Genomic DNA, 49,939 nt, shown 5'->3' on the forward strand with positions numbered 1-49,939 from the left:
GGCGGCGATCTAGCGTGACTCGACGTGAACCCGTTCACCAGGCCGTTGCCGCCACCACCTGAAACCCTGCGGCGCGGGGGGGGGGGCGGGGGGGGGGGGGCGCCCCCCCCACCTCCATATGTGCCCTACGTAGCGCGAGGGCCCCGATGAGGTTCATGAGTTGATCTTCCAGCGTCGACGTCTCGACCCGTTCGGAACCGATGCCGGTCGGCACGCCAACACCTGCCAGCGGAGGAGGCATTCCTCGGAGCTGGCGCTGATTCTCTATTGACACCAAGATGTTTTATGATCTTTCCGGAAAGATCGATTCTCGCGTTCGCCGAAGCGCACGACTCGCGCAGGAGCCGCAATGATGGTTTTGCCGCCTTTCCAGATCCGTCGCCAGCTTCGGGGCCGTGACGGCGGTGGTCGCCGGATCACGGGTCGCGCGACCACACGTCACCAGACCGCGGGGCCGTCGGCTTCTGGTGGATCGGCCGAGCCCATCGATGCGGCCGGATTTGGCGGGGCTCCCGGATCACTCGGGTCGGCGAGCTCACGTGGATGGACGCCCGCCTGCGGTTGGGCGTCTGGCTGCGGTGTCGGGGCGGCGAAGGACGTGTCGGGGATCCAGCCGTCGGGCGCCGGGTAGGGGGTGCCCGGTGGGCGACGGATGTCTGGCAGGCGGTCGGGGGTGGTTCGGGCCGCGAGGGCCGCGAGGGTGGCCTGGGAGGTGGCGGTGGGTAGGTCGCCGTAGCGGCGGTGCAGCAGGGCGCGTAGGTCCTCGGCAGGGATCGCCAGGGCGGCGAGTAGCTGCTCGGTCGAGACCTTGAGTTGGCCGAACACCGGGTCGCCGATCGTGGCGGTCGGGCCTTCGACCGTGAGCGTGACACCCGCGCTCACCTGCCTGGGGTGGTGTGGCGGCGGCCCGGCCAGATTTGACGGGGCGAGGGCTGGGGCACGGAGCTTGCGTTGCAGTCCGCGGTGGGCTGCGGCATGCGCGGCGTCGGCGTTGCCGAAGGGGCCGTGCAGGACGAGGGCATCGGATTCGACGGTGTGCAGGTAGCCGAACCAGGTTCCGAGGAAGATCAGGTTGGCGGGGGCTGCCGGGTCGCCGACGGTGCGGGGCGACAGGAAGCCGCGGGCGCCGCGCGCGACGGGGACTGGTCGAATGCTGGGGCGGACCGCGCTGATGGCAAGCAGGTCACCGAGGCCGGTGACAGCGGGAATGACGAAGCCACGGCCGTCGGGGCCACGGGACCAGGCGCGCTGGGCCCAGCCGTCGACGCTACGTGGCTCGGACCAGTAGGTCGCCATCCGCAGCTGTGCGCCCTGAGGTACGGCGACGGGCAGATCACGCAGCACGCCTGAGGCGTCCAGCCGGCAGCTGTACAACACGGGGTCGCTCGCCGGCCATGGCGGATCTCCGGCTGTTGGGAGCGGGTCAGGAGTCGGGCTCGGACGCCGCCGTGAGGGTCTGGTCGGCGGCTCGCTCATCGGGGCTCCCAGGGGGCGATCCGGAGACGCAGGTCCACGCACGGCCCACGGGGGCGTCGCCGGACAGAGGGTGTGGCGACGCTAGGCGACGGGTGAGCTTCACCGGAGGTAGCGGTCGCAACGAGTGTGTCCATGGCTTCCGACGGTCGAGGGCACGGTCCCGGCGGCGGGCATCACGAAGGCCCCGCAACTGTTCCGGCACACCATTTCGGGCCTCGCGAACGACATCGCGCGCGTACGAAGACCGGGTGCCAGTCGGTCGCGTCGCGCCGTCTGGGGCGTCCTCGGCGAGGGCGGTCGCCAGGCCCTGGGTCTGCCACACCACCGGACGCGAGGGCGTCGACGAGGTCGTCGGCGAGGGCCATTGCTGCGTGCTGACCGGCCGCGACGCCGGGCGTGAGGGCTGTCGTGAGGTCGTCGGTGAGGTCACTGCCCGACACCGTCGGGCCTCGGGATGCCCGCACCCGGTCGGCTCGGCCAGGCGCGGTGCGCGCCGGACTGGCGAAGGAGTCGACATGGCACGGTGGATGCAGGGGTGGCGTCGCGGCAGACGAGAGGCCTCGTCGCCCGGCGGCCGCCATCGCGCGGCCAGTCGCGGTCGTCTGGTGGTGCGGTGTTTCCGGCGCCAGCGCACAGCGCGGGCGGCCGGCGTGCCCGCCGGCCGTTGGTCGGGCCGGCGTCCGGGCGGCGCGGAATGATCGCGACGGCGCGGGTGCTGCGGGTGCGCGCCCGGACGCCTGGGGACCTCACGAAGGCGACACGGGCGGTCGTTCAGTACGCGCAGGGCGGTCAACCGGAGGCGACAGACCCGCTGTCGCGGTACTACGGCCGGGGGCAGGCGCGAGGACGCGCCCGCGGAGCGGCAGCCGGTCTGGTCGGGTTGCGAGCAGACATTCCTGAGTCGGCGCTGTCCCGGGTGCTTCAAGGCCAGCACGCCATCACCGGCCTGCCGCTGCTGACCGCCAGCAGGTCAGCCGGCCGTGCCGCGCGGATCAACCCAGCTGCCACCTCGCAGACGCGAACAGGTGGGTCCGCCGACACGAGCGCACCCACGGCGAAGGGTCTCGCGGCCGACGGCGCGGACGCTGGGCGGCGCGGCGCTCCGGGCGTCGAAGACGACTGGTTGACGCTCGCCGAGGCGGCGGACGTAGCGGGCGTCACCGCGACCTACCTGCGCCGGCTGGTCAGCCAAGCAGCGAGCGGGACCGAAGCGCAGACAAAGGCCCCGCCAGCAGACGCGACCGGGACATCAGCGAACGGTCTGTCCGGGCAGCGAGGTCCAGACGGTCGCTGGTGGGTGCGCCGCAGCGAGCTGGCGGTGTGGTCCGCGCGGCGGACCCCGCCGGCGACGGTGCTGGGCTACGACATCGTGTGCGCGGCGCCGAAGTCGGTGAGCCTGCTGTGGGCGTTCGGCGACGAGGCGCTGCGCGCCGACGTCGGCGCCTCGTTGGACGCGGCGGTCGACGCGACGATCGGCTACCTGGAGCGGCACGCCGCGTTCGGCCAGGTCCGCGGCCACAACCGGCGGGCGGTCGGGCTCGCGGTCGCGTCCTACCTGCATGACGTCTCGCGCAACGACGAAGCGCACCTGCACATCCACAACATCGTCGTCAACGCGGTCGCCGTCCCCGCCGACCCACCCGACGAGACCGCGGACCCTTCGAGGCCACCAGGGGCCGGTGGTTGGGAGTGGCGTGCCGTCGACGGGGAGATGCTGCTCGCGCAGATCAAGACAGCCGGCTATGTCGGCGCGGCGGTGCTACGCCACGAACTGTCGGCCCGCCGCGGGGTCGTCTGGGAGCCCGCGCGCAGCGGGGTCGCCGAGATCGCCGCGTTCCCCGCCGAATTGCTGGCCGCGTTCTCGACGCGGCATGGCGAGGTTGTCGCCGAGTTCACCCAGCTCGTTGCCCAGGGATTGGAACCCTCGGGCCGGACGGCCGCCGTGGCCCAACGGGAGTCCCGGGCGCCGAAGAAGGTGCTGGCCGACGAGCAGGTCGCCGCCGTGCAGCTCGCGCGGCTGACGACCGCCGGGTGGACACCCGAGCGGGTCCGCCAACTCGCGCCGCCACTCCCCCACCCTCCCGAGCCGAAGCGGCTGGCGCAGATCGGCGCTGGCGATGTCGCCGCGTTGTTCGAGTTGCTGGCCGGAGCGGCGGGGTTGACCGCGCATAAGACGACGTTCGTGCGACGTGACGTCGTCCAACAGGTCGCCGCCTGGGTCGGCAATCGCTGCGACGCAGTGCAGATCGAACAGCTCGCCGACCGGTTCCTCGCCGACCGGCGCGTCGTCCTGCTGCACGACACCACCCGCCGCCGGCGCCGCCACGAACCCGAACCCGTCTACACCGTCGAAAGCCTCCTCGTCTCCGAGGACACCCTGCTCGGGTTGTGCAGGCAAGGCCAGGTCACCGAAGGCGCCCCGCCACGCCTGCTCGTTGACGAGGAGACGGTCACCGCGCATCTGGCCGCCGCGACGAACCCTCCGCTACCCGGGTCGGCGGTTGCCGATGCTGGGTCGGTGGCGGGCGGGCCGGCGCTGTCGGGCGAGCAGGCGGAGCTCCTGCGCCGGCTGCTGACCAGCGGCGACCTGGTCCGCCCCGCGGTCGGCGCGGCGGGTACCGGCAAGACCGAGGCGATGCGCGTCCTGACCGGCATCCTGCACGCCGCCGGCCGCCACGTGTTCGCTACCGCGCACGGCGGCCGCCAGGCCGAACAACTCGCCGACCGGATCAACATCCCTGCCCGCGTCGTCGCCAGCTGGCTCACCCTCCTGGAAAACGTCGAAAATCCGGCCGACGTGTGGCCGGCCGGCTCGCTGCTGATCGTCGACGAGGCGACCCAGGTCTCCACCCGCGACGCCGAACGGCTCCTGCGCTACGCGACCCGCACCGGCACCGTGCTCGTCCTGCTCGGCGACCCGGCGCAGCTCGGCTCGGTCGCCGCCGGCGGCTGGTTCGCCCACCTCACCGCTCACTCCCCCGACCTGCCGGAACTGACCACGGTGCAGCGCCAGGCCGGGCCGGAACTGGCCGCGGTCCGCGCCGCGCTCGGCGCGCTACGCGCCACGACCGGCCCGTCGGCCCGCGCCGCGCTCGACCAGCTCGCCGCCCACGGCCGCATCCACCTCGCCGACACCACCGACGTCCTTCTCGAACGCGCCGTCGCCGACTGGTACGCCGAACGCCAGCACACCATCCGAGCCGGCCAAGCCGATCCCGACAAGCCAAGCCCCATCGACGCCGACGGCCCGAGTGGCGCCAGCTCGCCTCAAGCCGAGCCGAGCCAGGCCGGGGCCGGCGCGGCACCAACTCCGGCCGAGCTCAACGACGCGCGTAACGCGCCGGATGAGATGGCGGCCGGGACGTCGAGCCGACCCGAGTCCGGCGCGTCCGCGCAACGCGCCGAACCTGACAGCGCGGATGACACGCCAACCTCAGAAGACGCGCCGGGGCTCGGCGCGTCGAGCCGGACAGCAGCGCGCCGAGCCAGCATGCCGATTGACCGCGACGAGCCAGTCGAGCCAAGCACCGTGCGATCCGCCGGCGCCGGCCGCTCGCGGCACGGTGCGCGGGCAACCACGCAGGCGCGGCCCGTGCGGGTCCACATGATGGCCGAACGCCGCCACGACGTGGACCTCCTCAATGCTGCCGCCCGTACGCTCCTGGCCGCCGACGACACGCTCACCGGGCCTGTGCTGCGGGTCGCGGGCCGGGAGTTCCAGAAGGGCGACGACGTCGTCACGCTGACCCAGGCAGGCCACTCCCTCATCCCGGAAGGCCGGCCCCGTGCGGCCTACATCCGCACCGGCTCCGTCGGTGTCGTCACCGCCGTCCACCTCGCCGACACCGCCGCCGACCAGGCGCTGGAGGTCTACTTCCCAGGCAAGGGAACCGCGCGGGTGCCGTGGACCTATCTGACCCACCGGTTCGACGACGGCCGCGACGGCGGTCTCGGGCACGCCTACGCCATCACCGCCGCGAAAGCCCAGGGCGCGACCATGGACACCGCCCGCGCCGTCGTCCCCGACGACACCAGCCGCCCCGGCCTCTACGTCATGCTCTCCCGCGCCCGCACCGACCTGCACGCCTACGTCCTACGCCGCGACGACCTGCACGACAACGACGACGACGAAACCTGGCTACCCGCACTGGCCGACGCCGACAGCGACCCGCTCCACCAGCTCGCCGACCACCTCGCGCACACCCGCCCGGAACGCCTAGCCACCGACCACGACCCGCACGCCATCGCCGCCCACCAACTCGTGTGCGACCACTCCCTCGCGGACCTGACCGCCCTACGCCGCACCGCCCCCGGGCCGGGCGATCCGCGTGGCCGGCGTGACGAGACCCTGCCGCGGGTCCCGACGGACACCGCGTCACCCGAAGATGTGCCGACGGGCCATCGCGCGCCGAGCCACGGACCAGCGACATCCGTCCCGGCGAGCCGCTCGGACGCGCCAGGCTCGGCTCGTGCTGGCTCTGGCGCGCCGGAGGGAGCCCCCGCGCCGATCGCCGGCAGCGTCCATCCGCGCCGCCGAGCCCCAAACGCGCCCGAAGACGCGCCGCTTCGCACGACGGCACAGCTTGATCACGCCCAGCGCGTATCACGCGCCGTCGAGGGCGAGCCCGACGAGCCGTCATTCGCGCCGGACGCGCCACGCCACGAGCCACGTCGTTCCGGTCTTCCCTGGGCGGTGCTGTTGCGGCGCGCCGAACTCGCCGCCGAAGCAGCGCTACGCGCCGACGCCCTCGCCCAGCAATCCGCCGCACTCCTGGAACGAATCGGCCCCCGGCCACCGACCGGCCCCGACCGAGCCGTCTGGGACGACGCCGTCGCCGCCCTGGCCATCTACCGGGCCCGCTACACGCCGGACGCGCCGGCCGGCGACCCCGGACCGCCGCCCGGCGCCAACCCTCACGACCGGATCGCCGATCCCTGGCTACGTCACCACGACCAGGCCGTCCACCTCGCCGCCACCTGGGCCGCCGGGCTCCCCGAGCACGCGCGGACCCGCTTCGACAGCCACCTTGAAGCGGTCCCGCGCCAGCGCGCGATCGGCGGCCTGCACGTTCTGCTCGACCATGGCCACACCGCCGACCGACTCGAAACCGCCCTCAGCGCCGAACCGTCGGACGACGCACGGACCGGCGCCGCGGTTCTCGACCACCGCGTCACCGCACTGTGCCAGGCTGGGGGCCTAGACCCGACGGTGTACGACCTGCCCACCCCGGCCACCGCCCAGGAGGACTGGAACACCGTCACGCGCCTCCTGCGCACCGCCGAGATCAACCAGCTGGCGACCCAGCCCACCCACACGCTCGCCGCCGCGCGGCGCGCCCTCGACGAACAGCTCACCCAGCCGCACCTGTCCCTGGGCTCGGCCGGTTTGCCCGACCGACCGCAGGCAGACACGCTGGCGCGGCGGGAGGCGCTCGACGCCGCGCTGGACCGCCAGACCAGCACCGCGCTGCTGCGCGCCACAGCCGAACCCGCACGCTACCTCACCGATCTCCTCGGCCCCCGCCCGATCACCGAGCCGGACACGAGTGCCTGGGACAGCGCCGCCCACCGGGTCGAGCACTACCGCCACCATCACGTCGGTCTCCCCTACGGTGCCCCCGCACTGACCGACGCCTCCGACCCGGGCCGCCGCGCGCTCGGAAACCGGCCCGTCGAGCTGGCCGCTGCGGATGCCTACAGACAAGCCCTCCAAATCGGCTTCCCGCACGGGCCGGTGCTTCCGCTGTAAACGCCTGCCGGCAGCGCCGGGCGGCGCGGCCGGCCCGGTCTATCGCAATCCGAACCCTTTTTTCGGGGTTCAGGGCCGCGGAATCGCCGTCCGCTCGGTCGCCCTCCGTATCCTGGCTAGGAATGGTGCCCAGAGCAGGCTCGGCCGACAGCATCATCAACTGGCTCGAATATGCGTTTCATCGGCCCAGCAGTTCCGGAGGCGCTGGTCCTAAGGTCACCGTGATTGTCGGGATCGTGGTCGGGCCGGGACTTACTCGGCTACCTGCTCCTCACACGAGCGCCCGCATCCGGCTGTTGGTCTCAGGATCGGCCGGGTAGAAGGCTTCGACCGTGAGTTCGTCCACCGTGACGTCGGCGGCGGTCTCGACCTTCGCCGCGATAGAGAAGAACGACAGTTCGCCACACTCGTGACGCAGCCGCAGCGGCAGCACCACGTTGTTAGGCGGCAGGGTCGAGCGGGCTCCGCCGGGGTAGTCGGCGAGCTCGTCGTGGAGCTCCCGTAGCCGTTCGTCTCCAGTGTCGTCAGCCCGCCGACGGACCTGACCAAGCAGGTGCGCGCGCCATTGCCCGAGGTTCGCGATCCGCGGCGCCATCCCGTCCGGATGCAGACTCAACCGCAGCACGTTCACCGGCGGTTCGAGTAGATGCGCAGCGCAGCCGGCAGTCAGGACGCCGACCGCGGCGTTCGCGTCCAGCAGCTCCCACCACCGGTTGATCACCAGAGCGGGGAAGGGCTCATGCGCGGACAGCACGAGGCGCAGCGCCGCCTGCACGCTGCCCAGTTCCGGCTCGTCAAGTCCGTGCTGCGGGTAGGCGGGTGCGTAGCCGCCCGCGAGGAGCAGCTGGTTGCGTTCGCGGAGCGGGACGTCGAGGTGCTCGCTGAGGCGCAGGATCATCTCCGGCGTCGGGCGCGACCGTCCTGTCTCCACGAAGCTGAGGTGGCGCGTGGAGATCTCGGCCTGGTTGGACAGCTCGAGTTGGCTGAGCCGGCGCCGTTCGCGCCAGTCGCGCAGGAGCTGTCCGACCGGGCGGGTGGGTAGCGCGGTGACGCTCATACCAGCGACCGTATCCCCCGCCCCGTAAGCCGGCGATTACCTGCCAGGTAACGAGATCGCATTACCTGCTAGGGAATCGACCCGCCCCGGTGCCGCCGGCAGGATCGCCATCGACGAGTAACACAACTCCGGTGGCGAAGGGAAATTCGCTGTGCCTGACCTTCTTGACCATTACCTGGCGTGCTGGAACGAGACCGACGCCGACGCCCGACGGGCACTGATCGACCGCTTCTGGACCGCCGACCCCAGCTACCTCGACCCCCTGGCGCAGGTCCAGGGCCGGGACGCACTGGACGCAGCGATCGCCGCAGTCCAGAGCCAGTTCCCCGGCTTTGTCTTCTCGCCAGCCGGCCCGATCGACGCCCACCACAACATCGCTCGGTTCACCTGGGGCCTCGGGCCGGAAGGCGCCGAGCCGGTCGTCGTCGGCTTCGACGTCGTCATCACCGATAACGAGGGACGCATCGAACGGGTACTCGGCTTCCTCGAACGGGTGCCGAGCTGATTTTTCTCGCCTTCCGATCAGGAGAGAAACAATGACCACTCTCGCCGACGTCAGGCCGGTCCAGATCCGGCCGGAAACGGTCGGCTGGGCGCCGCTGCTCGTGGTGCTCGCCGGAACGTTCGTCACCTTCCTCGACTTCTTCATCGTCAACGTCGCCGTGCCGTCGATCCAGACCGACCTCCACGCCAACCCAGCCGCGGTGTCCCTCGTGGCGGCGGGGTACGGGCTGACGTTCGCGGCCGGGATGATCACGGGCGGGCGGCTCGGTGACATCTATGGGCGCCGCCGGATGTTCACCCTCGGCCTTGCCCTGTTCACCCTCACGTCCGCGGGCTGCGGCCTCGCTCCCACCGCCGGCGTGCTCATCGCCACCAGAATGCTGCAGGGCGCGGCCGGCGCGCTGCTCACCCCACAGGTCCTCGCGATCCTCGGCACCACCTACACCGACTCCCGGCGGAACGCCGCCTTCGCGGCCTACGGGTTCGCGATGGGCATCGCCGGCGTGCTCGGCCAACTCCTCGGCGGGGCGCTGATCCAGGCCGACGTCGCCGGTCTCGGCTGGCGGACGATCTTCCTGATCAACATCCCGGTCGGCCTCGCGACGTTGCCGATGGTCAGCCGGCTCGTGCCGGAGTCGCGTGGGGCCGCGACCCGGCTCGACCTGGTCGGGACAGCCCTCGGGACGGGCACGGTCACGGCCCTCGTCCTGCCCCTCATCGAGGGACGAGAGCACGGCTGGCCAGCCTGGACCTGGCTAAGCCTCGCAGCCGCACCGGCCTTGGCCGTCTGCTTCGCCGCGCATCAGCGACGGCGTTCGGCTCTCGGCCGCGCGCCGCTGGTAAATCTGGCGCTGTTCCGGGACCGGACCTTCTCCATCGGCTGCCTCGCCGGACTCACGTTCGCACTCGTCCCGCCGTCGTTCTTCTTCATCCTCGCGCTCTACCTCCAACGCGGACGCGGCTACAGCGCACTGTTCTCCGGAGTCGTGTTCACAGCGGTCGGAGCCGGCTACTTCGCAGCACTACTCGCCGCCACTCCGGTCGCGCGACGAATCGGCCACCAAGTGCTCGCCCTCGGCGCACTCCTCGTGGCGGCAGGCTGCGTCCTACTCGCCGAGGCGGCACATGCCGGGTCCGCCTGGGACCTCACCCCAGGCATGGCAGTCATCGGGTTCGGCATCGGCCTGGTACTCGTGCCGCTCACCTCGACCGTGCTCGCCGGCGTCGACCCACGCCACGCGGGATCGGCCGCGGGAATCCTCTCGACAGCCCAACAGGTCGGCGGGGCGCTCGGGGTCGCGGTCATCGGCATCGTGTTCTTCCGCCCCGGCGCGATCACCGACGCCTTCGCCGTCAGCCTCTGGGTACTCGCCGGACTCACCACAGCCACCGCCCTCCTGACGCAGCTGCTCCGCCCGAAGCACTGATCTCGCCGACAGCCAACGACCACGGATCGGGCCACCGACATCGGCCCGATCCGTGACCTTGTCGGCGCCTGAAGGGCACGCCCAGCCGGGTAGATGCTCCTCAGCCCCGCAGAGGGCCGCCGAGGGTGGGGTGCGTAGCGACGGGCCGGCCCTGCCCGGACCTCCGCTGCGGCAGCGGTCTTCACGCGCAACGTACCTGGACGATCGCGACCGCGGACTGCGCCTCGACGGCCGTCGAATAGGCTCCCGAAACGTGGGGCAACCGCTGATGGGCGCCGCGGAAATCGCGAAACGGCTCGGTACCGACCGCACCCGGGTCAACCAGCTGTTACGCACCGATCCGACGTTCCCGAAGCCCTACGCCACCCTGGCCGCCGGCCACATCTGGCGTACCGAGGACATTGAGGGCTGGCTCGCCGAACATCGCCCCGACGGCCGATTGCGCCGCCGCAGCGGCGCCGGCGAGAAGAGCGATGACACGTAGGCCGGCGGGCAGCGGGCACGCACCAACGTCCCGGCGCCAATCGGCGGCCAAAACAGTCAGCCGGCGCCCAGGCCACCTGATGTCTGGCGAGGTAGGCGCCGTCAAGCCACAGCGTTGTTCTCCTGCCGGGGCCTGGTGCCGCTGCCGACTTCACGCGGACAGGCGGAGCCCAGCGACGGGGCGGCGCACCTGGGCGATGTAGCGGCGAGCGGTGCCTGCATGGAGATCCACGATCGGCGCCAGGTCGCGGGCGAGGGCATAGTCGGAACGCGGGTCATCGGGGGCGACGCTAGCCAGGAGCGCGATCAGCGCGGCCCGCTTGGTACCCGCCCTCAGCACGGGGACCGGGCCAAAGGTCATGTCAGCGTTCCCCGTCGACGCGGCGACACTCTGCGCTGCCCCGTCCGGCCCGGCGGCGGTGTGCACACCCAAGGGGTTCGCCCCGTCGAGCTCGTCGCCAGGCATCGGGCGAGGACCCTGGGACCTATCGCCGCGAACGCCTTGCGGTTCGGGGCTGGCCGCAGCGGTGAACCCAGCCGGGCCAGGCGTCGGAACACCCGGCGCTCCTAGGCCTGGACCGACCGCAACCGCCGGGTGGCGCCGGCCGGCCTGGCCCTCAGGCACGGAGGAACGGGTGGCGGCACGAATCTGGCCCATCAAAAGCTCGTAGGCGCCGATCAGCGCAGCACTCGGCCACGCAGAGATCACGCGGGCCGCGAGGTCCGGCTGCGCGTGCATGACATTGGCCGCGACGCTCGCCGCCGAGCTGAGAGCCAGCAGCGTGTACGGAAGCCAATTACGGCGACGACCAGCGCGGCTGTCAGCCAGCAGGGTCATCGAGGCCGCGACGATCAGTCCGTCGACGGAGATAGGAATGATCGCCGCGGCAGTCGGGTCCTCGCCGTGGTCGAGGGCGACACCCCTGATGTGGCGGTAGCTGACGGAGGCGGCGATGACCGCGACCGCGAGCACCGCGAGAACAGTCGCGAGGCGGATCCAGGAGTCGCCGTCGCGCCACCGGCGCGGTCGCGTTCGGCTGGGACCACCGGTGCCCACGTCGGGGGCGCTCTGAGCCGCCCAGCCCATGGCGTGAAGCTGAGCGCTTCCGCGCGTGGCGGCCGGAACGCTGTCCGAGGTTGGCGGGAGGACGGTCTGAAGCCGCGGGAAGACGGGCTCAGGGACTGCCCAGCCACCGCGGATCGGAGCGGTCGGAGCGAGGGTCATGTCGTCTCCTGCAGGGGTGTGCGTGGTGCGACGGAGGCGGGGACGGCCGAGCATCGAAATGTCGGGTGTGGCGAAGTTTCACGGAATGTAGCTCCCCGTTATTCAACGATCGTGGAGGCTGTTGTTCGGCGTGTCGACGGCTCGCGCCCACGACCGGTCGTCCACGACGCGTCTACGAGCCCCGGCGAGGGTGGGGTGCCGTAGCGACGGGCCCAGCGAGGGTTACCAGGCGCTTTTCCGGCCGGTCCCTCGATCGTGAGGGCCTCGACGAGGGCCGGCGCGAGGCTTGAGCCCGGCCTGGCGGGTCAGGTGAGGGTCGCCGCGAGGGCCTCGGTGAGGTCGTCGGTCGACACCGTCAGCTCGTGACACCAGACGCCTAGGCGCTATCGACGCGAGGGCGCCAGGCCGCGCCAGGCTTGCGAGGGAGGAAGTTCGAGGGGAGTCACCAAATCGGTCGAAGAACGAGCATCGCTGGCCGTCGGCGCCCAACATCACCGTGCCCCGCCTTCGAGCACATCGGCGTCGAGCACGCCCATCAGGCCTGTTTCGTCGAGGTAACCGCGCTCTGGCGGCATCGCGCCATATGGCCAAAACATGGCGGAGGCTGGCCAAGCTGTTCACCTTCCCGGGTCGTCCGGGTTGGGCTAGTTTGCGCCTACCGAGTTCGGCTGATTGCCGGCGCGCATCGGGGAGCGCGCGGACAATTGGCCCATCGGCTTACAAACGCGCCTGGGCGCCCAAGCACTCGATCAGACTGCTGCCTTTGCAGTGTCCTGCCCACCAACGGCCATTCGTTGGTGCCGTGTGCCACCCCGCCCGGCGCGCCTGTTAGGAGGCCCAATGCGACCCGGCTCCCCACCACATCGCCGCCTACCTAAAGCGGGTCCGCGCCACATGACTCGGCTCCGCGCGCGCAATGTCCGGATCCGGACAACCGGCATCGAAAGGCAACCCGGCTATGTCCGCATCCGGGCGTTCGCAGTCATCGCCACCCTCAGCGTGTGCCTGACCACTGCTGCCTGCGGCGGCTCCAGCGGGGGCACCTCCAACTCGCCCTCGACTACTTCGAGCGCCAGGCCGACGGTCACGGCCCCGGCATCGCCGATCGACGGTGCCGCAGTGGTCCGCGCCGCGGTAACCACGGCGCAGGCTCGCTACTACCGGGCGTATCGCGCGGCCGCCGCCAGCCCCCGTGACCAGGCACTCGTGAATGCGCTACTCGCGGTGTATGTCGACGGTTCGGTACCCGCGCGCAACGAGCAAGGCGACATTTCATATCTCGCAAGCCACGGTTATGTCGTCCGCCCCAGCGCCAACGACTACTACATCATCGAGAACATCACCGTCGATGCCCTCCCACCTGCGGGAAGAGCAACAGCGACCGTGTGTGGCTACGACACCGGCGTCATCATCGACGGGGTCAATCACGCGCCCGACGGGCAGGACATCATCGTCAACAACACCCCGTCGAGTGGCCGCACCCATGTCGTGTGGGCGCAGCAGGCCGACGGCACCTGGAAGATCGACGGCGGCGACCTCGTCAGCAGCTGGGAAGGCGAGAACCGGTGCCCGGCCCGGCCCGCCGGCTCCTGATTGCCATCGGCACGACAACCGTGTTGACCGGCGCCGCGTTCACCGTGCTTCCGTCGCTGCCCGCCTGGGCGGACCCGCGGCCCATCAGTTTCTTCAACGAGGGCCTGGCGGCGCACGGCGAGGTGCGCACCGACCAGGACCGCGAGCAGCTCATCGGCTCGCTGACCGCGACCGGCGACGCCCCGTCGCCAGCCGGCAACGCAGGTGCGGCCCCACGCTGCGTCTGGGAGACGGCGCAGCGGTACCTGGCCTCGACCCCCTCGGAGCCGGGCGGGCCGGCCGTCCAGTCCCCTGACCGAACGGACGCTGACGGGTCTGTCTCCCGTCTGTACGTCCGGCTGTGTGACGGCAAGTTGACCACCTGGGAATGGTTCCAGGTCCAGAACGTGCCCGCCCTGCAGGCGGCGGCGGAAGACGAGGTCCGCCAGCAACTGCCGACGCCCAAGCCGGTGTTGTCGCCGGACCCGGACAGCGGGCTGGTGGTCAAGGTCGCGACCTGGTTCGCGGTTCCGGCGGCGCAGTGGGTCGCAGTGACGGCGACGGCCGAGGCGCTCGGCCTGTCAGTCACCGTCACCGCGACACCCGATGCGTTGGTCTTCGATCCCGGGGACGGCGCGCCGCCCGCGACGTGTCCGGGGCCGGGGCTGACCTTCGATCCGGTAGCCCCACCGCCGTCGAACACCCCACCGCCGGCGTGTTCCTACACCTACCGGGATGCCTCGACCGCGGCTGCGAACGGGCGCAGTTGGGCGGCGTCGCTGTCGGTGCGTTGGCGGGTCACCTGGGCGGTCAGCGACGGCGAGACGGGCCTTCTCGATCCGCTCGTGACGACGGCGCCGTTCGACGCGGTCGTGCGCGAATACCAGGCCGTGGAGCGAAGCGGCTGATGACCACGACGATGCCGGGGCGGCCGTGCCCCGGCGCGAGGAGAAGGGATCGGCGATGACGTTCGTCGCGCCGCGCCGCTGGGACGCCCCGGAACCGGACGCCGAGCCCCTCTGGGAGCCGACCGCCGGGACAAGAGGGCCGCTGCGGTGGGGTGCCCTGGCCACCGGGCTGCTGTTGGCAGTCGTCGGGGCTTTTGGGGCGGTATGGCTGGGCTCCAACCACCAGCACCTGATCGACACCGTGGCGTTGGCTCGGCCGCTGGAACGCGGCCAGGTCCTCACGACCGGGGACCTGGCCGACGTACGGGTGACCACGGACGGGGGACGTATCCGGCTGGTGACACCAGCGACGGCCCGTGCCGTGATGGTGGGCCGCCAGGCGTTGGTCGACCTGCCCGCCGGCATCGTGCTCAACCCGGAGCTCCTGGGGACGGTCGCGGGCTCCGCCGGCACGTTGACGCTCGGGGTGGCGGTGGACGCGGCGGGTCTGCCGTCGTCCGGGCCACGATCGGGTGAGCTGGTGGACGTCGTCGGGGTGGACCCGGTGACGAAGGAGCCGGTGACGCTCGCCGAGCAGGTGACGGTGACCGAGGTCCGCGCCCAGAACAGCGCCGCTGGCAGCGGTGGCATGGTCGTCTACCTGGCCGTCCCGGACACGGTCGCCGCGCAGGTCGCGATGGCCGCCGCGACGAGCCCCGGTGTCCGCCTCCTCGGTGTCACAGGCTCCGCGGCCGCTGCTGTCGGCGCGCCGTCGACTGACGGTTCCGCGGGCGCCGGCCCGGACCCCGCGGCGGGCGCCGGCACCAGCGGCCCAACGGTCGCCGGGGCACCGGCCGCCGGCGGCACAGGTGGCGGCGTCGCTGACCCGTCGACTCAGCCGGTCACTCCGGGAGCCAACGGCACCGGGGTGGGCGTCTCGGGCACCGCCGGGCCTGGGGCCACGGCCGGCCTGGGCGGGACGCTTGGAGGCGGCGGCTGATGGCGACGCGTGGTTCCCGCCAGGACGACGATCGGGCGCCGCTGATCCGGGCGATTGCGCCGGCCGCGCAGGCAATGCCGGTGCCCGTCGAGCCGGACAACGCCGAGGTGGAGGCGGCGTGGATCGCGGTACTGGTGGCGCGGGTCGGCGAGGTCGTGCAGACGCGACTGGGGCACGTCCGCCGTCCAGGAACGGCCGGCGGGGTCGATCGGGCCCGGCTGGTCGAGGACTCGGTCACGGCCGTGCTGGACGCGGCCCGCCGGCAGGCGGAAGCCGAGGGGCGTCCACCGATAGGCCCGGTGGCCGAGGATCTGGTCCGACAGCAGGCCCGGGCCGCGGGCGCCGATCTGGGCCCGATGGGCCCGGTGCTGTCGGCGGCACATCGCTTCAGTGATGTGGAGATCAACGGTGCCGTGAACATGATCTGCACCGAACGTCTCACGGGGCGGCGGGTGGAGGGCCCGTCGCCGTTCGAGTCGGACGGCCAGGTGTGGGAGTGGGTCGCCAGCCAGGCCGCGCTCGCGGGCCGGCGGTTCGACGAGGCCAATCCGTCGGTCCGGTTCCGGCTGCCGAACGGGGTGCGGGTCCACGCGATCGGCCGGGTCACGTCGCTGACCCATCTGGACTGCCGGCTGTTCGCCCCCGGGTTCGAGACGCTCGCGGGGCTCGCGGCCGGGGGCCTGTGCGGTCCGGATGTGATCGCTTTGTTGGCTGCGACGTCCGCGTTGCAGGTGCCGTTCGGTCTGGTGATCTCCGGTGGCACCGGCGTGGGCAAGACCACGCTGCTGCGTGCGTGGGCGAATGCCACGCCCGCGGACCGGTCCCTGGAACGGGTTATCACCGTCGAGGACGAGGCCGAGTTGTTCCTCGACCGCGCCCGGTGGCGCAACCTGGTCGAGTTCGAGACCCGCGAGCCCAATGTCGACGGCCGCGGCGAGTACTCGATGGAGCGCTACCTGACCGCCGACCTGCGCCGCGAGACCCCCAGCCGGCTCCTGCTGGGGGAGCTGAAACCCGACGGCGGCGTCCTGCCGCTGCTGCTCGGCGCCGGGCAGGGCATCGGCCAGGGAGTCGCCACGACGATCCACGCCCTGTCCGCGGCGGATGTCGTCGCCCGGCTGCAGACCTATGCCGCGTTCGGCTCCCGGCAGGTCGGCGAGCCGGTGGTGCTGGCGACGATCGCGCGCGCGGTCGACCTCGTGGTCCACGTCGCCCAGATCGGCGGGCGACGGGTGATCACGGAGGTGCGGGAGATCGGGGACTACCAGGCCGGGATGGTCACGTCCGCGCAGTTGTGGGCGTGGCATTCCGGTGTGGGCCGGGCGGTGCGCACCGAGATCGACCTTTCGCCCGCGCTGCGGGACAAACTCGCGACGGTCATCGATCCGCGGCAGTTCGCCGCGCGCCGCGCCCCGGCAGGGATCCGGTGACCGGCGGGATGAGGTTGCTGGAGCTCGCGGGCGCGGGCGGCCTCGCCGGCCTCGGCCTATGGCTGACGGCGCTGACCCTCGCGGGCCGGCTGAACCGGCCACGCGGCGTACCTGCCGCGGATGGGGCCCGGGCTGCCGGATGGGCCGCGCCGAGTGAGCGGCGGGGGCACGGCCGGACAGAGATCGCGGGACTCGCCGGGTGGCGGCAGGTTCGGGGGGCGGGGGCCACGCCGATTGTCGCGGCCGCGTTTTGTGGGCTGGTCGTGGGTTGGCTGGTCGGGGTGCCGGTGCTCGCGGTCGCGGCCGGTGGACTGGTGTTCCTGGTCCGGGAGGCGCGGGGGCTGCGGGCGGTGCCGCGGGTCAACGAGCTGGGTGAGGCGATCGCGACCTGGTGCGAGACGATCCGCCAGGACCTGGACGCCGGCCAGCAGCTGCTGGCGGCGGTCGCCGCGTCCTGCCAGCTGCCCCCGCCGCCGCTCGCCGACCCGCTGGCCGGACTGGCCCGTCGGCTCGGTGAGCGTGAGCCGTTGCCGGTGGCGCTCGCCGCGTTCCACCGCGACGTCGAGCACCCGGCGGTCGGTCAGGTCGTGGTCGCGTTGAACCTGGCTTACCGGCACGGCGCGGGCGATCTCGCCCGGCTGATGGCCAGCCAGGTCGAGACCACCCGTCACCGCGTCGCGGTGCTGCGTGACCTGCATGCCGGCCGGGCCCGCCACCGCCGCGCGATGAGCCTCCTGCTTGGCCTGTTCACGCTGGTCACAGTCGTGCTGCTCGGGGCATGGCCCGCCGTCCTCGCCCCGTACCGGACCGGCGAGGGGCAGCTCGTACTGGCCGGCCTGCTGCTGGCCGTAGCCGGCGCGGTCCGCGCCCTGTTACGCCGATCCCGCCCGCCGGCAGTTCCCGACTTCTTCCGGGAGACCCCGTGACCCCGAGCGGTGTCCTGCCCGCGGCCAGGCTGCTGGCCGGTCTGTGCGGCGCGAGCGCCGGCATCGGCTGCTTTCTTGTCCTGCGGACAGTGGCCGGACGAGTCTCCCTGGGGCAGCCTTCCCGGTGGCTCCAGGCGGGTGCGGCGTGGCTGAACGGTCAGGTGACCGGCACCGCCGGCCCGGAGCGGGGCCGGCGGATCCTGCTCGCCGACGAGATCGCGATCGCCGGCCGCGACCCGGCCGCCCACACCGCGTCCCGGGTCGCGCACGCCACCGGTCTGGCCATCCTCGCGGCCCTTCTGGCCGCCGCCGCGGCGGCCATGGGTCTGCCAATGCCCGTCCTCGTCGGACCGGTGGCAGTCCTGCTCGCCGCGTTCGCCGGGGTCACCCTCGCCGACCGGCCGGTCAGGCGGCTGGCCACGCAGCGCCGCCAGGAGACGAAGCTCGCGGTCGCCGCATACCTGGAGCTGGTCCGGGTGCTGCTCGCCAGCGGCCTACCGCTGCACGCCGTGCTGCGGCTGGCCGCCGACGCCGGCCACGGCTGGGCGTTCGGCCAGATCCGCGCCGCCCTCGCAACATCCGCTGCCCGTAACCAGTCACCTGACGCCGGCCTCGACGAACTGGCGGGCAGGGTTCCGCTGCCCGAGCTGAGGGAGCTACGGCTGACGATCACCTCCGCGCTGCGCGGCGCGTCACCGGTCGAGGCGATGGACAGCAAGGCCACCCACCTGCGCGCCTCCGAGGCCGCCGACGCCCGCGCCGAGGCCGCGACCGCCGACGCCGAGCTCGAACTGCCCGCCGCCGCCGTCGCCCTCGTCTTCGTCGGCTTCCTGACCTACCCGCTGCTGGCTGTCCTGTCCTCCTCCGGTCTCACCTGACTCCCCCCGGCCACCCGACGAAGGAGCTGCCCCATGAGCCGCCTGGGCCTCTGCCTCACCCTGTTCTGCCTGTGGCTGGCCTGTCTGCCACAGCGGCTCGGCAACAGGCTGACCCGCCTCGACCACGCTGCCCGTGTGAGACGAGGCGACCGAGGCGACGGGCCACTGACGGCCGCGGTCATCGCCGCCGGCATGGTCGTCATCGCCGTCATCGTGATCGCGATCATCCGGGCCAAGGCGACGGACATCACCAACCACATCTGCACCCAGACTGACCAGACCACCTGCCCATGACCCGCTGCGCCCAGCCCCGTCGTGTCCGAGGCCGGCGGCAGGGCGACCGAGGCGCCGGCGCGGCCGAGCTGGCAGTCGTGATGACCGCGGTGCTGGCCCTGTTCGCGCTGGTCCTGACGCTAGGAATGCGCTGGCTCGCGGCGCAGGCCGCCGACGCCGCCGCGCAACGCGCGCTCGAGGTAGCCCAGGCCGCCGGCGGCACCGACAACGCGGCCGACCAGGTCGCCACCGGCATCGCCCGTTCCAGCCAGGCGATCACCACCGTCACCACGACCGTCCACCGCGGCGACACCACGGTCAGCGTCGACGTCACCGTCACGGCCCTGCTCGGCGGCGCGGTCACCCGTACCGCCACCGGCCCGTCGATCCGCTTCCTCCCCCAGACCGCCGGACCAGGACGAACCCCGTGAGACTGAGACCTGACGCCGCCAACGAGAACCGCCCGTCGGCCGCCAGCGCCCACCAGCAGCACCGCCGACGGGATCGAGGGTCGTACGCGCTGGAGTTCGCCGTCGCGTTCCCGGTGATGCTGCTCGCGATCCTGGTACTCGCGACGGTCACCATCGACGCGACGGCGCACGCCGCCGTGGGACGGGCAGCCCGGCAGGCCGCCCGCGCCGCGTCCCTAGCGACCACGCCAGCCGAGGCACAGGCAGTCGCCGACGCAACAGTCGCCGACAACCTGCACACCGGCCTCTGCCGGACGCCCCAGGTCGACACCACTGTCTCGACCGCCGACGGCTTGGCCATGGTCACGGTGGCCGTGCGCTGCCAGGCGACCATGCCTTTCGGCACCCACCAGCTACGGGCGACCGGCGACGCCGTCCTCGACCGCTACCGGGCCGGGACCACCCTCACCACGCCATGACGACCCGACGAACCCCACACCCGACGCAGGGCGACGCCGGGACGATCAGCCTGACGCTGGCCGTCCTGTTCGCCGGTGCGCTGATCCTCGCCGGGCTGATCTTCGATGCCGGCCATGTGCTGGACACCGCGGGCCGAGCCTCCGACCTGGCCGCCGCCGCGGCCCGCGCCGGCGCCCAGGCCCTCGACGAGACAAGCCTGCGCGCCGGCACTCCCGCTCTCGACCGGACCCGAGCGGACGCGAACGTCCACGCCTACCTGGCCCGCCACCCAGAAGCCCAGCCCGTCGCAGTCATCGTCGATGGGCTGACCGTCACGGTGACCGTCACCGAACGCGTCGACTTCCAGCTCCTGGCCCTCACCGGCCACAGCCACACGACGGTCGTCGAGACCCGCACCGCCACCGCCGCCACCGATCCCTAACTCGCGGCCAGTCCCACCGGCGCGACGTGGTCCCCGCGGGCCGCCCGACCGGGCACCCCGCCAGCTCGAACCCGGCCCACAGCGGCCGCACCAGCTCGAAGGTCGGCGCGGCGCCGACCGCCCGCGACCCCGTAGGAAGAGGACCCGCATGTCCCGTCGGGCCAGCAGCGCCCCAGCCCGGTCAACTGCCCGCCGCGCCGGCAGGCCCGGAGCCGGCGAGATCCTGCGCAGCCTGTTCGCGCTGGTCACGATGGTCGGCTTCCTCGGCGGGGTGCCCCTGCTGCTCTGGACCTGGCGCGGCTACCCGCTGCCAACGACGTTCCAACCCGAACGCTGGTGGAATCTCCTGCGCGCCGGCTTCATCCACCCCGACGTCCTGCCCAACTCGCTCGCCACCGCCGGCTGGCTGCTGTGGGCGTGGCCGACACTCTGCATCGCCTGGGAGATCGTCACCCAGGCTGCTGCGGCCCGTCGAAGGGCCATCAGGTCGCGACGCCACGGAGCGGTCCGGGCTCACCCGTTCGAGCCGGCGCAGCGCCCCGGTCGGCAGGCGAGCGACCGGCCGGGTAACGGCGGGCGCGTCCCGCGCTCCGCAGACACCCGGTGGGATGCGCCAGCGACGTCAGATCCGAGAGGCGTGCGACCTGGAACGCCTGCACCACGCGCTGTCCGGCGCGGCGCAGCCCGCTGGGTCGCAACCGCCGGCGTCGCGATCACTCTGCTGACCAGCCGTGCCGCGCTCGCCGCCAGCCCGGCCACCGTGATCCCGACCGGTTCCGGCGTTGTCGCGACCGCACCCGCGAACCTGGCCTTCACCGCCCCGCCGTCCTCGTCCGCCAGCCTTACCGTCGATGCCCTGCTCGCCGCCACCACGCCGTCACGCCCCACCGCGACCACGGCTGGCGAGAACACGTCCGCCAGTACCGGGCGGACGACGACGTTGCAGCCCACAACCGCCTTTCACACGGTTCAGCCCGGAGACACCCTCTGGGCCATCGCCGCGCACTGCTACCCCACCGCTACCTACGCCCAGCTGCCGGCCGTCGTCGACGCGGTCTTCACCACCAACCTCGGCACTCCCGACCCCGCCGGCCGCCGCCTCGTCCACCCAAGCCTGATCAACCCCGGCATGCTCCTGGTCCTGCCGACCGTCACCGCCAGCCCCGAGGCGCAGTCACCCCGCTCCGACCCGACCGGCGCTGGAACGTCGCCCAACGAGAGCACGCCGACCGCCAGCCCCACGCCGAACAGCAGTGGACCGGCAACCGGCGGCACGCCGACGACCAGAACACCGGTCCCGGCGCCCGCATCCGAGGCCCAAGGACTCACCCCACCCGCCAGCACAAGCCCGCCAGCGCCATCGTCGGCACGCCCGACGGGCCCGCCACCTCCGACGCCGAGTTGGGGCCTTGCCCCGGTCGTGCCCGTCGTCCCTCCGACGCTGGCCAATCCGTCGCCGACGGCCGTGGAGCACCATCAGCCCTCTGGCCCAAGTGCCCAGACCAGGTACGGGTTCGCACCTTGGCAGCTGGCCACCGGCCTCGGCGGCGGACTGCTGGCCGCGGCGGTTCTCAGCGCCGTCGCCTTCCGGCGTCGCCGCCGCGACCACCAGGTCATTCCCGCTACCGCCCCGCCACCGCCCGACCAAGCGACCGCCGAAGTGCACACCGCGCTGCTCGCGACCACGCCACCCGACCGGGCCCGCCGCCTCGACCATGCTCTCCGGGCCCTCGCCCTCCTGCACGCCACCCCAGACGCCGACGGCCCACTGCCGCAGGTCGTGCTCACCCGCCCCACCGGCACGCTCGACGTCTACCTGCTCGACCCGATCCCTTCTCCACCGTCGCCCTGGGAACCCGACGCCGACGGCCAGGTCTGGACCCTGCCCGCCGACGCCACCCTGCCCACCGTCGACGACGGCCTCCCGCCGCCCTGCCCAGCGCTCGTCCAGCTCGGCACCCAGCCCGACGGCGCCCTCGTCCATGCCGACCTCGAAGCCCTCGGCGTCCTCACCCTGGACCCCGCCGGCCACGGCCCGGACGCCGTCGCCAGCCTCGCCCGCGCGCTGCTCACCACCCTGGCCCTCAGCCCGTTCGCCGAGGCACCACTCATCCGCACCGTCGGCCTGGACCCCGCAGGCCTCGCCACCGAGTGGCGCGTCCATCCCGCCGTCGACCTGGGCGACCTGTTGGCCTCCACGGTGCCCGAGACCGCCCAGCTGCGCGCCGACCTCGCCGCCATCGGCGCACCCACCACCCTCACCGCCCGCGCCACAGCCCCCGACAACTGGGACCCGACCATCGCCCTCGTCGCCACCTCACCCACCGACGACGCCGAAACCGACCAGCTCGTCGACCTCGCTCTGCTCGCCGCGCCAGGCAGCACCGGCCTCGCCCTCGTCCAGCCCGCCGAGTCCGACTACCAGTCCACCTGGAGCCTCACCCTCCTACCCGCCACCTCCCGCGACGCCGCCGACGAACCCCATACCAACGGGCCGACCACCGAACCGACGGACCAGAGCGACGAGGACCCAGACGACCTCGACGACGGCCTTGATGTCCTGGACGACGCCGACGAGGACGACAGCGCTGACGAGATGCGCGCGTGGCCGCGCGCCCCTGTCATCACAGGCCACAGGACAGGAACCGGCCCGCATTGGCGCCTGGACCCGCTCGGCCTTGTTCTCACCCCAACCACGCTCGCCGCCGCCGAGCTAGCGGCGCTGTGCGACCTGCTCGCCGACGTCGTCCGACCACCGATCCCCGCACTCCCCCTGGTGCCACCGTTTCCACCACCAAGCGAAGACGGGCCCGCCAGCCCACCCGCCGCCGACTACACCGGCCTGTCATGGCCGCACTTCCTGAGCCCGACGACGGCACACGAGTCTCCTCTGGATAACGCCCCGCAGGCGGAAGGCTCGACCTCGCGGCCTGCTGCTTACGGCGTCGACGGCGATCCGTTCGAAGTCACCCGGCTGGACTGGCCGCACGAGGTCGACCTCGACCCGCCCGCGCGCCCAGAACCGCTCCCCGGGCCGATCCACGTTTCCGGTCCACACGAGTCCTCGAACGGGTACCCGCGTCACCTGACTCCAGCACCGCCAGCGGACCCGATTCAGGTCGCCGGCCAGGACACAGCCAGCCCCGCCTGGACCCCCGTAGTCCCCGACGCAGCGGCCACGCACCGGCCCATTCCAGTGCCCGCCGAGCCCGGGGCGCTGACCGGGCGCCCCGACAGCCTGGCGGCCGACTCATCTACCGAGGCGGAGGTCAGCCCGCCGCCGTACGTGGAACCCAATTGGCAAGTCATGGTCCACTTCTACGGACCGCTCATCGTTACCAGCCGCGCCGGCAAGCTCCCAACCGGCGACGTCGCCCGCGGCCGCAACCTGGAAGTCCTCGCCTGGCTCGCCACCCACCGCAACCGCACCCGCATAGACCTCGAAGCCGCCGTCTGGCCCAGCGGTGTGCGAGCGAAATCGATCCACAACCAGCTCGGCAGCACCCGCAAGCTCCTCGTCCAACTCGCCGGCCCCGACGCCGCCGCCTGGATCCCCACCGGCACGACCATCCTGCGCCTCGACCCCGCCGTCACCACCGACCTGCACCTGCTCGAACACCGACTGGCCTACGCACTGCGCCACCAGAACCATCCCGACACCGCGATCCCCGTCCTCGCCGGCGCCCTCGACCTGGTGAACGGCACCCCGGCAACCCACTCCTGGTTCGAGGCAGAACTCGGCTCCGCCCTGACCACCAGCGCCGTCCGCGCCGCCGCCCTCCTCGCCGAGCTACACCTCGCCCGCGGCGACACCACCGCCGCACTGACCGCAACCACCCGCGGCCTCGCGATCCTGCCCGCCCACCCCGACCTGTTCGGTATCCGCCTACGCGCCCACGCGGCCAACGGCGACCCGGCCGCCGTCACCGCCGACTACCACGCCTACCTACGCGCCGAACAAGCCGACCCACTCAACGAAGGCGACACCAACTCCGACCTCGCCCACCTGCATCGACACCTCGTCAAGAGCCTCACCGTCGCCTCGCGGCCTCGGGCAGAGCGAAACGAGTTCAACGGGCCCGGAGCTGGCTCCGGTGATCAGGATGTTGCGGCGGACCGTGGTTCGACTTCTTGACAAGGTTCTGACTGGCGTCGCGCCCACCGCGCGGCCACCACGCGGCACGTTTCGGCAGCGACAGCGCGGCAGGGATGACCACCATGCGGGCCGCAGAGGCGTCGACCGTGGGCACGGGGCGAGATGCCTTGTTCCAGCCGCGCGGACACGCTCAGGGTCGCGCCGTCGGTTCGTGGCCGGACCTGGCTCAGGACAGGGCGCCGACTTCGATGAGGCTGCGCCTGGTGTCGGCGAACGTGTCCTCGGCGGGCGGGGCGCCCAGGCGGAAGTGGCGCGTGCGGCAGCGTTGGACAGCGGGCCGCCGACGCCGAGGCTGCCTGTCACGGCGTGCACCCGCGCGTCTCTGCACGACGTCGGCAACGTGCCCGGTGTTGTCGACGCGAGCGCCCGCGTCGCACGCGATCAGCTGGTCAGCCAGGCCGCACAGCGGCACGTCCGCCCCGGGCAGCAGGACGGCGCTGTCCGGGCCAAAGAGCACATCCGACGGCGGGGCCACCGTCATCGTGCCGTGCCGCCGCGGCACCGGGACAACACTCACGACGTCGGTTGCCACCGGCGCCGCGGTCACGACGCTACTGTCGTCCACGGCGCAGTGCGCCGCGCCAGCCGCCTCGCAGATCGCCAGCCACAGCGCCTTCACCTGGACCTCCTCCGGCTGGTCCAACGCCGGCTGAGCCCCTGCCACCCGGCCCAGCCCTACAAACGTCACCGACCGGCCGCCCAGATGCGGCAGCAGATCACGCCGACGCAGATCAGCCGCGACCGCCTTTGCGTCGAACGTCCACCCAAGGCTCGCCAGATTCACCGGGTCCACCGTGCTCACCCCCGACGTCAGTAGATAGATCGGGCCGGACCCGGCCTCAGCGACCGCGCGCAGCGTGTCGAGAACGTCGAGCTGCTCACGCGTCGCCGCCCGGCTCGCAAGCCCCGCCGAAAGCTTCCCGAACGCAGCGTCGATCAGCTTCACGCGCTCGGTGGAATCGTTCTCGACGTCACCTCCGCGCATCGGCGTCAGATCAACATCCGCCGGTGCCCGACCGAGCTGGACGAGACGTGCGTCGGGGACGCCCGGCTTCTGCGAACGGTCCGCCTCCGCCCGCAACGTCGCCGCGAGCGCGTCCGACAATGCGGGCGCCGGCTCGGCCGACGTCGCCGTCACTCCCACCACCGCCGTCACATCCTTCGGAGGCCGGCCGCAGCCATCCAGCAGGGCCAGCAGAAGAACAACCAGGCAGACGAGCAGCCCGACCGCGCTCCGACGCGGCCGGGCGCCCGCGCTCCGTCCGCCGGACCCCCCGAAGAGCCGGCGGACGTGACGGCCGACGAGAAGCTCGGCGCTGGACCCTCCCGACAAGCCGCGACGCCTCCCCGACCCGCGCGACGCGGACACCCCGCTCCCCACGGGCTCGAACGACATCGCCCACCGCGCCTCGCCCAGGCCGAACACAGACATCCCAGATCCCTTCGCGCAGACCGACGGCCCGCGACCGCCCAGGCGCGCGAAGCATCAGCGCCCCGGCAACCCGCGATCCCCCCGGCGTCCGTCACCCCAACCAGACGGACAGCGCACCCCCATCCGCGACCTCACCCGGCGTCAGGTTCACCGGCATCAACACACCTCGGGATTTATGCGAATCAGACTCGGCGATCTCCGGGGGCGCAGCGCTCGCTGCAAAATACCGTCCTGCGGGATTTCAACCCGACCCGGATTTAGTGGATTCTGGGGCCCCCAGGAGAACGTCCCTGCGCGTTGCTCCTTCACGTTTCAGTCCGACTCGGATTTGGTGATCTCTGGGACCCCTCGACGAGCAGTACGACCAGAGCCAGGACGGCTAGTTTCAATCCGACTCGGATTTGGTGATCTCTGGGACTGTAATTGCGGTTTCCGGATCGACTCCGGCCTCCGCGTTTCAATCCGACTCGGATTTGGTGATCTCTGGGACCCGCAAGAGCCATCGCGTTCCTTCCGCGTCCTGGTGGAGTTTCAATCCGACTCGGATTTGGTGATCTCTGGGACAGGTTCTTGTACCTGTGCAAGCGGGTCCACCGGCTGTTTCAATCCGACTCGGATCTGGTGATCTCTGGGACCAGCAAGCGTAAGGCCTACGGCCTGTTCGCCACCGTCCTGTTTCAATCCGACTCGGATTTGGTGATCTCTGGGACACCCACCGCAGACCTGCGGAGCGGGTTACACGGGGTTTCAATCCGACTCGGATTTGGTGATCTCTGGGACACGAGGCTGTCGAGTTCGGCCGCGACGTTCGGACCGTGTTTCAATCCGACTCGGATTTGGTGATCTCTGGGACTCCCAGATCCCCTGGGACGCTCTGCCGAGCATTGGAGGACAGTTTCAATCCGACTCGGATTTGGTGATCTCTGGGACCCGAAACCGAGGCGCCGCCGCCTGGCGTGGTCGTAGTTTCAATCCGACTCGGATTTGGTGATCTCTGGGACCCCTGCTAGCGCGACTCGGTAAGGGCGTCTATGACGAGTTTCAATCCGACTCGGATTTGGTGATCTCTGGGACATCTCGGACGTCATCAAGGCACTGACCGTAAAGAGTTTCAATCCGACTCGGATTTGGTGATCTCCGGGACCGACAAGGACATCGATGTCCTGAACGTGATCATCCGGTTTCAATCCGACTCAGATTTGGTGATCTCTGGGACAGCTGCCCGAATTGTACACCGGCTGACCTGCGGGTTTGCAAGATCGAACCAGAACCTCGACTGGAAGATCGACTCGTGATCGCCTATTGGATCTTTGAGATAGGCGTCCTCGCAGCTCAGGGCACAAGTCGAGCTACAGCCAGAACCTGCTCGGTCTGTCGGCGTGTCGGAGGTTCTGGCCAGGTCGCCGGGCGCGTCCGTCTGTCGCCGGTGAGACCCGCCGCCCGCGCGCGGCGGGCTCGGACGGAACGGAGGTTCGGCGGCATGGTGATGCGGTTCGGCGTGAGGCGGGGTAGTGCCGTTGACGGGCCGGTCCTGCCTGTTGTCGGTTCGGCCACACTGCGGGGGGCGGCGGGCGAGAGTCGGATGCCGAAGGCCATGGCGCAGCCGCGGGTGCTGTGGGCGGCGTGGGCGCGGGTGGCCGCGGGCAGTGGGATGCCGGGGGCTGATGGGCTTTCGGTCGCCGATTTCGCCCGGGACCTCGGGCTTCGGCTCGACCGACTGGGCGATCAGCTGGCCGAGGGGCGGTATGAGCCGCAGCCGTTGCGCCTGGCGACGATCACGCGGGGTGGCCGGAGGCGGAGGCTCGGTCTGCCTACCGTGCGCGACCGGGTCGCCCAGCGGGCGTTTCTCGAGGTCTGCCGCGAGGAGCTTGACGCCGACGCGGTCGAGGTGAGTTTCGCCTACCGGCGCGGGCGGTCGTGTCTGGACGCGCTGGCGGCGGCGGAACGGCACCGTGACGAGGGCCGGCGGGTGGTGCTGCGCACCGACATCGCGGACTATTTCGCCCGCATCCGACACGATCTCCTCCTGGGGGCGCTCCCGTCTGGGTTGAGCGCGGACGGCGTGGCATTGGTCCGCGCCTGGATAGCGGCGCCGCTGCTCACCGAGCACGGCCTCGTCGCGCGGACCCGAGGTGCCACGACGACCCACACCATCAACACCGAAGACCTGGCCGCCATCAACACCGATCGGCGCCACCGAAGGAGTTTGTCCCCGTCACCGATCGCCGCGCGGGCCGCGACAAGATCCGCCTCGGCCGCGGTCAGCCTCTCCCGGGCCGCCGCGCACGTCAGCTCCAGGGCGGCGAGGTCCGCCCGCGCACCCTCGACCAGGCTCCACGCCCGCACACGACCATGCAGATAGCCACGGCCCAACCGCTCACCCCGCACAGCAGCGTGCCCGCCGAGCACCGTCTCGAACGGCGGCTCGGTCGGACCCGACTCCGTATCCGGATACGGCGCCGCCGCGTCCCGCGCCGCACACGCACGCGCGAACGCGAGCAGCCCGCCGGTGTCTCGCCGCCGGTACGGCACAAGCGGAAACAAGGTGCGGGGGCGCGAGTCCATGCCAGACCTCCTCATCAGAACCGACCAGCGACATCGCCGACGGTCCCGGTCGGCACCCGCCGGACCGTCAGCAGCCAGGCCGGCGGCCCGAACTCGGTACGTGGCCACCCCTCGACGAGCGCAGCGGCCTCGCCGCGCCGGCGGCGCACGTTAGCCGCCCGATACACCTCCACACACTGATCACGGAAAGACGAGATCACCCTGGCGCGCGCCTCGGCCTCGTCGACCAGACGCTCACGCCGCTCCAGGCACACCGCCAGCTGCACACGCAGAGCGTCCAGACGACCCTGGTCCGCGACCAGATCCGCACGAGCCCTCGCCGCCGCCCGCCGCGCCCGGGCCGCCGCGTCATCGCCACTCCGCGGGGCTTCAAGCTCCTCAGCCTCGCGGACAAGCCGCTCAGCCGGACTCCCCGCCACCCGCGCCACCAGCACATCGACCCTCGCCGACACCTCGGCGATCCGCGTGTCCAGGCCGACGAGCGCCGCCGCCACGACCCCGCGCAGAACCTCATGCGAACCCGCGGCCGCCGAGGCGAGCTCCAGCACCACCGGACTCGCCGCCCAGCCCGCCGGCGACACCGGAACCGCGGCCACCATCGACACGCCGACGGGCGGCACACCAGCCCGGCCATCCCGACGCCCCAACCACCACAACCGAAACCGCGTCCTGGCCCCGAGGCCAGGAGCATTCCCCTTCCAGATGGCCTCCAGCCGTGCCGCGCCTTCGAGGTCCTGCCCCGGACCCCGCCCCACCACGAGCGACCCGCGAACCCATCTCCCGCCCCCGTAGCTCGACGCACCCCCCGACAGCCACACCAGACGGACGCACTCACCCGGCCACAACAAACCCGACCTCTTCGCCTATCGCCAGGCAGAGCGGCACCTGCACCCTGCTGACCGCCGCGCCCGGATCCTGGCCCGCTGGTTTCAATCCGACTCGGATTTGGTGATCACCTGCACCACACACTGACCCCGGACCAGGCCGGTGGCCTCAAGTTTCAATCCGACTCGGATTTGGTGATCACCTGCACTCAGCTCGCGAACCTGAATGACGTCGGTCGTGGTGGGTTTCAATCCGACTCGGATTTGGTGATCACCTGCACCATCCACCTGGCCGGCCAGTACAAGAAGGCCCAGACGTTTCAATCCGACCCGGATTTGGCGATCACCGGCACCAGACCTGCGCGAGTGTCTACGGACCGGGCTACACGGTTTCAATCCGACTCGGATTTGGCGATCACCTGCACCGGCATTGTTCTGGCGATTGCGGCCGGTGTTCTACTGTTTCAATCCGACTCGGATTTGGTGATCACCTGCACCCGTGCTCATCTTCGGGGTCTTGCTCGGCTGGCTCCTGGTTTCAATCCGACTCGGATTTGGCGATCACCCGCACCTCGGACACAACTGAAAAGTGAGGACTAGTAGTGATGTTTCAATCCGACTCGGATTTGGCGATCACCCGCGCCGTGATGAATCGGAGCAAGAGACGTTCTGGACCATCGTTTCAATCCGACTCAGATTTGGCGATCACCCGCGCAGCTGTCCGAATTGTACACCGGCTGAGCTGCGGCTCTACAAGATCAAACCAGAACCTCCTCGCGGTGGTCGGCATCCCTCGCCACATTCGATCTTCAAATCCATCATCCGGTCAGGTCAGAAGGCATGTCGATCATAAGCCAGAACCTCTCCAGGGCCGGTCAAGGCGTCGAACGCTCGGACTGCTGTCTTCGTGACGGGGTCGCGCGGCGCGCCGAGCCGGTCCGTCTGCTCGGGACGTCGGGCTGCTTGGCCTGGCCGCCTGGTCGCGGGGAGGGGTGGTGATCGTGGCCAGTCCGCCGCGGCTGCGGGTCGACGGGCGGGGAGTCGCAGTACCTGTGCTGGACGAGGAGGGCACGGGCGATGGCTCCACGCTCGCAGGTCCGGTCCAGGCCGGGGCCGGGCGTCGGCCGATTGGGCCCGCTGCCGAGCGCCGCCGGCGTCGGCGGGGCCGCCGGACGGGACGGCGCGCGCACCCGGGCGCTCGCGGCGGGGCAGGTGGACGTGACCGGCGCCGCGACACGCGGCCCTTCAGGGCGCGATGGCACCGGCGCAGAGGTCTCTTCCTCATGTCAGCCGGCTTCGCCGCCGGGGTTCTGTGCGGCTTCGCGGCCGTGGGGATGTCGGCCGTCGTGCTCACCTGGCTGGCTGCGCATCCCTGGCCCCGCGGATGGCGCGTGGGGCCACCGCACACGGGCGCGGGACACGTCCGTCTGGGACTCGTAAACGTGGGAATGGAAGGTGCTGTTGTGCCCCGCACGATTCGGATCAACGGAATCGACGTTCCTGCCATCGCGGACGAGATGACCGGCGCGGAACTCAAGGCCGCCGCGGGAATCGGGCCGGACCGCGTTCTCGTCAAGCAGGATCCGGACCGGAACACGATTGTCCGTGACGGCCAGCGGGTCAGGCTGGACGACGGCGACACGTTCGCTCACCACGCCCGCCATTCCAAGGCGTAGCGCAGCCCCGCCCGCCTGAACCCCTCCGTTTCGAGGAAGCCGCATACTCACCCCTGGGAGTAGTTCCGTGAACAGTCAACAGCGGCGCGTGTTCGCCGAGGCCGCGCAGCTGCTGTGCGCCTATCCGGCGCTGCAGGTCGCGGCCGACGGATCGTGGCTGCTGATCCCGGAGTTTCGGCTGCCCGCCGGGTGGGCGCCCGCACGCACGACGGTGCTGATCGTTGTCCCGCTGACCTATCCGGAATGCGGCCCGGACGGCTTCTACCTCGGCGATCGGCTGCGCCGCCGCAACGGCACCTCGTTGGCGCAGCCGGGACATTACTTCCGTGACTTCCACAACCCCTATGCCGATCGTGGGTACCGCTGGTACTGCCTGGAGGACCCCGAGCGTGGGTGGCGCTCCGACGTCGACTCGATGGTCAGCCTCGTCGAGGCGATCCGCACCTACCTCGGAACTGCGGACTGACCCACACCGCGTGGCGACGCGACGGGTAACCGGAGGCTACGAAGCGGCACAAAGGCAGGTCCGCTGATCACTCGTCATGCAACCGTCGGAGCCGGCCGGAGGCGGCTGGGCCGAGAGGGCCGGCGAGGGGTGTAGCTGGCAAGCGCGACTGGGCAGGTAGACGATCAGTGGCACTGACCAGACGTCGGGACGCCCGGTGTGGCGATGCGACCAGATACGACCGGCAGCTCCGGGTGTTCGGGCCGGAGTCACAGCGGCGGCTCGACGAGCTGACGGTCGCCGTGGTCGGCGTCGGCGGAGCGGGGTCGCTGATCGTCCAGGGACTCGCGCACGTCGGCGTCGGGCGGCTGGTTCTCGTCGATCCGGATGTGGTCGACGAGACGAGCCTGGCCCGGCTCGTCGGCGCCCGCCCGCAGGACGCCCGTCGTGGCACCGCCAAGGTCGACGTGGCCCGGCGGACAGCACGGGCAGTGAACCCCGGTCTCAAGGTGCGGACGATCCGGCGTGCTGGAGGCCGCCGTGTGGCGGGAGTTGCGACACGTCGACGTGCCGATCGGCGCGGTCGACGCGCACGCGCCGCGCTGGGCGCTCAACCGGCTCGCGGTCCAGTACGGCCTGCTCTACCTCGACATCGGCGTCGACCTGACCCGGCAGGAAACGGCCGAGGCCAAGGGTGCAATCGACGCCGGTGGCCGGGTCGCGGTGGTCCGGCCGGACGGCCCGTGCCTGCGCTGCCAGGACGGCTACGACCCCGTGCTCGCCGCGCGTGAGCAGGATCCGGTCCTGCGAGCCGCGCGCCGGGCGTCTGGTTACGACGCAACCAGCCACAATCACAAGGGAAAGCACCCCTGCCCCGACGACCCTACTGGTCCGCATCACTGTCTCCACTATCGCGCAGGAGCCGAACTCCCGGGACCGGGCAGCCTCCTGTCACCGAGCTCAGACGGACAGCGCCACGCGCGGCATCGAGCACCCCGGATCCGCAGCACGGCAAGACGAGACTCCAGCCCACGCAAGCCGTCTCGCGCCCCCACGGACAACCTGCAGAAGGTGGGGACGCAGTTTCATCCGACTCGGATTTGGCGATCTCTGGGACTGGGACGAAATGCAAGTTGCCCGGGAAGATCTCTGGCGGTTTCAATCCGACTCGGATTTGGTGATCTCTGGGACCCTGAATAGTTCTGCACGTTCATGATGAGGTTTTCGTTTCAATCCGACTCGGATTTGGTGATCTCTGGGACAGCTGCCCGAACTGTACACGGGCTGACCTGCGCGTATGCAAGATCAAACCAGGACCTCGCCCTGGAGATCGGCTCGCGGCGGCCAGTTCGATCTCCTCTCCGGACGTCTTCGCAGGTCGGGCATAAGTTGATCTTTGGCCAGAACCCCCTCGGCTGGTCGGCGTGTCGGAGGTTCTGGCTGGGCCGGTCCTCACTTGGCCAGTCGGTCCGTCTGGTGCCGATGGGGCCGCTTCTGGGCTCTGCGGAGGGTCGCTTCCCCGCTGGAGGGTGGTCACGCCAGGATCGTGGCAGGGCGGCGACGCACGGCGGGTGCGGTGGTCGGCGGATGGATCGACGGGGGTGGACGGTGCCGGCGCGGATTGTGGTGCGGCTGGAGGCGGATTCGTCGGGGGCGCCGCCGCCGCAGACCGGGCCGGGGGTCGCCGCCGCCGTACTCGCCGCCGTCGCGGCGGTGGACCCGGCACTCGCGCGACGCCTGCACGACGACCCGCCTCCGAAGCCGTATCGGCTGACGCCGCTGCTCGACGAGCACCACCAACCACCACGCCGAAGCTCCCAGCAGATCCGGTTCGAGGTCGGGATTCTCGTCGACGCGCTGTTCGCCGGGTTCCACCACGCGCTGTCGAATGCCACGAGTTGGCGGATCGGCACCACGGCCTACCAGCCGGCCGGAATCGACATCGCCGCGTTGCTGCCCTATCCGGACCTCGCGAGCGAGTCGGCCCCGGCGTCGTCCTGGGGGTTCCAGCTCGTCACGCCGTGCGGGTTCGGCACGGCCCGGGAGGAAGGCGCCCGTCGGCGGCGGGTGTTCCCGGAGCCGGAATGGGTCTTCACGTCGCTGGCCCAACGCTGGCGGGCGAATGCACCCGCGCTGCGGACCGCCGACGGCGGCGCGTTCGATCTCGCCGGGGCGGTCGAGGCGGCCGAACGGAACCTGCAGGTCGTCGAGTTCGAACTGCGAACCGCCGAGCACCTCGTCAAACCACGCGTTCCACCGTTGCGCGGCGCGGTCGGCACCATTCGATACGCCCTCGCCGAAGCCGCGTCGGTCTCCATGGACGCCCGCCACGCGCTGTCCACCCTCGCCGCCTACGCCACGTACGCCGGGCTCGGCGACCGCACCACGGTGGGCATGGGCTACGTCCTTCCGCTCCCGGCACTGGGCCCACCATCTGGCACACGACTCGCGCCAGCGGCCACCTCCGGCGCTACGCGCCACCCGTCCGGCAGCACTGGACGGCCCCGGCGGTCCAGCTGATGCAGTCGCCAGGCAGACCGGCAGGATTTCCGATCAGGATCCGTAGCATTCGCCGGCCCGGCGGGCGAGTTGACGGGGATCAGGCAACACGACAGCCCCAGTCGTGACCGCGGAGCGCGGCTCAGCCTAATGAGCCCCGGCGGGTACGTAATCCATCGTTCCGCCCGACTCGGCCCAGGACAGGCGGCTGGACCAGTCGGGCGGTGGCGCGACCGTCCACCAGGAGATCGTCGGGTTGTACGACCAGCGACCAGTCGCGCGGCTATGGCGCAGGACAACTGACCCCTGCCGTGCGAGCTGACTGAGGGCGTGCGCGAGAAAGACGGACGCCGTGTAGCGCTTGTCCTCGATGTGGGTGTGGCCGTAGATCTGGACGAGCCGAGCGAAGTCGTCCTGCCGCCGTCGCGCGTAGTCGTGCTCCACGACGCCGTACTCCACCCAGCGTCCCTGGTACGCGGCGACCACCGCCGGAAGCTCGATATCGAGCCCGAGTTCGTTGGCCAGACCGCCCAATCCATCCGGAGTGCCTGCCGGAGGCGGCGCGACCAGCCACTCGTACGAGCCGAGGAAGGGGTGCCCCTTCGTCAGCGGGCACTTGTAGGCCCACGACCCGTCGCCGCTTGCCGTGGGCCGCACGAACTCATCTGAGTGAAAAGGACACACTTGGCCATCCACGCGACCATTCTGGCGACGTCACGCATCTGGCCCACCACCGGCTGGCGACCGACGGGAATCACCGCCCACAGGGCGGGACCCACGCGGCATGTCGACGCGTTCAACCGGCGCCGTGCGACTGGGCCAGCTGGCGCCGGTGGCAGCGGGCGAACAGCTGGGGCACGCCGCAGCACAGCGGCGAGCTGGCGCGATGCCACTCGCGACGGGTAGCGGATGACGGATCGGGCTAACGCGTCGTGTCGAAAAAGAGCGGGACTACGAGGTGGCGGCTATACTGCTTGCGGCGCGCATAGAGGCTGGCGGCTCGGGCCGATTCGAACGCGACCGTCACAGTCGCCGCGCCGGTGCAGGTGTCGTCCGGCAGGTGGACGACGGCGAAGAGCTGGGCTGACGCGCTCGCCTCCTCGCTCCGGCCGGAGGAATCCGCGACAGCTGGGCTTGGCTGGGAACCCGCGCCCACGGGCGCGAGGTCCGCGTTGCGGCAGGTGGCGAGGACCGTCGTCAACAAGGCTCGGGTCTGGTCGAGGCGGGTCGTCGCGGTCTCCAACCAGGCATCGGCCAGCGCGAACTCGTCAACGGGCAAATCCGCGAGGTGAGCGAGCCAGAGCCGAGCGTCCGTCAAAACTTCCGCGACCGCGCCCAGGTCCGCGGCGAGGGCGCCTCTGTCGCCGGCCCAGTCTTCACCGGCAGCCGTCCCGGGGCGGGCGGTCGCCGGATCGACGGCGCCCAGATCCTGCGGCGTCACACTGTCACCGCCACCGGCTCGACGCCGCTCGGTCGCCTGCTGGCCAGCAGGGTCGGCAGGCGCCGAAGGTCGATGATCTCCCAGACGACCCGCAGCCGAACGGACCCCGGAGTCACGACCGACACCAGATGCGGGAGGACCACTTCCCCGCTCTCCCACGCACATCGCGGCCGAGCCCCGCACGCCACGACCGACTCCTGACCCGCCACCGCCGAGCCGCGCCGATCGGCGAGCAACCGCGCGACCACAAGCGAGAGGATCGTTCGCCCCGGCGACACCAACCGAGGACACACCACCAGCGCCCGCGCGGGCCGCGTTGCCCCGAGCCGTCGCGCGACCGCCTCCGGCGGATACGGATGCGCCGGCACGAACAACAGCCCACCGTCCCCATCGGGCACCAGCGTCGTCGCGGTCTCGATCCCGGCGCAGTGAGACCCGCGGACACCAGATCGGGGATCCGGGTCGAGGCCGGCCACGAGCACACCGGCTACGGCCGGCAGCGAGAACGACGGCAGCTCGACGGTCACCAGGCCGTCAGCACCACCGTCCACATCGATCATCACCTGCATGCTCCTGGCCCCCCAATCCTCGGTCCGACTGGCGACGAGCTCGGCCTCGATCAGTCGCCTGCCAGCACCAGCCTCGACATGTTGCTGCAATTATGTGTGTTGCTGCAACATATGGCAAGGGGTCAGATCGGCTCCCGTCGGGTTTCGGTAGCGTCACGTGCCGGCACAGCCACTGATGCGGGAAGGAGACCGGACGATGCCTCGGCGACCCCCGTCCGCTCGCACCCGCGGACTCGGCGCAGAGCTGCGCGACCTCCGCGCACACACCGGCCTGACCAGCCGCGCCGCCGCCGACCGACTCGGCTGGCACCCATCCACCCTCAGCCGGCTCGAGAACGGCCTGCGCGCGATCAGCCCCGAGGACGTCGCCGCCCTGCTCGTCGTCTACCAGGTCACCGGCGACGACCGCGAGCGGCTACTCACCCTCGCCCGGGAGATCGACCGACCAGGCTGGTGGGAGACCGGCCCGGCCGGCATCCCCAACCAGCTCACCGCCCTCATCGGATTCGAGGCCCAGGCAACCCGCATCACGGACGTCGCGATGCTCCTTGTCCCCGGGCTGCTCCAGACACCTGGCTACGCCCGAGCAGTCATGATTGACGGGGGCGTCCCCGCGGGCGAGGTCGATGCTCGCGTCGCGACCCGCCTCGGCCGTCAGGCCATCCTCAACCGGGCCCAGTCCCCGGAGTTGCACGTCCTGCTCGACGACGCCGCGATCCGTCGTCCGGTTGGCGGACCGGCCGTCATGGCCGACCAGCTACGCCACCTCGCCGCCGCGAACCGACGGCACGGCGTCACCGTCCAAGTCCTTCCGTTCGGCTCCGGCGCCCACCCGGGCGTCCACGGGTCCTGGGTAACCCTTCAGTTCGAGAAGGCACCGGCCATCGTCCACCTCGAACATCTGCGCTCGAGCCTCTTCGTCGACGACCCCGCCGACGTCCAACCTTTCCTCGACGCCGCGGATACCCTGGCCACACAGGCACTCGACCCGGCAGCGTCATCCGAGTACCTCACCACCACGGCCGACGAGTACGAACGCAGGTGAACAGGCCGATGGATCTCACCCAGGCGACCTGGCGCAAGTCCTCCTACAGCGCCACCCAGACCAACTGCGTCGAAGTCGCGGTCCTCCCCGATGGCACACGAGTCGTCCGCGACAGCAAGGACCCCGATGGGCCCGTCTTGCAGTTCACCCGCGCAGAATGGGCGGCGTTTCTTTCCGGTGCCCGGGACTGCGAGTTCGACGACTAACTGCCCGCGATTCTCATAGTCGGGCGGCCCGCGCACGGTCCGCGGGCACCGGGGGCGGACGTAGCGCGAGGCCAGCGCCGGTGAGGATGCTGAGGTCCAAGGTCCAGACCGCCTGCGAGCGCATTTCCCACAGGGCGAAGGCGACGCCTACATGATCGACGGCCTCGGAATCGGTCATGCCCGTGACCTGGCGGAGATGGGCGAGCGCATCGAGATCCCCGCCGTGCGCGACAGCCCGGCCGAAGTGCGTCGCCGTATGGCACGACGAGCACAGGCACACCAGCCGGCGCAGGCGCTGCACATGGGTCAGCTCGTCGTAGGCCCATCGTTCGTGGACCTCCAACCAGCGGAGCGTCTCCTGGTCGCGCCCCCGCCCGCAGGCCTCGCAGCGCTGGTTCGCGCGGGCCAGCACCATCCGACGCAGCCGGGCCCAGTCACCGGGTTCCAGGCAGGACCGCGCGTTGGTGAACCAGCACGACGACGGCACCAGGTCGACGAACAGCCCTGATCCGAACGACCGGTCCTCCCCCGGCAGCAGCGCGGGCAGATCAGACCGGACCGCCCAGCGATCCAGGCCCGGCATGTCAGGTCGCGGCGCGTACCACCGCCCGGCCGCCGGGTCCCAGCGCGCCCCGGCAGCCTTCGCCAGGTCCTTCTCCGCGAAGGGGACCTCCAGCCAGCAGCGCCGGCCACCTGACCAGTCCATCACGCACCTCCATGGACAGTCGCCCGACTGCAGCGGCCGACGACACACAACAGGAACCACCTTCCATTGTTGATGGGTTGTTCTCTATGTCGAGTTTGTCGCGCCCCCGCGTGTCGCTTCGCTCCAGAGCGCGGGTCCGTACTTAGACAGCTGCGGGACGGGCGCCGCGTGGCCCACCCGGTTGTTCGTCTCGCGGACGGCGAGGTTCGGTCGGCCGAGATTTTGCTTGGCAGCAACTTCCGGTTGGGGGCTTCGGATTCGCACTGCGGAAGTAGAGGGCTTTCTACGTCCGGAGGTGCTGATGGTTCTCCAAGGTGGTTGGCGGCCGCGGGTGCGGGCCTGGTCGCGACGCGCCAGACGGCTGCTCTCGATGGCCGGGGCAGCGCTGCTGCTGGCGGTATGCGGATCTTCGTCGCCGGCGGGAGCCGCGACGAGCGCGCCCTCACCCGGCGCGACGGGTGAGGGCGTGCCGGGGATCGACGTCCGGCCCGGATGGCAGGGGATGCCGGGTCAGGACAAGATCCAGACGTTTCTGGATGTGGCGTCGCAGCTTGGGCTGGCCTGCTGCATCGGGTCGGTCGTGATCGGTGGGGCGGCGCTCGGCGTGGGCCGGGCGACCGGCGCCGGGCAGGCGTCGGGCCGCGGACTCGGGATGGTGCTGGGTGGTGGCGGTGGGGCTGTACTGATCTTGCTGGCGCCGTCGCTGATCGGCTGGATGAGCCGATGAACGCCCCCAACCCGCACGCCGCGCCGACGCCGGGCTGGACCTCCGCTCCGGCCGGCCCCGAACTGCCCGACTCGGCTGGCTCCGGCTGGATCCCCCGCCTACCAGCCGAGACCCCACCGGTCGTCAGTGGACCGGCCGTACTCGCGGGCTCGGGATGGATTCCCGAACTGCCTCTGCAGCCCGCTCTCGTCACCGATGCGCCGTCCGGATGGATGGGCAACGAACCGGCGTCGTCCAGGCCTGCGGTGCCCGGGCCAGTCAGCGGCTACAGATGGGGCGAGCGGTTCGTCGCCTGGGTGACCGTGGTGATGCTGCTGGTCGCGGCCGGGCTGTGCGCGGCGTTGGTTTGGCGACTACTGCATCCAGCGCCGAGCCCGGCCTGCCCCGTGCTCACGACCCCGGCCGCTTCGCTCGCGCCGCCGATGGTGGGGCGGCTGGCCTGATGGGTGCGCTCCTCGGGAACCTGTCCACGGCCACGGTCCGGCCGATCCTGGAGGCGATGATCGGCCTGTTCGTGACGGCGTTCGGCGACCGGCTGCACGACCTGTTGGCCGGGCTGTTCTCCTCGTCGACCAGGCCGCAGGTGACCGCGGCGAGTTTCGTGGCCGGTGACGGGCCGTACCACACGGTCGCGCTGTTCAGCACCGTGCTACTTATCGGGACGCTGGTGCTCGGCGTCATACAGGGTCTGCTGTCCGGGGAGCCGGGGCAGGCGTTCGCGCGACTGGTCCGGCAGGTGCCGGTCGCGGTGCTCGCGATCGGCGGGTTCCCGTGGCTGGTCGACCAGATGCTCAGCCTGGCCGACGTGCTCGCCGAGGCGGTCCTGCCCGCGGCGCAGGGCCGGCAACTGGCGGACGTGATGGCCGCGCCGCCGTCGACGGATGTGCCGGGGCTGCTCGTGACCGTGGTCGCGTTCTGCGGCGGGGTGCTGTTGACGATGGAACTCGTCGTGCGCGACGGGCTGGTCATGGTGGTCGTGGCGCTCGCGCCGCTGAGCTTCGCCGCGTCGGTGATGCCGGCCGCTCGGGCCGCGGCGGGTGAGGTCGTCAAGCTGACCGCGGCGGTTGTCCTCGCGAAACCAGCGATCTTCGTCGCGCTACGGATCGGGATCGACCAGCTCCACCAGAGCCAGAACGGCTCGGCCCTGGGGACGGTTGTGAGCGGCACGGGCACGGCCAACTGGGGGCCTTACCTGCTCGGCCTCACGGTGCTGGTCGTCGCGGCGTGCATGCCGTTCGTGGTGTGGCGACTGATGCCCCTCGCCGAGGCCTACGCCTTGGCACAGGGAGTGTCGCGCGCACCGTTCCGCGCTGCCCAGTCAGCCGCCCAACTGGCCTACTACAGCCGCTTCCTGTCCGGCGGAGGCGGCGGCCGCCCGGGCGCGCTGCCGGGAGGCGGCGCAGGCCGGCCCGACCGCCCCGGCGGCGAGCGAGCCGGCACCGGCGGCTTCGGCCCTCCACGCACCCTGCCGGACCCACCGCCCGCCGCCCGCGCCGGCAGACGGGGCGGCCGGCCGGGAGCACAGAACCCGCCGGGGCCAGAGGTACGGCCGCCGGTCCCGAACCCGCCGCCGACAGACGTTCAGAGGGACGATCGGCGCCAGCGACCCCGTGGCGAACCGGACGGCGCCGCGGCGCCGGGGACCGACCAGTGAGCGATGAGCCTGTCTACCGGCTGGCGCCGCGACGCAGCGGAACCGCGTTCTACGGGCTAACCGTCGCCCAGCTCGCCCTGGCGGCGACCGGCATCCTCCTCATGGTCGCCGCGACCACGATGCTCGGCGGCTCCGCCGGCCTCGTCGCCGGGGCGACGTGCCTGACCGCGGCTGTACTGATCGCGACCGTCCGCGTCGACGGCGAACCCCTCTATCAGGCGTTGCCTTTGCTCGTCCGCTATGCGCTCACGCATCCCCGCCGCGCGGCAGCGCGCCGATCCTCTGGGCGGATCGCAGGCCGTGGACACCGACCGCCGCCGGCAGCGGCAGCGGGCGGCCTGCCCTGCTGGCTGGGTGCCGGCTGGCTGCGCGACATCGAAATCGTCGACACCGCGACCAAAGCACTACGCACCTCGGATGGCGAGCCGCCTGCCGTGATCCGCCACCTCGACAGCGGCGCGTTGACCGTCGTCCTCGACGTCCGGGGCGGCCCCTTCACGCTGCTGGACACCCCAGACCAACACCGCGCTTTGGCCGCCTGGGCCCGCGTCCTAGCCCAGACAGCGCGCTCCCGGGGCATCCTCGCCTTCGGCTGGACCCTGCGCACCCGCCACTCCCCCACCGAAGATCCACGGAAGCCCGGACCAACGGCGACGCCGGCCGGCCAGAACAGGCAAGAGGCGTCGCGACTCGACCGAACACCGCTCGGCGGTACCCGCCGCGACGTCGCAGAGGCCACCCTGACCTCCTACTGGCGGCTCGTCGACGACACGGTGCTGCAACATCACGAGCTACGCCTCTGGCTCACCGTCGACGCCGGTCACCGCCGGGGCCACCGCCGGCGCGGCAAATCCGCCCGACCGGAGCTGGTCGCCGTCGACGCCGCCGCGGCACTCGCCGCCCGCGCGACCAGCGCCGGCCTCACCGTTCACGGCGTCCTCAGCGCCACCCAGCTCGCCGCCGACCTCACCCTCGCCACCGATCCCAGCCCATCCGCCGAGGACGGCGAAACGCCAGACCGGGCCGACGGTCACCCATCGCCGGGTTCAGCCGTTGACCGCTTCACAGTCGAATCGGCGTCCCTTCAGCAGCCGCCGACGCGGCCGGACACGGTAGTCCGAGAGCCGCTCGGCCTGGCCGCCCGCGCGGGCCTCGCCGGCGCTCGCGACAGCCACCATCCACCGACGCGGCGAGGGCCAAGCGGTCGACAATCCTTCACGCCGCCAGCCGCCGGGACCGGCGAAGGAGACGGTGACGGTGAAAGCCGCCCAACGCCGCCGGGCCGACGCGAGCCGACGCCCGCAGCCCATCAGCCCGACGCCGTCCCCGCCGGGTGGCGTCGCGGCGCCAGGCGCCCGACGGATAGCCGCGATCTCAAGGTCTGCTGGGACGCTGTCCGGACCGGTCGGACGTGGCACCGAGTCTTCTGGGTCGCCGCCTGGCCCGCCGGACCGCTACACCCCGGCTGGCTTGACCCCCTCCTGCACGAAGCCCCCTGCGCCCGGACCCTGACGGTCGCGTTCGCCCCCGTCTCTGGCCGGGCATCGCGCCGAAGGCTCAACCACGACACGGCCGCCGTCGACCTGGCTCTGCAGATCCGCGACCGGCACGCCGTCCGCATCCCCGACCAGCTCGCCCGCGCCCACGACGAGATCCGCCAACGCGACGCCGAACTGTCCGCCGGCCACCCCGAACTCGCCTACCTCGCGCTGATCGACCTGGCGGCTCCCGACCGGGACACCCTCGACGCCGCCTCCGCCGAACTGGCCGATCTCGCCGCCCGCACCGGCATCACCGACCTGCGCCCCCTGCACGGCCGCCACCACCACGCCCTCCCCGCGACCCTGCCGTTCGGCCGCGTCATCCGCCGCGTTCACCCTGGAGCCGCCTGATGCCACGACCACTCGCCCTTCGCCGACTCGGTCGCCGGGCAGCGCAAGGACCGGCGGTCCCGGTGACCCTGCCCTGGCAGATCGCCACAACCGCCCACCTCTGCGCGCTAAGCCCCCTGCCGATCGCCACCGGATCGGGCACCGCCGGACCGCTACTGGGCGCCGACCGCCTCGCCGGCGGCCCCTTCCATTTCGACCTCATCGACGCCTACGAAGCCGGCCTCATCCAAGGCCCCAACATGCTGATCTCCGGCGCCGGCGCCCACGGAAAAAGCGCCCTCGCTAAGGCCTACCTGCACCGCACCACCGCCCTGACCGCGCTGACCGGCCGTCCCCGCTGGACAGCGGTCATCGACCCAAAGGGCGAATGGACGGCCCTCGGTCAACGCCTCGGCTACGCCGTGCTGCGCCTCCAACCTGGCGGCACCGTCCGCGTCAACCCGCTGGATACCGCGCCAGGCCACCTATCACCGCCCAGGCAGCGCGCCACCACGATCAGCGCCTCGCCCGCACCTCCGTCCGGCGCGGGAAGCTCGAAAACCACCGGCGCCGACCACGACCCGCCCGCCGCCGGATCGACCAGCATGAGGGCCTCCGCCAGGACTCGCAGCTCGACGGCCAACCCAGCCGGCATCGGCGGGCAAGGCGACATCGACGGCGTCGCCGCGCGACGCGCTGCCGTCCTGGAAACCCTCCTCGCCGTCGCCCTCGACCACCCGGCACTCGACCCCAGCCAACAACGCCTGCTCGTCGAAACCGCCCGCCGCATCAGCACCCGGCCCGGCGCGACCCCGTCAGGACCGACCGCGCCAACCCTGCACGACGTCCGTCACCTTCTCGCCCAGCCCGACCACGCCCTGGCCGAAGACCTGGACACCACCCTCGACGAGCTCCTCGACCGCCGCCGCCCCCTGCTCGACGCCACCGTCACGCTGCTCGAACACGACCTGCGCGGCATCGCCGACGGACCAACCAGCCGAGGCCTCGCCTGGCACACCGCCCCGGGCCTGATCCTCGACCTGTCCGCCCTACTCACCCAGCCCAGAACACTGAAACTCGTCCTGACCGCCGCGACCGGCTGGCTCGCCGCCGTCATGTACGGCCAACGCGCGACCCACAAGGTCACCATCGTCGACGAGGCCTGGATCGCCCTCGACGACCCGGCCATCGCCCGCCACCTCGAAAACCAATGGCGCCTCGGCAGGCAGTTCGGCCAGGTCAACATCCTCATCACCCACGCCATCGCGGACCTTCGGACCCGGACCGGCAGCAGCGGCGCTTCAGCCACCGCCGAAGGACTCCTGAACACCACATCAGTACGCGTATTTCTCCACCAGAACCCCGAACACGTCGGCTCACTGTTCGCCAACATGGGCCTCACCCGCCGCCAAACGGACCTCCTCGACCAGCTGCCTCCGTTCACCGCCCTCTGGCAGATCGGCCCCCACACCGCACTCGTCGACCACACCATGACCCCGGACGAGTGGACCTTCGCCGACACCGATGCCGCTATGATCAACTCGCCGGTGCCACACGCATGACACCGCGAGGAGCCTCAGAGGCCGCGAGCCAGACCAAACGGCCATCCGCCGCGAACGGCCTCGCCGTCCGATTACAAGTCGGCCAGTGGGGTGTTTCTACGTGTTCGCCCGTTCCGAACCTTGCCTGTTTGTCCAGGTGGCGGCCGATTTTTGTGTCATCAAAGGTTCCGGAGTGCTGCATCGTGTCGCGACGTTCGTACACACAATGAGCACACATCGGCGGTGCGGGCGACGACCATCGAGCCCCGACACTGTCGCCGATATATCGTTGTTATAGTTGCTGTATGTAGCCACCCTGGGCTTACCGGGACGCCGACGCCGTCTATCACGCTAAAAGGCCTTACGACTCCGCTGACGTCCCGCTCGGCTGGCGAGCGGTCCACGGTGGGGCCAAGCTTACTTCGAGTGGCACCGTTACGATCTTCTGGTGCGGCGCATCGGGCGATTTCGGCGGCAACGCGTCGATCTGCATAGCCTGCCTTCATTCGTGGGTGACGCGCATCCCCAGGTACTCGCGTCCGGCGGCAGCTTGAGCGCTCACGTCGATGTTGCCCTTGCTCCCTACCTCGAACTCGCCTGGGTGCACGGTATCGCCACCCTGAACTCCTGCCAGGGAACCGAGCGGGAGCCCTCCCAGCGACCGGCGCGACGCTGGCCGACCACCCGGGGAGCGTGCCCCCGGCCAGTGGCAGCTTGAGAACAGGAACGCTGGCAGGGCGGCGCGCACCGGCCCCGCTCCCCGCGAGAGGTCAACCGCACTCGGCCGCCAGGCGGCCGCCAGCGGCCGTGACCGGGTCAGTGGCGAGGTAGGTCAGGTCCTGGCGCGCGAGCGCCGTTCGCGACGCGGCGAAGACCGTGCCCATGTCTCCGCGTATCGCGACCGGCGCGTTCGCGAGCTGTGCGTCAAACTGCGGCGCAAACTCGGCCAACAGCCGCAGGCCCGCCGCCGCGGAAGGCACTGCCCGCGCGGCGATGTTGACCCTGTTGACGAAGGCGCAGGCCGCGGTCGGACGGACCGCTGCAGCGACGGCGGGATCGATCGACGGGGCACCACCCTCGGTCACACCGCCTGCGCCCGCCGGGGCGCGATGCCCCGAACAGGCCGCGACCAGCGCGGTCACGAGCAGCAGGGCCGCGGTGAACCGTCCCACCGGCCTCCCGGAAGCCCGGCCGATCATGAGGTGCACCGCACGGCCCTCCAGTCGAGCACACCGAAGACCTTGACCAGCTCCAGGCACTCGCCCTTGTTCACGATGTCCGCGCGCACCTGTGCCTCGTGTTTGGTCTCGATGTAAACGCCGAGCTGGTGCACTTTGGCGAGGTCCCCAGAACAGTACAGATTGATCTCGGTGCTGAGCAGCTTGTAGGTTGCCACCCCGATCGCTACGGCAACAGGCCCCGACTCCGCTGTCGCGCCAGCGGCGAACACGCCGACGGTCGTCCCTATCTCGTCCGCGATCGGTCCGCAAAGCTGATCCTTGAAAGTGGCGAAATACTGCGCCGCGTTGGCGTCGGACGCGATGCCGAGGTAGTCGCAGGCCTTGTCGGCCCGTTTGAGCTTGAGGTTCTTCTTGCCCACGACGCCGACGACGACTCCGATCGTGACACACGCGAGTTCCCAGGCGCTGATCGACGCGTCGCTGAGCCCCCAGCCTTCGCAGGCCTGCAGCGCACTCGCGGTGCGATCATAGTTGGTCTCGCTGCCCCCGAAGATCGAGTGTGTCGTGATTGTGCCGGGCTGGAACTCGGCAAGACACGGGTCGGTGTTGTGCGCGGTCTGCGTCGAGCTCGAGCCGCCACCGGTGGCCGGCGGGGCGCCGCCGCCCGTCACGGCTCTGTCGGCGGAGCTACAGGTAGTTACGCCGGGTGTCGCGCCGTTGACCTGCGTGTCGAGATAGACGTTGGGAATCCAGCCCCCGCCCGCGAGAGCGTCCCACCGGCTACTGGTGTAGCCAGCCGAGTCGGTGAGTGCCTGCCCGGTCGTTTCGCAGGTGATAGCGACAAGAAGTCCGGTGGGCAGGACAGCACCGGTCGAGGCCGAGTTGAGTGACTGGGCGGTACGCGGGCTATAGCCGCTGGCCCCGGTCCAGGCGACGGGATAGGTACCCGTACCGAACTGGGCACTGGGACACGCGGGAACGGTGGCACCGTTCGAACCGGTGTACAGCTCGGCGTCAGGGATGTAACCGCCGGTGTCGAGCGCATCCCAGAGATCTTCGGTCCCGTAAGGCCCCGAGACGGACTGTCCCGCCACATAGCAGTGGATACCGACCGTCTGCCCGGACGACAGCGAACCCGTCTGACCATTGGCATCACCAGGACCCGACCGCACCGCGAGAGCCGTCAAAGTCCGGCCGGTGCCTGCTGCCGGCCGGCCGCTCGTTGCGCCGCCCCCCGCGGAACTCCCGGCAGGGGGCGTGCCGGAGCCGCTGACGGGCGCCGCGCCCGGGGTCGACGCACCGGCGCCTCCGCCGGCCGAGCCCGACGCCGCGGAGCCGGCGGCCGACGTGTTCCCGCTGTCGCTGGAGCTACCGGCGCCGGAGCCGTCGTCCGACGGCGCCTGCGTCGGCGCGGCGCACTCACCCACGCCGGGTGTCGCGCCGTTGACCTGCGTGTCGAGATAGACGTTGGGAATCCAGCCCCCGCCCGCGAGAGCGTCCCACCGGCTACTGGTGTAGCCAGCCGAGTCGGTGAGTGCCTGCCCGGTCGTTTCGCAGGTGATAGCGACAAGAAGTCCGGTGGGCAGGACAGCACCGGTCGAGGCCGAGTTGAGTGACTGGGCGGTACGCGGGCTATAGCCGCTGGCCCCGGTCCAGGCGACGGGATAGGTACCCGTACCGAACTGGGCACTGGGACACGCGGGAACGGTGGCACCGTTCGAACCGGTGTACAGCTCGGCGTCAGGGATGTAACCGCCGGTGTCGAGCGCATCCCAGAGATCTTCGGTCCCGTAAGGCCCCGAGACGGACTGTCCCGCCACATAGCAGTGGATACCGACCGTCTGCCCGGACGACAGCGAACCCGTCTGACCATTGGCATCACCAGGACCCGACCGCACCGCGAGAGCCGTCAAAGTCCGGCCGCTCGACCCAGCGGACGCGGGGCTGGCGAGCACGACCTGGACGCCGCCGACGACGACGACCGCGCAGGAGGCAACGGCTAATCCACGTATCCTGTTTCGCACTTTTCCCCCGTTTGTTGCCCCAGCCAGCTGCCTGGCCGACACGCCGGTACGAAACCGACCAACTCTGGCCCGCACTCTAACCGCCGCGGGCGGGACACCTTCGCGGGTGCTGTGGGTCAGCGCGGCGGTGTGCCGTCTTCGAGGTAGGCGGTCTTGCCGGTCGTGCGGGCCGCGAGGCAGGCGGCGATCCGCCGGGCGAGTAGCGGCACCATCAATCCGGGTAGTTGGTCGATCGCCGCGAACGTCCAGGCGGCGAGTTCGTCGGCGGGGTGTTGGAGCGCCGCGGAGTGAGGGGATTCCTCTTGTTCGACTACTCCGCCTGGGAGGTCCCAGCCTGGCCGGTAGGTCGGCTGCACGATCAGGATCCGGCTGTCGTCGTCCACGAGGATGACCGCGGCACGCCGGGAGCTGTTCGAGGAACTGGACCTCGACCGGCCCATCGGTGGCCTTCTCGCGGTCGACTGGGTGCCAGCGACACCCGAACGCACCGAGGGCCTGATCCCGTGTTCGACGGAGGGCGACTGACCCCGATCGACACCGCGCGGACTGGGTCACCCAGCACTTCGCCGGTACCGGGGTGCAGACCCGGCCGATCCGGGCGGGTGGACAGCTGATGCACTCGAAATACGTCATCCGCGACGCCACCACCACCCCGGCGGAGACAGGCTTGGCGTCGGCGGCGGTGTGGACCGGGTCGACGAACTTCACCGACGACGCCTGGACCCGGCAGGAAAACAACATCATCACGATCGCCAGTGCCCCGCTCGCCGACGGCTACCGCACCGACTTCGACCAGATGTGGACCACCGGCACCATCAGCCACACCGGCCGCGGTCGCCAACGACAGGTCCAGCGCGGTCTCGGCGGTCACCAACGCGGCGTCCGTACCCCTGCGTCCCCCCGCCACCCGACCCGACGTGTCGGGATCATGGTCTGGCATTCTCGCCACCGTCAACCACAGGCGACTAGGACAGGGCAAAAGACGCGCCCGCGCGGGTGAAGGCGCCGCGCGGACCAGTACAGGCCCGAGTAGTGCGGCTGCCCCCGACGCCACCGCAACGTCCGCCACGGCTGCACGCTCAAGCGGCGGCCCCATGGGCGACGCCGGTATGTAGGTTCCAGCGACGAGCCTCGATCGCGGGTCTCCTGACCACTGTTCAGCCACGGTGAACAGGAGACATCCTGCGAGCATCCCACCATCCACCTGGTCGCAACAGCAATACGCGCCAACCGGTCCCCAAGGGGTCACACGATGTCGACCCGTGTTGCCGACGAAGGGGGTGTTTCGCCTTCGAGGCTTCGCCCGGAAGGCAGACGAGCGACAGCGTCTGCGGGTTGCCTGGAGAGGTGGACCTGCGTAGAGCGCGCGATTTGGTCGCCCCTGACCGCCCCCGGGACCTCTCGCCGCGCAGCGGCGAGAGCCGGAGTCGAAGGCAAACAGGCTCGGCGTCACTGGCGGCGTCCGGACGTCAGGCCGCGATCACGACCGTCGAACGGCGACAGGAACGGCGGGTCGGTTGTCGGTCGGGGTGGTTGCAGGACCAGTCGTTTTGGCAGATCAAGTGGCGACTCCTGGCCGCGCCGCGCGATGGCTGCGCGTCGCGCCGGCACGCCATGCTCGCCGGCGCGTGTCGTCGAGCAATGATCTACCGGCCTGAGAGGCCACCACCACGCGGCGAAGCCGGATAGATTAGAGTCGACACTTACCTTGCATCTCCTCGGAGTAGCGTTGAGTACACTTCCAGACTTCCGCGACACCCTTGAGTCGATGGACGCAAGGCAGTGGTTTAGCGATGAGATGCTGGCTCGACTTCCTCAGCCACTGGATCAGCATCTACCGTTTCCGGGAGAATCGCGGCTAGCTTCTCGTGGGTCGCGGCGTCAGGCAGCCCACAACGACGCCACTATCGAGACCTATCTAAAAACCATAACGGCTGACCTCCGTGACAGGCGACAGCAATGCTATTCGCGAGCCCAGCGTTCTTTCAATCTATGCATTTTCCTAGCGCTACTTAGTGCGGCCACAATATACACTATCGCCATCGTCTCAACGTTCGAACCCGCAAGCGTCGGTGCGATTGTTCCAGAACTAGGAACTCTAGTATCGTCCTCATCAAGCGCTTTGGCCTATAGGATATATAGATTGGAAAACCGTCACGCGAAAGAGATTGATCAAGATCTTATGAAGCTTGAAGTATTTCGCCTCAACTATCTATCCGGGTCTTCGCCAGCACTTACCCGCTATGAGGTTATCCCCCTAGATTCGCGGGCACCGCACGTGCCAACGGACGACCAGTCAAACGACTCTCGGACGTCGTCGCCATCATGACCGAAGCGGATCATGCTACCTCACGCGAATGGGCACACTTCGACCCCGCGATTTTCTGTTGCCACTTTTCGCGGGAGTTAGTTCAAGAGATGTCGTCCACGTCACTGGACGCAAGCCTGGTGCAAGTTCCACCGGAAATTCTCGTACACGAAGCAGCGCATGTTCTTCAGGCTGCAGCTACAGGATCCGGACTTAGACTATGGGCCGTCAGTCAGAATGTAATAAACCTCAGTCTCATGGCGGTGGAAGCTGTCACGAAGGACACCGGCGGCGTTCTACCCGAGGCAGTCATGAGGGTAATCGACGAAACCTTTAGGTCGACATCTTCCGATGCTGACCCTCTAACGATCGCCCTGCGCTCGGTGATCACCTTTCGTAGCCTCTTCTTTGGCGGCCAGTCGATCGAACTCTCATCACTCGAAGACCATCCAGAACTAGAGCCTTACCCCGCACCCGGGTTCGTAATGACCCGTCGGCCTTGGCCAAAAGGAGCGGGCGTCCGCGATTCACAGCTCCATGCGGTGTTACCGTCTCGTCTCCGCAATGGGATCGCACGAAGAGTCTCCCTCGGAGCAATACACCTATACGAGGGACAGAGCGCCGCCCTGGAAGAACTCTGGCTGGCACTAGATATGACCTCAAGAGGTCATTCTTTCCAAGAAATAGGGGATCAAATTATCTGGCGCCACAAAGGGCGCCCAAATGACCCTTATCATATAGCCCGCGAGCTTTTCATATCAGTCGCACGACCAGAAAGCAAGAACTACGGAGACCCACTCGAGTTTATACTAGTTATTGATCTCGCCTTAATGCTGGACCGTTCCGGCTTTATCGGAGAGCGCTTTAACTC

43 protein-coding genes and 1 CRISPR repeat array are annotated in these 49,939 nt (G+C 70.6%); of the genes, 31 read left to right on the top strand and 12 right to left on the bottom strand.

The window, feature by feature from the left end:
- Positions 1-438: 438 nt before the first annotated feature.
- Positions 439-1,377 (bottom strand): hypothetical protein, encoded by a 939-nt coding sequence (locus tag I6A60_RS24670; RefSeq protein WP_203013573.1) that lies wholly within the window; start codon positions 1,375-1,377, stop codon positions 439-441.
- A gap of 793 nt (positions 1,378-2,170) precedes the next feature.
- On the opposite strand from I6A60_RS24670, the gene mobF reads away from it, so the two are divergent.
- Complete coding sequence (gene mobF / locus I6A60_RS41970) at positions 2,171-7,225, top strand: MobF family relaxase (protein WP_238436166.1); 5,055 nt, start codon at positions 2,171-2,173, stop codon at positions 7,223-7,225.
- A gap of 271 nt (positions 7,226-7,496) precedes the next feature.
- Here the strand turns inward: mobF and I6A60_RS24680 are convergent, their stop codons facing one another.
- Positions 7,497-8,282 carry a helix-turn-helix domain-containing protein gene (locus tag I6A60_RS24680; RefSeq protein WP_203013570.1) on the bottom strand — a complete coding sequence of 262 codons (786 nt, stop codon included), beginning with the start codon at positions 8,280-8,282 and terminating at the stop codon, positions 7,497-7,499.
- Between the two features lie 151 nt (positions 8,283-8,433).
- On the opposite strand from I6A60_RS24680, the gene I6A60_RS24685 reads away from it, so the two are divergent.
- The 3 genes from I6A60_RS24685 to I6A60_RS24695 all read left to right on the top strand — a co-directional run bounded on the left by I6A60_RS24685 (position 8,434) and on the right by I6A60_RS24695 (position 10,697).
- Positions 8,434-8,787 carry a nuclear transport factor 2 family protein gene (locus tag I6A60_RS24685; RefSeq protein ID WP_203013567.1) on the top strand — a complete coding sequence of 118 codons (354 nt, stop codon included), beginning with the start codon at positions 8,434-8,436 and terminating at the stop codon, positions 8,785-8,787.
- Positions 8,788-8,818: 31 nt separating this feature from the next.
- Positions 8,819-10,213 carry an MFS transporter gene (locus I6A60_RS24690; RefSeq protein WP_203013564.1) on the top strand — a complete coding sequence of 465 codons (1,395 nt, stop codon included), beginning with the start codon at positions 8,819-8,821 and terminating at the stop codon, positions 10,211-10,213.
- 253 nt (positions 10,214-10,466) lie between these two features.
- On the top strand, positions 10,467-10,697 hold the full coding sequence (locus tag I6A60_RS24695; RefSeq protein WP_307873850.1) for a DNA-binding protein: 231 nt from the start codon (positions 10,467-10,469) through the stop codon (positions 10,695-10,697).
- Between the two features lie 150 nt (positions 10,698-10,847).
- On the opposite strand, the gene I6A60_RS24700 is transcribed toward I6A60_RS24695, so the two are convergent.
- Positions 10,848-11,783: a DUF2637 domain-containing protein gene (locus tag I6A60_RS24700; protein WP_203013881.1), complete on the bottom strand. Its 936-nt coding sequence runs from the start codon at positions 11,781-11,783 to the stop codon at positions 10,848-10,850.
- A gap of 1,032 nt (positions 11,784-12,815) precedes the next feature.
- On the opposite strand from I6A60_RS24700, the gene I6A60_RS24705 reads away from it, so the two are divergent.
- From I6A60_RS24705 to I6A60_RS24755, 11 genes are all read left to right on the top strand, one after another.
- Positions 12,816-13,514, top strand: a complete 699-nt coding sequence (locus tag I6A60_RS24705) for a hypothetical protein (RefSeq protein ID WP_203013561.1) — start codon at positions 12,816-12,818, stop codon at positions 13,512-13,514.
- Positions 13,487-14,401 carry a hypothetical protein gene (locus I6A60_RS24710; protein ID WP_203013558.1) on the top strand — a complete coding sequence of 305 codons (915 nt, stop codon included), beginning with the start codon at positions 13,487-13,489 and terminating at the stop codon, positions 14,399-14,401. Before I6A60_RS24705 ends, I6A60_RS24710 begins: the two co-directional genes overlap by 28 nt.
- 55 nt (positions 14,402-14,456) lie before the next feature.
- A complete protein-coding gene (locus tag I6A60_RS24715; protein ID WP_203013555.1) occupies positions 14,457-15,380 on the top strand; it encodes a flagellar biosynthesis protein FlgA in 924 nt (307 codons plus the stop codon).
- Complete coding sequence (locus I6A60_RS24720) at positions 15,380-16,810, top strand: ATPase, T2SS/T4P/T4SS family (RefSeq protein WP_238436167.1); 1,431 nt, start codon at positions 15,380-15,382, stop codon at positions 16,808-16,810. Before I6A60_RS24715 ends, I6A60_RS24720 begins: the two co-directional genes overlap by 1 nt.
- Positions 16,811-16,818: 8 nt before the next feature.
- Complete coding sequence (locus I6A60_RS24725) at positions 16,819-17,736, top strand: type II secretion system F family protein (protein ID WP_203013552.1); 918 nt, start codon at positions 16,819-16,821, stop codon at positions 17,734-17,736.
- Entirely contained in the window at positions 17,733-18,614 is an 882-nt protein-coding gene (locus I6A60_RS24730; protein ID WP_307873851.1) for a type II secretion system F family protein, read from the top strand. The genes I6A60_RS24725 and I6A60_RS24730 overlap by 4 nt, the downstream gene beginning before the upstream one ends.
- Before the next feature lie 33 nt (positions 18,615-18,647).
- Complete coding sequence (locus tag I6A60_RS24735) at positions 18,648-18,908, top strand: hypothetical protein (protein ID WP_203013549.1); 261 nt, start codon at positions 18,648-18,650, stop codon at positions 18,906-18,908.
- The gene (locus I6A60_RS24740) at positions 18,905-19,318 is read left to right on the top strand and encodes a hypothetical protein (RefSeq protein WP_203013547.1); all 414 of its coding nucleotides are present in this window, start codon (positions 18,905-18,907) and stop codon (positions 19,316-19,318) included. The genes I6A60_RS24735 and I6A60_RS24740 overlap by 4 nt, the downstream gene beginning before the upstream one ends.
- The gene (locus I6A60_RS24745) at positions 19,315-19,776 is read left to right on the top strand and encodes a TadE/TadG family type IV pilus assembly protein (protein WP_203013544.1); all 462 of its coding nucleotides are present in this window, start codon (positions 19,315-19,317) and stop codon (positions 19,774-19,776) included. Before I6A60_RS24740 ends, I6A60_RS24745 begins: the two co-directional genes overlap by 4 nt.
- Positions 19,773-20,198, top strand: coding sequence for a hypothetical protein (locus tag I6A60_RS24750; protein ID WP_203013540.1), 426 nt, complete (start codon positions 19,773-19,775; stop codon positions 20,196-20,198). The genes I6A60_RS24745 and I6A60_RS24750 overlap by 4 nt, the downstream gene beginning before the upstream one ends.
- A 148-nt stretch (positions 20,199-20,346) precedes the next feature.
- Entirely contained in the window at positions 20,347-24,333 is a 3,987-nt protein-coding gene (locus I6A60_RS24755) for a LysM domain-containing protein (protein WP_203013537.1), read from the top strand.
- A 187-nt stretch (positions 24,334-24,520) separates the two neighbouring features.
- Here I6A60_RS24755 and I6A60_RS24760 read toward each other — a convergent pair whose 3' ends face one another.
- Entirely contained in the window at positions 24,521-25,786 is a 1,266-nt protein-coding gene (locus tag I6A60_RS24760; protein ID WP_203013534.1) for a hypothetical protein, read from the bottom strand.
- A 238-nt stretch (positions 25,787-26,024) separates the two neighbouring features.
- Positions 26,025-27,002: a CRISPR direct-repeat array (repeat unit 36 nt; unit sequence GTTTCAATCCGACTCGGATTTGGTGATCTCTGGGAC).
- 366 nt (positions 27,003-27,368) lie between these two features.
- On the opposite strand from I6A60_RS24760, the gene I6A60_RS24765 reads away from it, so the two are divergent.
- Complete coding sequence (locus tag I6A60_RS24765) at positions 27,369-28,148, top strand: reverse transcriptase domain-containing protein (RefSeq protein ID WP_203013518.1); 780 nt, start codon at positions 27,369-27,371, stop codon at positions 28,146-28,148.
- A gap of 217 nt (positions 28,149-28,365) precedes the next feature.
- Here I6A60_RS24765 and I6A60_RS24770 read toward each other — a convergent pair whose 3' ends face one another.
- Positions 28,366-28,845, bottom strand: coding sequence for a hypothetical protein (locus tag I6A60_RS24770; protein WP_203013515.1), 480 nt, complete (start codon positions 28,843-28,845; stop codon positions 28,366-28,368).
- Positions 28,846-30,638: 1,793 nt separating this feature from the next.
- On the opposite strand from I6A60_RS24770, the gene I6A60_RS24775 reads away from it, so the two are divergent.
- The 4 genes from I6A60_RS24775 (at position 30,639) to cas6 (ending at position 33,816) form a co-directional block, all read left to right on the top strand.
- The gene (locus I6A60_RS24775) at positions 30,639-30,851 is read left to right on the top strand and encodes a hypothetical protein (protein ID WP_203013512.1); all 213 of its coding nucleotides are present in this window, start codon (positions 30,639-30,641) and stop codon (positions 30,849-30,851) included.
- A 67-nt stretch (positions 30,852-30,918) separates the two neighbouring features.
- On the top strand, positions 30,919-31,317 hold the full coding sequence (locus I6A60_RS24780) for an E2/UBC family protein (protein ID WP_203013509.1): 399 nt from the start codon (positions 30,919-30,921) through the stop codon (positions 31,315-31,317).
- Positions 31,318-31,550: 233 nt separating this feature from the next.
- Positions 31,551-32,087, top strand: a complete 537-nt coding sequence (locus tag I6A60_RS44165) for a ThiF family adenylyltransferase (protein WP_374113345.1) — start codon at positions 31,551-31,553, stop codon at positions 32,085-32,087.
- Between the two features lie 796 nt (positions 32,088-32,883).
- Complete coding sequence (gene cas6, locus I6A60_RS24790) at positions 32,884-33,816, top strand: CRISPR system precrRNA processing endoribonuclease RAMP protein Cas6 (RefSeq protein ID WP_203013489.1); 933 nt, start codon at positions 32,884-32,886, stop codon at positions 33,814-33,816.
- A 126-nt stretch (positions 33,817-33,942) separates the two neighbouring features.
- On the opposite strand, the gene I6A60_RS24795 is transcribed toward cas6, so the two are convergent.
- The 3 genes from I6A60_RS24795 to I6A60_RS24805 all read right to left on the bottom strand — a co-directional run bounded on the left by I6A60_RS24795 (position 33,943) and on the right by I6A60_RS24805 (position 35,796).
- The gene (locus tag I6A60_RS24795; protein WP_203013486.1) at positions 33,943-34,452 is read right to left on the bottom strand and encodes a hypothetical protein; all 510 of its coding nucleotides are present in this window, start codon (positions 34,450-34,452) and stop codon (positions 33,943-33,945) included.
- Positions 34,453-34,717: 265 nt separating this feature from the next.
- Positions 34,718-35,236: a hypothetical protein gene (locus I6A60_RS24800; protein ID WP_203013484.1), complete on the bottom strand. Its 519-nt coding sequence runs from the start codon at positions 35,234-35,236 to the stop codon at positions 34,718-34,720.
- Positions 35,233-35,796, bottom strand: a complete 564-nt coding sequence (locus I6A60_RS24805; protein WP_238436169.1) for a hypothetical protein — start codon at positions 35,794-35,796, stop codon at positions 35,233-35,235. Before I6A60_RS24805 ends, I6A60_RS24800 begins: the two co-directional genes overlap by 4 nt.
- A gap of 205 nt (positions 35,797-36,001) precedes the next feature.
- Between I6A60_RS24805 and I6A60_RS24810 the strand changes: the two genes are divergently transcribed.
- Together I6A60_RS24810 and I6A60_RS24815 are read left to right on the top strand one after the other, a co-directional pair.
- Complete coding sequence (locus I6A60_RS24810; protein ID WP_203013479.1) at positions 36,002-36,850, top strand: helix-turn-helix transcriptional regulator; 849 nt, start codon at positions 36,002-36,004, stop codon at positions 36,848-36,850.
- An 8-nt stretch (positions 36,851-36,858) separates the two neighbouring features.
- The gene (locus I6A60_RS24815; RefSeq protein ID WP_203013477.1) at positions 36,859-37,056 is read left to right on the top strand and encodes a DUF397 domain-containing protein; all 198 of its coding nucleotides are present in this window, start codon (positions 36,859-36,861) and stop codon (positions 37,054-37,056) included.
- A gap of 13 nt (positions 37,057-37,069) precedes the next feature.
- On the opposite strand, the gene I6A60_RS24820 is transcribed toward I6A60_RS24815, so the two are convergent.
- Positions 37,070-37,762, bottom strand: a complete 693-nt coding sequence (locus I6A60_RS24820; protein ID WP_203013474.1) for a DUF5710 domain-containing protein — start codon at positions 37,760-37,762, stop codon at positions 37,070-37,072.
- Positions 37,763-38,228: 466 nt separating this feature from the next.
- On the opposite strand from I6A60_RS24820, the gene I6A60_RS24825 reads away from it, so the two are divergent.
- The 5 genes from I6A60_RS24825 to I6A60_RS24845 all read left to right on the top strand — a co-directional run bounded on the left by I6A60_RS24825 (position 38,229) and on the right by I6A60_RS24845 (position 43,576).
- Positions 38,229-38,489 (top strand): hypothetical protein, encoded by a 261-nt coding sequence (locus I6A60_RS24825; RefSeq protein WP_203042227.1) that lies wholly within the window; start codon positions 38,229-38,231, stop codon positions 38,487-38,489.
- Entirely contained in the window at positions 38,486-38,932 is a 447-nt protein-coding gene (locus tag I6A60_RS24830; RefSeq protein WP_203013468.1) for a hypothetical protein, read from the top strand. The genes I6A60_RS24825 and I6A60_RS24830 overlap by 4 nt, the downstream gene beginning before the upstream one ends.
- Positions 38,932-40,143, top strand: coding sequence for a hypothetical protein (locus I6A60_RS24835; protein ID WP_203013465.1), 1,212 nt, complete (start codon positions 38,932-38,934; stop codon positions 40,141-40,143). Before I6A60_RS24830 ends, I6A60_RS24835 begins: the two co-directional genes overlap by 1 nt.
- Entirely contained in the window at positions 40,140-42,035 is a 1,896-nt protein-coding gene (locus I6A60_RS24840) for a PrgI family protein (protein ID WP_203013463.1), read from the top strand. Before I6A60_RS24835 ends, I6A60_RS24840 begins: the two co-directional genes overlap by 4 nt.
- 62 nt (positions 42,036-42,097) lie before the next feature.
- Positions 42,098-43,576, top strand: coding sequence for an ATP-binding protein (locus tag I6A60_RS24845; RefSeq protein ID WP_203013460.1), 1,479 nt, complete (start codon positions 42,098-42,100; stop codon positions 43,574-43,576).
- 749 nt (positions 43,577-44,325) lie between these two features.
- Here the strand turns inward: I6A60_RS24845 and I6A60_RS24850 are convergent.
- Together I6A60_RS24850 and I6A60_RS24855 are read right to left on the bottom strand one after the other, a co-directional pair.
- A complete protein-coding gene (locus I6A60_RS24850; protein WP_203013458.1) occupies positions 44,326-44,697 on the bottom strand; it encodes a hypothetical protein in 372 nt (123 codons plus the stop codon).
- Positions 44,698-44,750: 53 nt separating this feature from the next.
- Complete coding sequence (locus I6A60_RS24855) at positions 44,751-45,830, bottom strand: hypothetical protein (RefSeq protein ID WP_203013455.1); 1,080 nt, start codon at positions 45,828-45,830, stop codon at positions 44,751-44,753.
- Positions 45,831-45,993: 163 nt separating this feature from the next.
- Here I6A60_RS24855 and I6A60_RS24860 point away from each other — a divergent pair, with 163 nt between their 5' ends.
- Positions 45,994-46,200, top strand: a complete 207-nt coding sequence (locus tag I6A60_RS24860; RefSeq protein ID WP_203055703.1) for a hypothetical protein — start codon at positions 45,994-45,996, stop codon at positions 46,198-46,200.
- Positions 46,201-46,876: 676 nt separating this feature from the next.
- On the opposite strand, the gene I6A60_RS24865 is transcribed toward I6A60_RS24860, so the two are convergent.
- Positions 46,877-47,143, bottom strand: coding sequence for an NUDIX hydrolase (locus I6A60_RS24865; RefSeq protein ID WP_307873852.1), 267 nt, complete (start codon positions 47,141-47,143; stop codon positions 46,877-46,879).
- Positions 47,144-47,147: 4 nt separating this feature from the next.
- Between I6A60_RS24865 and I6A60_RS24870 the strand changes: the two genes are divergently transcribed.
- The 3 genes from I6A60_RS24870 to I6A60_RS41980 form a co-directional block, all read left to right on the top strand.
- On the top strand, positions 47,148-47,285 hold the full coding sequence (locus tag I6A60_RS24870; protein WP_238436175.1) for a hypothetical protein: 138 nt from the start codon (positions 47,148-47,150) through the stop codon (positions 47,283-47,285).
- A gap of 52 nt (positions 47,286-47,337) precedes the next feature.
- Positions 47,338-47,760 carry a phospholipase D-like domain-containing protein gene (locus tag I6A60_RS24875; protein WP_203013873.1) on the top strand — a complete coding sequence of 141 codons (423 nt, stop codon included), beginning with the start codon at positions 47,338-47,340 and terminating at the stop codon, positions 47,758-47,760.
- A 1,325-nt stretch (positions 47,761-49,085) separates the two neighbouring features.
- A partial coding sequence (locus tag I6A60_RS41980; RefSeq protein ID WP_238436171.1) for a hypothetical protein occupies positions 49,086-49,939 on the top strand: 854 nt, incomplete at its 3' end.

The sequence above is a fragment of the Frankia sp. AgB1.9 genome (assembly GCF_016786355.1).
GTDB lineage: Bacteria > Actinomycetota > Actinomycetes > Frankiales > Frankiaceae > Pseudofrankia.

Bases quoted from the DNA above. Each gene is read 5' to 3' on its own strand.
- mobF (WP_238436166.1), top strand. From the start codon at position 2,171: ATGATCGCGACGGCGCGGGTGCTGCGGGTGCGCGCCCGGACGCCTGGG.
- I6A60_RS24680 (WP_203013570.1), bottom strand. From the start codon at position 8,282: ATGAGCGTCACCGCGCTACCCACCCGCCCGGTCGGACAGCTCCTGCGC.
- I6A60_RS24690 (WP_203013564.1), top strand. From the start codon at position 8,819: ATGACCACTCTCGCCGACGTCAGGCCGGTCCAGATCCGGCCGGAAACG.
- I6A60_RS24700 (WP_203013881.1), bottom strand. From the start codon at position 11,783: ATGGGCTGGGCGGCTCAGAGCGCCCCCGACGTGGGCACCGGTGGTCCC.
- I6A60_RS24705 (WP_203013561.1), top strand. From the start codon at position 12,816: ATGACTCGGCTCCGCGCGCGCAATGTCCGGATCCGGACAACCGGCATC.
- I6A60_RS24715 (WP_203013555.1), top strand. From the start codon at position 14,457: ATGACGTTCGTCGCGCCGCGCCGCTGGGACGCCCCGGAACCGGACGCC.
- I6A60_RS24720 (WP_238436167.1), top strand. From the start codon at position 15,380: ATGGCGACGCGTGGTTCCCGCCAGGACGACGATCGGGCGCCGCTGATC.
- I6A60_RS24725 (WP_203013552.1), top strand. From the start codon at position 16,819: ATGAGGTTGCTGGAGCTCGCGGGCGCGGGCGGCCTCGCCGGCCTCGGC.
- I6A60_RS24735 (WP_203013549.1), top strand. From the start codon at position 18,648: ATGAGCCGCCTGGGCCTCTGCCTCACCCTGTTCTGCCTGTGGCTGGCC.
- I6A60_RS24740 (WP_203013547.1), top strand. From the start codon at position 18,905: ATGACCCGCTGCGCCCAGCCCCGTCGTGTCCGAGGCCGGCGGCAGGGC.
- I6A60_RS24750 (WP_203013540.1), top strand. From the start codon at position 19,773: ATGACGACCCGACGAACCCCACACCCGACGCAGGGCGACGCCGGGACG.
- I6A60_RS24755 (WP_203013537.1), top strand. From the start codon at position 20,347: ATGTCCCGTCGGGCCAGCAGCGCCCCAGCCCGGTCAACTGCCCGCCGC.
- I6A60_RS24760 (WP_203013534.1), bottom strand. From the start codon at position 25,786: ATGTCTGTGTTCGGCCTGGGCGAGGCGCGGTGGGCGATGTCGTTCGAG.
- I6A60_RS24765 (WP_203013518.1), top strand. From the start codon at position 27,369: ATGCCGAAGGCCATGGCGCAGCCGCGGGTGCTGTGGGCGGCGTGGGCG.
- cas6 (WP_203013489.1), top strand. From the start codon at position 32,884: ATGGATCGACGGGGGTGGACGGTGCCGGCGCGGATTGTGGTGCGGCTG.
- I6A60_RS24805 (WP_238436169.1), bottom strand. From the start codon at position 35,796: ATGATCGATGTGGACGGTGGTGCTGACGGCCTGGTGACCGTCGAGCTG.
- I6A60_RS24810 (WP_203013479.1), top strand. From the start codon at position 36,002: ATGCCTCGGCGACCCCCGTCCGCTCGCACCCGCGGACTCGGCGCAGAG.
- I6A60_RS24815 (WP_203013477.1), top strand. From the start codon at position 36,859: ATGGATCTCACCCAGGCGACCTGGCGCAAGTCCTCCTACAGCGCCACC.
- I6A60_RS24820 (WP_203013474.1), bottom strand. From the start codon at position 37,762: ATGGACTGGTCAGGTGGCCGGCGCTGCTGGCTGGAGGTCCCCTTCGCG.
- I6A60_RS24830 (WP_203013468.1), top strand. From the start codon at position 38,486: ATGAACGCCCCCAACCCGCACGCCGCGCCGACGCCGGGCTGGACCTCC.
- I6A60_RS24835 (WP_203013465.1), top strand. From the start codon at position 38,932: ATGGGTGCGCTCCTCGGGAACCTGTCCACGGCCACGGTCCGGCCGATC.
- I6A60_RS24870 (WP_238436175.1), top strand. From the start codon at position 47,148: ATGACCGCGGCACGCCGGGAGCTGTTCGAGGAACTGGACCTCGACCGG.